52 protein-coding genes and 5 pseudogenes (1 of these 57 running past the window's edge) are annotated in these 57,032 nt (G+C 69.5%); 17 read left to right on the top strand and 40 right to left on the bottom strand.

Going from position 1 to position 57,032, the window contains the following annotated elements; all coding sequences use genetic code 11:
• Both FHS42_RS32015 and FHS42_RS32010 read left to right on the top strand, forming a co-directional pair.
• A protein-coding gene (locus FHS42_RS32015; protein WP_184578996.1) for an MOSC domain-containing protein crosses the window boundary here: on the top strand, positions 1-356 show its 3' portion. Its footprint begins 319 nt before the window's first position; the window shows 356 of its 675 coding nt (coding positions 320-675); the start codon falls outside the window, past its left edge; it ends in the stop codon at positions 354-356.
• 248 nt (positions 357-604) lie between these two features.
• Positions 605-1,408, top strand: coding sequence for an SDR family NAD(P)-dependent oxidoreductase (locus FHS42_RS32010; protein ID WP_184578992.1), 804 nt, complete (start codon positions 605-607; stop codon positions 1,406-1,408).
• A gap of 204 nt (positions 1,409-1,612) precedes the next feature.
• Here the strand turns inward: FHS42_RS32010 and groL are convergent, their stop codons facing one another.
• Positions 1,613-3,235, bottom strand: coding sequence for a chaperonin GroEL (groL, locus tag FHS42_RS32005; RefSeq protein ID WP_184578989.1), 1,623 nt, complete (start codon positions 3,233-3,235; stop codon positions 1,613-1,615).
• Positions 3,236-3,331: 96 nt separating this feature from the next.
• Positions 3,332-3,640, bottom strand: a complete 309-nt coding sequence (gene groES, locus FHS42_RS32000) for a co-chaperone GroES (protein ID WP_014178834.1) — start codon at positions 3,638-3,640, stop codon at positions 3,332-3,334.
• A gap of 371 nt (positions 3,641-4,011) precedes the next feature.
• Here groES and FHS42_RS31995 point away from each other — a divergent pair, with 371 nt between their 5' ends.
• Entirely contained in the window at positions 4,012-5,238 is a 1,227-nt protein-coding gene (locus FHS42_RS31995; RefSeq protein ID WP_312867128.1) for a class I SAM-dependent methyltransferase, read from the top strand.
• On the opposite strand, the gene FHS42_RS31990 is transcribed toward FHS42_RS31995, so the two are convergent.
• Complete coding sequence (locus FHS42_RS31990; RefSeq protein ID WP_246495717.1) at positions 5,177-6,661, bottom strand: DHA2 family efflux MFS transporter permease subunit; 1,485 nt, start codon at positions 6,659-6,661, stop codon at positions 5,177-5,179. The two genes, FHS42_RS31995 and FHS42_RS31990, sit on opposite strands and share 62 nt — an antisense overlap.
• A gap of 276 nt (positions 6,662-6,937) precedes the next feature.
• Between FHS42_RS31990 and FHS42_RS31985 the strand changes: the two genes are divergently transcribed.
• From FHS42_RS31985 to FHS42_RS31955, 7 genes are all read left to right on the top strand, one after another.
• Positions 6,938-7,618, top strand: a complete 681-nt coding sequence (locus FHS42_RS31985) for a TetR/AcrR family transcriptional regulator (protein WP_184578982.1) — start codon at positions 6,938-6,940, stop codon at positions 7,616-7,618.
• Positions 7,619-7,689: 71 nt separating this feature from the next.
• Positions 7,690-9,648 carry an outer membrane protein assembly factor BamB family protein gene (locus FHS42_RS31980; protein ID WP_184578980.1) on the top strand — a complete coding sequence of 653 codons (1,959 nt, stop codon included), beginning with the start codon at positions 7,690-7,692 and terminating at the stop codon, positions 9,646-9,648.
• 205 nt (positions 9,649-9,853) lie between these two features.
• Complete coding sequence (locus FHS42_RS31975) at positions 9,854-10,249, top strand: WXG100 family type VII secretion target (RefSeq protein ID WP_184578977.1); 396 nt, start codon at positions 9,854-9,856, stop codon at positions 10,247-10,249.
• 35 nt (positions 10,250-10,284) lie between these two features.
• On the top strand, positions 10,285-10,590 hold the full coding sequence (locus tag FHS42_RS31970; protein WP_184578974.1) for a WXG100 family type VII secretion target: 306 nt from the start codon (positions 10,285-10,287) through the stop codon (positions 10,588-10,590).
• Positions 10,591-10,691: 101 nt separating this feature from the next.
• Positions 10,692-11,393, top strand: coding sequence for a contact-dependent growth inhibition system immunity protein (locus FHS42_RS37790; protein ID WP_184578959.1), 702 nt, complete (start codon positions 10,692-10,694; stop codon positions 11,391-11,393).
• Positions 11,394-11,396: 3 nt separating this feature from the next.
• Positions 11,397-11,696: an RNase A-like domain-containing protein gene (locus FHS42_RS31960; protein WP_184578956.1), complete on the top strand. Its 300-nt coding sequence runs from the start codon at positions 11,397-11,399 to the stop codon at positions 11,694-11,696.
• 11 nt (positions 11,697-11,707) lie between these two features.
• On the top strand, positions 11,708-12,403 hold the full coding sequence (locus tag FHS42_RS31955; RefSeq protein ID WP_184578953.1) for a contact-dependent growth inhibition system immunity protein: 696 nt from the start codon (positions 11,708-11,710) through the stop codon (positions 12,401-12,403).
• A 22-nt stretch (positions 12,404-12,425) separates the two neighbouring features.
• Here the strand turns inward: FHS42_RS31955 and FHS42_RS31950 are convergent, their stop codons facing one another.
• The 4 genes and pseudogenes from FHS42_RS31950 to tsaB all read right to left on the bottom strand — a co-directional run bounded on the left by FHS42_RS31950 (position 12,426) and on the right by tsaB (position 15,616).
• Entirely contained in the window at positions 12,426-12,683 is a 258-nt protein-coding gene (locus FHS42_RS31950) for a hypothetical protein (RefSeq protein WP_184578950.1), read from the bottom strand.
• Positions 12,680-13,864, bottom strand: a complete 1,185-nt coding sequence (gene tsaD, locus FHS42_RS31945; RefSeq protein WP_184578947.1) for a tRNA (adenosine(37)-N6)-threonylcarbamoyltransferase complex transferase subunit TsaD — start codon at positions 13,862-13,864, stop codon at positions 12,680-12,682. Before tsaD ends, FHS42_RS31950 begins: the two co-directional genes overlap by 4 nt.
• A 415-nt stretch (positions 13,865-14,279) precedes the next feature.
• Positions 14,280-14,750, bottom strand: a pseudogene (rimI, locus tag FHS42_RS31940) (ribosomal protein S18-alanine N-acetyltransferase); the annotation flags it as partial.
• 41 nt (positions 14,751-14,791) lie between these two features.
• Entirely contained in the window at positions 14,792-15,616 is an 825-nt protein-coding gene (tsaB, locus tag FHS42_RS31935; protein ID WP_184578943.1) for a tRNA (adenosine(37)-N6)-threonylcarbamoyltransferase complex dimerization subunit type 1 TsaB, read from the bottom strand.
• Positions 15,617-15,714: 98 nt separating this feature from the next.
• Here tsaB and FHS42_RS31930 point away from each other — a divergent pair, with 98 nt between their 5' ends.
• Positions 15,715-16,272, top strand: coding sequence for a hypothetical protein (locus FHS42_RS31930; protein ID WP_184578940.1), 558 nt, complete (start codon positions 15,715-15,717; stop codon positions 16,270-16,272).
• 522 nt (positions 16,273-16,794) lie between these two features.
• On the opposite strand, the gene tsaE is transcribed toward FHS42_RS31930, so the two are convergent.
• The 6 genes and pseudogenes from tsaE to glmS all read right to left on the bottom strand — a co-directional run bounded on the left by tsaE (position 16,795) and on the right by glmS (position 25,141).
• Positions 16,795-17,517 (bottom strand): tRNA (adenosine(37)-N6)-threonylcarbamoyltransferase complex ATPase subunit type 1 TsaE, encoded by a 723-nt coding sequence (gene tsaE, locus FHS42_RS39280; protein ID WP_376772767.1) that lies wholly within the window; start codon positions 17,515-17,517, stop codon positions 16,795-16,797.
• A 209-nt stretch (positions 17,518-17,726) separates the two neighbouring features.
• Positions 17,727-19,172, bottom strand: a complete 1,446-nt coding sequence (locus tag FHS42_RS31920) for an alpha/beta fold hydrolase (RefSeq protein ID WP_184578937.1) — start codon at positions 19,170-19,172, stop codon at positions 17,727-17,729.
• On the bottom strand, positions 19,169-20,488 hold the full coding sequence (gene alr, locus FHS42_RS31915) for an alanine racemase (RefSeq protein WP_184578934.1): 1,320 nt from the start codon (positions 20,486-20,488) through the stop codon (positions 19,169-19,171). Before alr ends, FHS42_RS31920 begins: the two co-directional genes overlap by 4 nt.
• 377 nt (positions 20,489-20,865) lie before the next feature.
• On the bottom strand, positions 20,866-22,497 hold the full coding sequence (locus FHS42_RS31910) for an NAD(P)H-hydrate dehydratase (RefSeq protein WP_184578931.1): 1,632 nt from the start codon (positions 22,495-22,497) through the stop codon (positions 20,866-20,868).
• Between the two features lie 418 nt (positions 22,498-22,915).
• A pseudogene (locus FHS42_RS31905) lies at positions 22,916-23,281 on the bottom strand (holo-ACP synthase); the annotation flags it as partial.
• Between the two features lie 12 nt (positions 23,282-23,293).
• A complete protein-coding gene (glmS, locus tag FHS42_RS31900) occupies positions 23,294-25,141 on the bottom strand; it encodes a glutamine--fructose-6-phosphate transaminase (isomerizing) (protein ID WP_184578924.1) in 1,848 nt (615 codons plus the stop codon).
• Positions 25,142-25,293: 152 nt separating this feature from the next.
• On the opposite strand from glmS, the gene coaA reads away from it, so the two are divergent.
• Both coaA and FHS42_RS31890 read left to right on the top strand, forming a co-directional pair.
• Positions 25,294-26,310, top strand: a complete 1,017-nt coding sequence (gene coaA / locus FHS42_RS31895; protein WP_376772766.1) for a type I pantothenate kinase — start codon at positions 25,294-25,296, stop codon at positions 26,308-26,310.
• A gap of 111 nt (positions 26,311-26,421) precedes the next feature.
• Complete coding sequence (locus FHS42_RS31890; protein WP_184578921.1) at positions 26,422-27,390, top strand: DUF389 domain-containing protein; 969 nt, start codon at positions 26,422-26,424, stop codon at positions 27,388-27,390.
• A 988-nt stretch (positions 27,391-28,378) separates the two neighbouring features.
• Here FHS42_RS31890 and FHS42_RS31885 read toward each other — a convergent pair.
• The 5 genes from FHS42_RS31885 to FHS42_RS31865 form a co-directional block, all read right to left on the bottom strand.
• A complete protein-coding gene (locus tag FHS42_RS31885) occupies positions 28,379-28,762 on the bottom strand; it encodes a hypothetical protein (protein WP_184578919.1) in 384 nt (127 codons plus the stop codon).
• A gap of 625 nt (positions 28,763-29,387) precedes the next feature.
• On the bottom strand, positions 29,388-29,729 hold the full coding sequence (locus FHS42_RS31880) for a GNAT family N-acetyltransferase (RefSeq protein ID WP_184579086.1): 342 nt from the start codon (positions 29,727-29,729) through the stop codon (positions 29,388-29,390).
• 312 nt (positions 29,730-30,041) lie between these two features.
• Positions 30,042-30,479 (bottom strand): cupin domain-containing protein, encoded by a 438-nt coding sequence (locus FHS42_RS31875; RefSeq protein ID WP_184578916.1) that lies wholly within the window; start codon positions 30,477-30,479, stop codon positions 30,042-30,044.
• 165 nt (positions 30,480-30,644) lie between these two features.
• A complete protein-coding gene (locus FHS42_RS31870; RefSeq protein WP_184578913.1) occupies positions 30,645-31,547 on the bottom strand; it encodes a serine hydrolase in 903 nt (300 codons plus the stop codon).
• Entirely contained in the window at positions 31,544-32,554 is a 1,011-nt protein-coding gene (locus FHS42_RS31865) for a LysR family transcriptional regulator (protein ID WP_312867126.1), read from the bottom strand. The genes FHS42_RS31870 and FHS42_RS31865 overlap by 4 nt, the downstream gene beginning before the upstream one ends.
• A 170-nt stretch (positions 32,555-32,724) precedes the next feature.
• Between FHS42_RS31865 and bla the strand changes: the two genes are divergently transcribed.
• Positions 32,725-33,666: a class A beta-lactamase gene (gene bla / locus FHS42_RS31860; RefSeq protein ID WP_184578907.1), complete on the top strand. Its 942-nt coding sequence runs from the start codon at positions 32,725-32,727 to the stop codon at positions 33,664-33,666.
• A gap of 222 nt (positions 33,667-33,888) precedes the next feature.
• Here the strand turns inward: bla and FHS42_RS31855 are convergent, their stop codons facing one another.
• The 7 genes and pseudogenes from FHS42_RS31855 to FHS42_RS31825 form a co-directional block, all read right to left on the bottom strand.
• Positions 33,889-34,533: a dihydrofolate reductase family protein gene (locus FHS42_RS31855; RefSeq protein ID WP_184578904.1), complete on the bottom strand. Its 645-nt coding sequence runs from the start codon at positions 34,531-34,533 to the stop codon at positions 33,889-33,891.
• 135 nt (positions 34,534-34,668) lie between these two features.
• Positions 34,669-34,987 (bottom strand): annotated as a pseudogene (locus FHS42_RS37785) (hypothetical protein); the annotation flags it as partial.
• Positions 34,988-35,017: 30 nt separating this feature from the next.
• Positions 35,018-35,575, bottom strand: a complete 558-nt coding sequence (locus FHS42_RS31850) for a dihydrofolate reductase family protein (protein ID WP_184578901.1) — start codon at positions 35,573-35,575, stop codon at positions 35,018-35,020.
• 256 nt (positions 35,576-35,831) lie between these two features.
• On the bottom strand, positions 35,832-37,211 hold the full coding sequence (locus tag FHS42_RS31845; protein ID WP_184578898.1) for a cryptochrome/photolyase family protein: 1,380 nt from the start codon (positions 37,209-37,211) through the stop codon (positions 35,832-35,834).
• 138 nt (positions 37,212-37,349) lie between these two features.
• Positions 37,350-38,915, bottom strand: coding sequence for an SDR family oxidoreductase (locus FHS42_RS31840; RefSeq protein ID WP_184578895.1), 1,566 nt, complete (start codon positions 38,913-38,915; stop codon positions 37,350-37,352).
• Positions 38,916-39,292: 377 nt separating this feature from the next.
• Entirely contained in the window at positions 39,293-39,505 is a 213-nt protein-coding gene (locus FHS42_RS31830) for a DUF4287 domain-containing protein (protein WP_184578891.1), read from the bottom strand.
• 61 nt (positions 39,506-39,566) lie between these two features.
• A pseudogene (locus FHS42_RS31825) lies at positions 39,567-40,072 on the bottom strand (hypothetical protein); the annotation flags it as partial.
• A 65-nt stretch (positions 40,073-40,137) separates the two neighbouring features.
• Here FHS42_RS31825 and FHS42_RS31820 point away from each other — a divergent pair.
• Positions 40,138-40,374 carry a hypothetical protein gene (locus tag FHS42_RS31820; protein ID WP_184578885.1) on the top strand — a complete coding sequence of 79 codons (237 nt, stop codon included), beginning with the start codon at positions 40,138-40,140 and terminating at the stop codon, positions 40,372-40,374.
• 87 nt (positions 40,375-40,461) lie between these two features.
• Here FHS42_RS31820 and FHS42_RS31815 read toward each other — a convergent pair whose 3' ends face one another.
• The 6 genes from FHS42_RS31815 to FHS42_RS31790 all read right to left on the bottom strand — a co-directional run bounded on the left by FHS42_RS31815 (position 40,462) and on the right by FHS42_RS31790 (position 47,474).
• Positions 40,462-41,688 carry a serine hydrolase domain-containing protein gene (locus FHS42_RS31815; protein WP_246495708.1) on the bottom strand — a complete coding sequence of 409 codons (1,227 nt, stop codon included), beginning with the start codon at positions 41,686-41,688 and terminating at the stop codon, positions 40,462-40,464.
• A 319-nt stretch (positions 41,689-42,007) separates the two neighbouring features.
• A complete protein-coding gene (gene glmM, locus FHS42_RS31810) occupies positions 42,008-43,366 on the bottom strand; it encodes a phosphoglucosamine mutase (RefSeq protein WP_184578882.1) in 1,359 nt (452 codons plus the stop codon).
• Between the two features lie 161 nt (positions 43,367-43,527).
• Positions 43,528-44,049, bottom strand: a complete 522-nt coding sequence (gene rpsI / locus FHS42_RS31805; protein ID WP_184578878.1) for a 30S ribosomal protein S9 — start codon at positions 44,047-44,049, stop codon at positions 43,528-43,530.
• Positions 44,050-44,090: 41 nt separating this feature from the next.
• On the bottom strand, positions 44,091-44,534 hold the full coding sequence (gene rplM, locus FHS42_RS31800; RefSeq protein WP_184578875.1) for a 50S ribosomal protein L13: 444 nt from the start codon (positions 44,532-44,534) through the stop codon (positions 44,091-44,093).
• A gap of 614 nt (positions 44,535-45,148) precedes the next feature.
• Positions 45,149-45,622: a carboxymuconolactone decarboxylase family protein gene (locus FHS42_RS31795; protein WP_184578871.1), complete on the bottom strand. Its 474-nt coding sequence runs from the start codon at positions 45,620-45,622 to the stop codon at positions 45,149-45,151.
• A gap of 232 nt (positions 45,623-45,854) precedes the next feature.
• Positions 45,855-47,474 carry an ABC-F family ATP-binding cassette domain-containing protein gene (locus FHS42_RS31790; protein ID WP_184578869.1) on the bottom strand — a complete coding sequence of 540 codons (1,620 nt, stop codon included), beginning with the start codon at positions 47,472-47,474 and terminating at the stop codon, positions 45,855-45,857.
• Between the two features lie 100 nt (positions 47,475-47,574).
• On the opposite strand from FHS42_RS31790, the gene FHS42_RS31785 reads away from it, so the two are divergent.
• Positions 47,575-48,414 carry a hypothetical protein gene (locus FHS42_RS31785; RefSeq protein WP_184578866.1) on the top strand — a complete coding sequence of 280 codons (840 nt, stop codon included), beginning with the start codon at positions 47,575-47,577 and terminating at the stop codon, positions 48,412-48,414.
• A gap of 105 nt (positions 48,415-48,519) precedes the next feature.
• Here the strand turns inward: FHS42_RS31785 and FHS42_RS31780 are convergent, their stop codons facing one another.
• Complete coding sequence (locus tag FHS42_RS31780) at positions 48,520-49,308, bottom strand: hypothetical protein (RefSeq protein ID WP_184578863.1); 789 nt, start codon at positions 49,306-49,308, stop codon at positions 48,520-48,522.
• A gap of 385 nt (positions 49,309-49,693) precedes the next feature.
• Between FHS42_RS31780 and FHS42_RS31775 the strand changes: the two genes are divergently transcribed.
• On the top strand, positions 49,694-51,856 hold the full coding sequence (locus FHS42_RS31775) for a glycosyltransferase family 4 protein (protein WP_184578860.1): 2,163 nt from the start codon (positions 49,694-49,696) through the stop codon (positions 51,854-51,856).
• Positions 51,857-51,931: 75 nt separating this feature from the next.
• On the opposite strand, the gene truA is transcribed toward FHS42_RS31775, so the two are convergent.
• The 8 genes and pseudogenes from truA to infA form a co-directional block, all read right to left on the bottom strand.
• Entirely contained in the window at positions 51,932-52,822 is an 891-nt protein-coding gene (gene truA / locus FHS42_RS31770; protein ID WP_184578857.1) for a tRNA pseudouridine(38-40) synthase TruA, read from the bottom strand.
• Positions 52,823-52,924: 102 nt separating this feature from the next.
• A complete protein-coding gene (gene rplQ / locus FHS42_RS31765; protein ID WP_184578854.1) occupies positions 52,925-53,434 on the bottom strand; it encodes a 50S ribosomal protein L17 in 510 nt (169 codons plus the stop codon).
• Between the two features lie 239 nt (positions 53,435-53,673).
• A complete protein-coding gene (locus tag FHS42_RS31760; RefSeq protein ID WP_184578851.1) occupies positions 53,674-54,696 on the bottom strand; it encodes a DNA-directed RNA polymerase subunit alpha in 1,023 nt (340 codons plus the stop codon).
• A gap of 171 nt (positions 54,697-54,867) precedes the next feature.
• Positions 54,868-55,172: pseudogene (locus FHS42_RS31755) on the bottom strand (S4 domain-containing protein); the annotation flags it as partial.
• A gap of 16 nt (positions 55,173-55,188) precedes the next feature.
• Positions 55,189-55,593, bottom strand: coding sequence for a 30S ribosomal protein S11 (rpsK, locus tag FHS42_RS31750; protein WP_009715860.1), 405 nt, complete (start codon positions 55,591-55,593; stop codon positions 55,189-55,191).
• A 102-nt stretch (positions 55,594-55,695) separates the two neighbouring features.
• Positions 55,696-56,076, bottom strand: coding sequence for a 30S ribosomal protein S13 (gene rpsM / locus FHS42_RS31745; protein WP_184578848.1), 381 nt, complete (start codon positions 56,074-56,076; stop codon positions 55,696-55,698).
• Between the two features lie 192 nt (positions 56,077-56,268).
• A complete protein-coding gene (gene rpmJ / locus FHS42_RS31740; protein WP_003956441.1) occupies positions 56,269-56,382 on the bottom strand; it encodes a 50S ribosomal protein L36 in 114 nt (37 codons plus the stop codon).
• A 57-nt stretch (positions 56,383-56,439) separates the two neighbouring features.
• Complete coding sequence (gene infA, locus FHS42_RS37780; protein WP_030262853.1) at positions 56,440-56,661, bottom strand: translation initiation factor IF-1; 222 nt, start codon at positions 56,659-56,661, stop codon at positions 56,440-56,442.
• Positions 56,662-57,032 lie beyond the last annotated feature (371 nt).

The raw sequence follows: 57,032 nt of genomic DNA, 5'->3' as shown, positions 1-57,032 counted from the left end.
GCGAGCGCTGGCGGATCGGTCCTGACCTGCTCTTGGAAGTAACCTCGCCGCGCACGCCGTGCCGTACGTTCGCGGGCTTCATGGCTGAGCAGCGGTGGGTGAAGCGATTCACGCAGGTCGCCCTGCCCGGCGCGTACCTACGCGTCATCGAGCCCGGTGAGATCACGGCCGGGGACGGCATCGAGATCGCGTACCGCCCCGAGCACGAAGTCACGGTCTCTTTTCTGTTCCGCGCCCTCACCACCGAACCGGCGCTGCTGCCAAGGGTGTTGGCGGCGGGGGAGGCATTGCACCCGGAGGCGTACGAGAAGGCGCTACGGCGTACCGGCGCGAACGAGCGCCTCGACACCCGATAAGGCCGTACGCAGCCGCGCGGAGCCCTGCGGACCGCGCAGCGGCCGGCGGGACTGCACGGCGCCACGGGGCCGGCTACGGGCCGTGCAGCGCCCTCGCTCGGGTCGAAACGCCGCAGTGGGCGCCGTGTTGACGTGGTGGTGGTGCAGCGAGGGGCGGGAAGGTCAGGTGCGGGCCCGCCCAACCGGCCGACTCGGCCGACCCGGCCGCCGCTGCCTACGGACGTACGGTGGCCGGATAGCGTGCGCGTATGACGACTGCACTCATCACGGGATCGACGGCGGGCATCGGCGCGGCGTTCGCGCGGCGGCTGGCCGCGCAGGGCACAGCGCAGGCCCAGGGGCATGGTGCCGGGCACAACCTGGTGCTCGTGGCGCGGGACAAGGGGCGGCTGCGGGAGCAGGCGGCCGAGCTGCACGACCAGCACGGGGTCGAGGTCGAGGTGCTGTCCGCCGATCTGTCCCAGGAAGAGGGCATCACGGCCGTCGAGCAGCGGCTCGGCGATCGCAAGCAGCCGATCGATCTGCTGGTGAACAACGCCGGATTCGGCAACAAGGGGCAGTTCCTCGACGTTCCCCTCGCGGACGAGTTGACCATGCTGAAGGTGCACTGCGAGGCCGTACTGCGGCTGACCAGCGCGGCCGTGACGCCCATGCGGGAGCGGGGGCGCGGCGGGGTGGTGAATGTGGCGTCGGTCGCGGCGTTCGTCCCTCGCGGCACCTATGGGGCGAGCAAGGCGTGGGTCGTGCAGTTCACCCAGGGCGCGGCCCGCGACCTGAGCGCCGCCGGGGTGCGGCTGATGGCACTGTGCCCGGGTTTCGTGCGGACGGAGTTCCACCAGCGGGCCGGGATGGACACCGACAATGTGCCGGGTTGGCTGTGGTTGGACGCCGATCGGGTGGTGGAGGCTGCGCTGAAAGACCTGGCGCGCGGCAAGACGCTGTCGGTGCCGGACCCCCGGTACAAGGCCCTGACCGGGCTCGTCAGGCTCGCGCCGCGCGGGGCGCTGGCCCGCGTATCGACCAAGACGGGACGCCGCTACGCGCCGCGCTAGATCCGGTCATCGACGGGGCCTCAACGGGTCCTTGATGGCTTAAGGCTGTCAGGGGCATGGCGAATCACGCGCGATCCTCGTACGTCAGCGCCTGCCCCGAGGCGCTGAGGTCCGCCGACGCGCCGACGCGCCGAAGCCCAGCCCCCCACGGATACGGAAGTGGGAGGGCCGGGCTTCTTGCGTGGTGCCGGGTTGATCCGAAGATCAGTGGGAGTGGCCGTGGCCGTGGCCCGCGTCGGACTCCTCATCGGCCGGCTTCTCCACCACCAGGGTCTCGGTGGTGAGCAGCAGCGACGCGATGGACGCGGCGTTCTCCAGGGCGGAGCGGGTGACCTTGACCGGGTCGATGACGCCGGCCTTGATCAGGTCGCCGTACTCGCCGGTGGCGGCGTTGAAGCCCTGACCCTTTTCCAGGTCAGCGACCTTGGAGGTGATGACGTAACCCTCAAGGCCAGCGTTCTCGGCGATCCAGCGCAGCGGCTCGACGACCGCGCGGCGGACGACGGCGACACCGGTGGCCTCGTCACCCACCTTGTCCAGGCCGCCTTCCAGCACCTTGGCGGCGTGGACGAGCGCGGAGCCACCACCGGAGACGATGCCCTCCTCGACCGCGGCGCGGGTCGCGGAGATGGCGTCCTCCAGACGGTGCTTCTTCTCCTTGAGCTCAACCTCGGTGGCCGCACCGACGCGGATCACGCACACGCCACCGGCCAGCTTCGCGAGGCGCTCCTGGAGCTTCTCGCGGTCCCAGTCGGAGTCCGTGGACTCGATCTCGGCCTTGATCTGGTTGATCCGGCCCTTGACGTCGTCGGAGTTGCCGCCGCCGTCCACGATGGTGGTGTCGTCCTTGGTAATGGTCACGCGGCGCGCGCTACCAAGAACATCCAGGCCGGACTGGTCGAGCTTGAGGCCGACCTCCTCGGCGATGACGGTCGCACCGGTGAGGGTGGCGATGTCGCCGAGCATGGCCTTGCGGCGGTCGCCGAAGCCGGGGGCCTTGACGGCCACGGCGTTGAACGTGCCGCGGATCTTGTTGACGACGAGGGTGGAAAGCGCCTCGCCCTCGACGTCCTCGGCGATGATCAGCAGCGGCTTGGAGGCACCCTGCTGGATGACCTTCTCAAGCAGCGGCAGCAGGTCCTGGATGGCACCGATCTTGCCCTGGTGGATCAGGATGTACGGGTCGTCGAGGACGGCCTCCATACGCTCCTGGTCGCTCACCATGTACGGGGACAGGTAGCCCTTGTCGAAGGCCATGCCCTCGGTGAAGTCGAGCTCAAGACCGAAGGTGTTGGACTCCTCAACGGTGATGACACCGTCCTTGCCCACCTTGTCCATCGCCTCGGCGACGAGCTCGCCGACCTGCTTGTCCTGGGCGGAGAGCCCAGCGACGGCGGCGATGTCGGACTTCTCGTCGATCGGGCGGGCGGTCGCGAGGAGTTCCTCGGAGATCGCCTTGACCGCGGCGTCGATGCCCTTCTTCAGGGCGGCCGGAGAAGCGCCGGCGGCGACGTTGCGCAGGCCCTCGCGGACCAGCGCCTGGGCCAGCACGGTGGCGGTGGTGGTGCCGTCACCCGCGATGTCGTTGGTCTTGGTCGCCACCTCCTTCACGAGCTGGGCGCCCAGGTTTTCGAACGGGTCGTCCACCTCGACCTCACGGGCGATGGTGACACCATCGTTGGTGATGGTCGGGGCGCCGAACTTCTTGTCGATGACGACGTTGCGGCCCCGGGGGCCAATCGTCACCTTGACGGCGTCAGCGAGCTGATTGACGCCGCGTTCGAGGGCGCGACGGGCGTCCTCATCGAACTTTAGGATCTTCGCCATGGTTGCCTTAAGTCCTCTCCAAAAGAACCGCGCCCCGGTCGCCCGGGTGTTTCAGACACGGGAGGCCGGGGCGCGGGTCACGTAAAACTGGGTGAATTACTTCTCGATGATCGCGAGGACGTCGCGAGCCGAGAGGACGAGATACTCCTCGCCGTTGTACTTCACCTCGGTGCCGCCGTACTTGCTGTAGAGCACAACGTCACCGACGGAGACGTCGAGCGGAAGACGGTTGCCGTCCTCGAAGCGGCCCGGGCCCACGGCCAGGACGACGCCCTCTTGGGGCTTCTCCTTAGCGGTGTCCGGAATGACCAGGCCTGAGGCCGTGGTCTGCTCAGCGTCGAGCGGCTGGACCACAATGCGGTCCTCAAGCGGCTTGATGGCAACCTTGGAGCTGGCGGTCGTCACGATCCGACCTCCCCCTTCGGAGATCTCACGGGGTTAACTGTCTGAGGTGGCGACCTGGTAGATCCGTCGTCGCGGGTGCCGGATCTGCCCGTCGCTGTGTTCTGGCACTCCTTGGTGCGGAGTGCCAGCTCTGAGACTAGGACGCGGTTAGCACTCGGTCAAGCGGAGTGCCAACGCGGCGCACAAGTCGGAGGCCCCGAGCGGCCCCCCGCGGGGCCTTGGGACCGGCATACGTGCGGCACCCGCTGACACGTCGGGGCGCGCGCCGCGGCGGCCCGCGCCGCCTTGGGTGCGAGCGCGCCCCCGGCAGCCCCGGCAGCCTGCAGCAGCCCGCGGCGGCCCCGGAGGGTGGGCGCTGCGAGAATGGGCCGGTGAGCGCGACCACCCTGCCCGTCGAGGCCTTTCCCGCCCTGCTGACCCATGAGGGGCAGGCCCTGCTCGCCACGCTCCGCGACCTCGACCCCGCCCAGGAGTTGGCGACCGCCACCCGGCTACGCCGCGACCATCCGGCCGAGCTGGTTTCGGCCGCGATCGGGCAGGCCGGGCTGCGGCAGCGGGCCGTGGCGAAGTTCGGCGAGGCCGATGCGTACCGGATGTACTTCACTCCCGACGGCGTCGAACAGGCCACGCGCGCCTCGGTGGCCACGTACCGGGCGAGCCGGTTCGCGGCGCTCGGAGTGCGGCGGCTGGCCGATCTGTGCTGCGGCGTCGGCGGTGACGCGATCGCACTGGCACGGGCCGGGGTGTCCGTACTCGCCGTCGATCGCTCCCCGCTGACCTGCGCCGTGGCCCGCGCCAACGCGGAGGCCCTGGGCCTGGCGGAACTCATCGAGGTGCGGTGCGCCGACGTTCGGGAGACCAGCACCGAGGGGTACGACGCGGTCTTCGCCGACCCCGCGCGCCGGGGTACGGCGAAGGGGCGTGGCGGCTCGCAGGGCGGCGGACGAGGCCGGATCTTCGACCCCGAGGCGTACTCGCCGCCCCTGTCCTGGGCCATCGGCGCCGCCCGCGGCGCCCCGTATGCGGCGCTGAAGATCGCGCCCGGGGTGCCCCACGAGGCGATTCCCGAGGACGCCGATGCGGAGTGGATCTCGGACGGCGGTGACGTGAAGGAGGCCGTGCTGTGGTTCGGCACCGCCCCCGGCGCCCGCCGGGCGACGCTGCTGCCCGGCGGCGCCGCGCTGACCGGCGCGCACCTGCCGGACCCCGCGCCGGGCCCGGTGGGCCGCTGGCTGTACGAGCCGGACGGCGCGGTGATCCGGGCCCATCTGGTCGCGGACGTGGCGCAGCGAGTCGGCGGCCGGCTGATCGACCCGACGATTGCGTACATCACCTCCGATGACCTGGTGCCGACCCCGTACGCGACCGCGTACGAGATCACCGATGTGCTCCCGTTCAACGTCAAGCGACTCAAGGCGCTGCTGCGGGAGCGGGACATCGGGGTGCTGACGGTGAAGAAGCGCGGGTCGCCGGTGACGCCGGAGGAGCTGCGCAAGAAGGTCAGGCCGCAGGGGTCGGGGGCGGCGACGGTGTTCCTCACTCGGGTCGCGGGGGCACCGGCGATGCTGATCGGGCGCCCCGCGCGGGCCCTGCCGTAACGCCCTCCTTGGCCCTCTCGGCTGAAAGTGGCCGCTGGCGCTGGCCTAGGTCTGGGAGCGCGGTTCTCCGGTCGCGGAGCAGGGCCATCGCGACCAGCGCCGCCGCGGCCAGCAGCCCGGCCGAGACCGCGAAGGCCGTCGCGTAGCCGGTGGCCAGCCGCGCATCGGGGGCACCGGCCGCCCGGTCGGTGGCCCGTGCCACGACGGCGACCAGAACCGCGAGGCCGAGCGAACCGCCGATCTGCCGGAAGCTGTTGAGCAGCCCAGAGGCCATGCCCGCCTCGGCCGCAGCGACGCCGGAAGTGGCCGCCGTGCCCAGCGGTACGAAGCACATTCCCACGCCCACGCTGGCGACCAGGGACGGGCCCAGAACGGAGTTCAAGAAGGTGCCATCAGCGGCGATCGCCAGCGAGAACCAGCCAAAGCCCACGGCACCCAACGCCCCGCCGATGACCAGCAACCAGCGGGTGCCGAGGGTGGCCACCGTACGGGTCGCGAGCACCGAGCCGATGACGATGCCGATACAGAAGGGCAGGAAGGCGAGGCCGGCCTCGGTCGGTGAATAGTCGAGGACCTGCTGGGTGTAGAGCGACAGGAAATAGAACGCGGCGAACTGGCCGGAGAACAGCAGCATGACGAAGAGATTGGCGGCCAAGACCGGCCGGTTGGCCAACAGGCCTATGCGTAGCAGCGGTTGACGCACCCGCAGTTCGACCACGACAAACGCCGCAATAAGCAACACCGCCCCCGCGAGCGTGCCGAGAGTAGTGGCCGATGCCCAGCCCTGCGTTTCGGTGCGCGCCAGCCCGAACACCAGCGCGGTCATGCCCAGCGTGATGAGCGCGGCCCCGACTAGGTCGAGCCGGGGCGCAGCGCCGGTGCGACGATCAGCGGCCACCCAACGGCGTGTTCCGGCCAGTGCGAGCAGCACGAGCGGCACATTGATCAGGAGGACGGAGCGCCAGCCCGCCCCTTCGGTGAGCAGCCCGCCCGCGAGTACGCCGACCGCGCCGCCCGCCGCGCCCGCCATCCCCCACAGACCCAGAGCCCGAGAGCGGGCCGGGCCCGCCGGGAGGGTGACGGTGATCAGGGCGAAGGCGACCGGCGCGAGCGCCGCCGCTCCCACGCCCTGGACCGCACGGGCGGCGATCAGCCCGCCCGGCGAGCTGACCAGGCCGCCACCGAGGCTGGCGATACCGAAGACGGCGAGCCCGACGGTCAGCGTGCGCCGCCTGCCGACGATGTCGGCGAGCCGCCCGCCGAGCATCAGCAAACCGCCGAAGGCGAGGGCGTACGCATTGACCACCCAGAGCAGGTCATCGGCGGTGAAGCCCAGGTCGGAACGTATGTCAGGGAGCGCCACATTCACTACGGACAGATCGAGCGACACCAGGAACTGGACGGTGAGCACCACCGCCAACATCCCTCGGTGGCGCTGCTCCGGTCCGCCCGTGCGCCGCTGCGTCCCGCTATCGGGACTGTTGTCTATTGCCACAACCCACTCTCCAGGCAGGGGACTTGAGCCGGCCATGCGGCCGGCATGCCATCAGCAACTCACGTTACTACACGCGTGGAAAAACTACAGGGGCCCGCAGCACCCACCCCGCCTACGGCCCCGCGCGGCGTTCTCGACCACCACGCACACTGCCGCGGGGGCGGCGGTGGACAATGAGCCGGTGAGCGAGGAGCGGATGAGCCGGTGAGCGAAGTGCAAGCCAAACGAGCCGTGGGGCGGCCACCTCGCCTCGAACGCGAGACGATCGTGGCCACCGCGCGGCGCGTCCTGGAGGAAGAGGGCGTCCACGCGCTGTCCATGCGCCGCCTCGCCAAGGAGGTCGGCAGCACCCCCCGCGCGCTCTACCACCACGTACGTGACAAGGACGAGTTGCTCCTCCTCGTGCTCGCCGGCATGGCCGCATCCGCGCCGCGCCCCGAACTGCCCACCGCACCGCGCGATCGCATCTACGTCATTGCCCTGCACATCCACGACATGCTCCAGCGGCTGCCCTGGGTGGTGGAGGTGCTTGGCCTCGGCCATGTCACCGACAAGGGCGCGCTGTGGATGGTGGAGGAGATCGTCAACTCGGCCATCGAATGCGGCCTTGCCCCGCGCGAGGCCATCCGTGCGTACCGCGTCATCTGGCTCTACATCTACGGCGATCTGGCCGTGCACGCCGCCATCGACCGCCGCGCCAGCGAGGGCGGCGAAGCCGAACACCGCCGCCCCCTGCCCGACATGCTCACCCCGGACGACGCGGCCACCCTCCCCCGACTGACCGCCCTGGGCCCGCAGTGGAACGAGGTCGCCAACGTCTGCGACGTACCGAACGGCCTGCACGCGGTCATCGATGGCCTGCTGGCGCGCGGGGCGGGGGCGTAAGTACGGGGCGCGGGGTGAGGTCACACGGCGGGGCGGCGCGAAACGGCACTGTGACTAGGGAGAGCGACACAATGCGGGACAGCGACGCGGCACAAGACCATGACATGACACAAGACGGCGAAGCGGTACGGAACAGCGGCGCAGCGGGGCGGCAGCATTGCCGCACGGAGGCCGAGATCACCGGGCGCAAGGCACCACCCGAGGCCGAGAACGCGCCACTTCGGACCCTGACCCCACCCGCAGACGCCACACCCCGGGCATCACGCACCGCCGATAACACCAAGCACCAGCCCTCGCCCACAACCGATGGCGTGCCACTGCGGATGCTGCCCGACGAGCTGTTTCCCGAGGTCGGCTCCGCGTGTCACGTCGCGCTGAGCGCCGATGGGCAGTGGCTTGCCGTCGTCGGCTACTTGGGCAGCGCCTACACCCGCGTCCGGCTGGTACTCCTCCCTCAACGCCCTCGGACCCGCCTCTTGCTCTATCAGCGTGCCGACCTGACCCGCTGGCACGTGGTGGAGACGCCGGACGGTGACCCCGACGTACTCGCCTTCCACCCCGCGCTGCCGCTGCTCGCGATTGGCACGGATGATGCGATCGACGAGTACGAGAGGAGCGGCATACTCCTGCTCGTGGAGCCCGAGACGGGGCGCCGAGCCCAGGTGGCCTGTGCGGACGCCGGTGTGCTTGCGCTGTGCTGGCGGGACGAGGACACGCTTGATGTGCTCCTCATCGAGAGCGATCTCACAGCGCCCGTCGAGTGGGAGGCCACCTACTCCGAGTGCGTCGTGCGCCGACCGGCCTCCGGCGACTGGCTGGATCTCGCCGCCGAGACAAGTGTCTTCGACGTCCGACAGCCGCCCACTCGGCAGTGGCCGGAGTTGCTGGAGGAGGAGGCCGACACTCACCAGACCGGGCTCGCCGATTTCGCTTGCGCCGCCGGGCTCGCGAGGAGCCAGCGAGGCAAGGTGTGGGCGGTCGAGGGGCTCGCCGATGGCCGAGTGCTGGCCGCGAGCGATCACGACCTCCTGGAGTGCTGGTCGCCCAGTGGCCAGCTGCTGTGGGCAGCACCGCTGCCAGCCGAGCCCCGCCCACACTCCGGCCCAGACCAGCAACTCCTCATAGCATCGGACGAGCTCACGGCTCGGGTCACCACGAGCTTCGACTGCTACGACGCACAGCACTCCATCGTGCTGGTGGTGTCGCTGGCCGACGGCTCCTTACGCGAGGAGCGCCGCCTGGAGTACCAGGCACTGTTCGCGGCCCGCGCCGATGGGGTCTGGGCCGCCCGCGACACCTGCGGGACCTATCCCGCCCCGCCCTCGTGGACCCCATCGAGCACCCTGCTCTTCGCCCCGGACGGCATGCCGCTCGGCGCGGTGCCCCTTGGCCACTACGACGCGCGGACTGAACTCACCGTCCGCCGCTCGCCGCACCTGTACTTCCTGGTGGTCACGGATGGGCCCGCGCCGGATGCGGCGCGCCCTGAGGGCATGAGCGAACTCGGTGCGAAGAGACCGGGCCTCATCGATTACGTCGAGTACAACGGGCTGCCGAAACGTCAGGTGCTTTGGCTGGTTCGCGTGAGCCCTGGGGAGCGGGGTGCGCCCGGTACCTTGCAACCGCTGTTCCGGCTCGGCCAGAAGGCGGCCGTACGCGGCGGCCCGGCGGTATACGTCACCGACACCGCGGGCTCCGCCCTCATCCTGAGCACCGACGGCTCCGCGGGCCCCCGCCTGACCCGTAGGGCGCTCCCGCACGGCGAACCGGCCTGGACCCTGCCGGCCGCTTCCGCCATCGCGGGCGTGGACGTGCACGCGGGGACGGTTTACGCAGCCTGCGCGGCGGGCGAACTCCTGACCGTGGACGCCACCACCGGCGCTCTCATCGACCGCACCCCCCTCACCACCCGCGGCCACACCTTCACTCCCCTGTCGCTGGTCACCACCGCCACCGGCGACGTCGTCATCGGGACGCTGGAGGGGAGGCTGCTCATCCTTCGAATTCGCCAGACGGCAGCGGACAAGTGAGAGAAGCTGCCTGGAGCAAGTCCTCCAGTACCGCCGACGTGCCCGCCGGGGTGGGGACGGAAGTCTTCGTACCTCGTAGCTGCCTGCCCCAGCTGGCCAACTCGCGGTGACGCACCCCTCGGTTGGAGCATCCAGCGCAGCCACCCCCGGACTACGGGAGTGCCTGACCGTGGGCCGATAGCCAACCCCGTTTCGAGGAGGCGTGATGGATAAGAGTGACCTTGCCGTGCCGGATGGTGGTCTTCCTGGCTTGGCCAGGGATCTAAGCGAAATGCAGAGCTACCTGGAAACACAGGCCAGACGTATGACGACCATCATCGACGTCATCGAGTCGGGCTGGCGCAGCTCGGCAGCCAGCACCTATGCCGAATTCCAGCAGGGCGTCGCGGAAGACCTGGTGCGCATCAAGTCGTCCCTGTACCTGCTTGAGGAGGCGGTAAGAATGAGTAGCGATGGCTTTTCCGCACAGGAGATTGACACATTGCGCAAATTGCAGCGAGTGCAAGGTTCGATGGACGTCGCTCACGAAGCGCATGACCTCACCCGCACCGATCCGGGGAGTGCTTCTACAGAATATCGCAGCAGAATACTTGACACCTAGGAGGGCAACCACCGAGAAGCAGCGAAAGGGCCAGCATGTCAGACTCAGAGCACATTGTCGTTAACTTCTCAACCTTACGGACACTCTCCGAAGAAATCGAAGGGATTCTCAAAGACCTCGCCGAGAAATTGGACGCGCTCTACGTCAGGACAGAAAAAGTCGTACTGACATGGAACGGCGAAGCCCGAGACATGTTCGTGGATAGCCTCGATAATTGGGACCGCTCTGTCCAGGACCTGGAAGCGGCCCAGCGTTGGTTACACGAAGTCGTAGTAACCGGACACGTCACCAAAAGACAAATAAATATATCAAGGCGAAGGTCTCTCATGGAGTGCAGGTGAGAATCACCCCCAACGCTGCCCTGAATCCTCCATTCACTGTATTGACATCAACGCCAACGAGCGCAAAGGAAAAGAAATAATCAATGCATGAATGCACGGAGATGGACTATGATCGCCTATCAGGCGCCCATCTTATTCTTTCCGCATTCGGCTACCATACAGGCATCCCTTCATTCATCGAAGAGAGGCACCAGGTTTTGCAGCCCACCATTCGCGCGGCGTGGAATCTTAGCGAACGGGGCGGGCGTACGCTTTGCGAGATCGCAGATCAGGTCCGTCAGGTAGCGCTCATCGTTGAGTCAGACCCGAACATGCAGCGTATATCTTTGAGGGGGATGCCGACAGCGGAAAACCACGAAGCCACTATCGCGGCCCTGGGCGAAATATCTGATTACTTGGAGAGCTGGGAGATCGGGTACGCTTCCAAATTGCGCAACGCCGTACCTACAAGTCAAGAATTGAATCTTCGATTCCCGCAACTCAATCATCTCCTCCACGCGTACTTCGGCCAGGACGGCATCGCCACGGAAGATGACATCACCGAGGTCGAGGGGCTGGGAATGTATATCGACGACTTTCACCCCACATGCCCATGGCGGCTCCCCGGACTGGTCGGGGAATGTCATGAGGCTTTGGCGCTCTTCCACGACGAGACATCGCTGAGGTGGTTCTTCGAAGAGGAGCAGGGCATGGGGTCCGGGACGTTGTCGTGGTCGGAGTGGATTCCGCTCATTGCGGATACGGTGTCGGGGCACATGCGGGAGCACCACGGCTACCGTTGGCAGACTGGTCAGGAGAGCTGAGCCGTGCGCACCAGGTCCGCTACCTATCCCGACCGGGAAACTGCCCACTGGTGCACCCAGCAGGTCGTCTCCCGCAACGAACAGGTCATTCATCGTTGGCTGGCGCAAGGCACCCGCCAACGGCTGAGCATCGAAGCCGCCTGGCCGTCGCGCGAGGAGCCTGTCGGCCGAGTGCTCCTCCAAGCCATGCTGCTGGCGGGCCGGGGACCAGTGCCGGTGCGGGCGGCACGAGTCATCCTCAAGCGGGACGACTCCCATTCGCAGGGCTTCACCGTCCAGGCTACTTTTCCGATCTACCTGTAGAGCAGGACAGCATGTCCCTGAAGCCACGCGAACACGACGCCCGATATGGCGAGTTAGATCACCTCATACATGCCTATCTGGGCCAGTCGGCCGACGATGACGCCGAGCGCCGCAGCGTAGCCCTGACCGCCTATCTGCACCACACATGGCACACCCGCCCATGGGCTCTCGCCCTTGCCGAGCGGCAACTTCGTGAGTACGCGGAAAACCCACCCGGCAGGCTGCGCGTACGCCTTGGCGAGTTCTACTCGCTGCCCGACATCGGCCTGCCCAATGGGGACATCCAACAGTGGCTTCTGACGCTGGCCGAGCATCTGAAGGAAAGCATCGAGCAAGGCCAGGTACCCCCGCCGTGCGGCCCGCAGACGCACTGGGAATGGCACGCCCGCTTTCCGGAACTCGGGCAGTTGCTGGGCTGTTGGTTCTCCCAGGACATGCCGGATGAGTTCGCGGACCACGAGGCCGCCATCGGGGACTACGCGGCTTCCACGGACGCGGCCCTAGTTGCTCGACTGTTGGGAGAGGTGCACGAACTCCTGGCCCTAGAGATCGAGGAGGCGGACTACGCCCTCGGCCTCGCTGAGTTGGGTATGGAGGTTGACCCTCCAGCCCCCTACTCCGCCAGCGGCTGGCTCGCTCTCGTCGCCGACCAGCTCAGTAGCGGTGGCGCCCCGCGTGGTGGGCCGCCGCAGGAGTCAGCCCGCTGACACGCCCGGGCCGAATGCGCCCCTACTCCCCCGCCACCGCCTCGAACCGCCACCGGTGCACGGCCCGCCGCGCCAACCCTTCGGCCGGGTCCGGAAGTTCGGGCAGCTCTGCCTCGTACGGCGCGTCCCACCAGGTGATGACCAGGACACGGTCATCGGGGGCGCGGAAGGTCTCCCGGCGTAGCGGTGCGGGGTCGAGGGTTTGGCTGCGGGCCCAGTCGAGTAGTTCCGGGCCGCGGCCATCGACGGCCCGGGCTTCCCACATCAACGCGAGGGTCATGAGTAGAGGTTGTCCTTGCTCAGCTCGTGGAAGTGGTCGTGGTCATGGTCATGGTCGTGACCCTGCGCCGGTCCATGGCTGTGGCCATGGCCGGGAGAGTGTCCGTGCTCGTTCGCGGCGGTGGCCGGTACGTGCGGTTCGGTGACCGGGAGCGAGGAGTCCGCCGACAGGTCCCAGGCCGATGCCGCCCGGCCGCGGGCGACCATCTCCGCGCCGAGTGCGGCCACCATCGCGCCGTTGTCCGTGCACAGCTTGGGGCGTGGGATGCGAAGCGTGATGCCCGCGTCCTCGCAACGACGCGCGGCCATCGCGCGCAGCCGCGAGTTGGCGGCGACGCCGCCACCGATCATCAGGTGGTCCACGCCGTTGTCCTTGCAGGCGCGCACCGCCTTGCGGGTGAGCACGTCCGCCACGGCCTCCTGGAACGACGCCGACACATCGGCGACCGGCACCTCCTCGCCCGCGGCCCGCTTCGCCTCGATCCAGCGAGCCACGGACGTCTTCAGGCCGGAGAAGGAGAAGTCGTACGCGGCGTCCCGCGGCCCGGTCAGACCGCGCGGGAAGCGGATCGCGTTCGGGTCGCCTTCACGGGCGATCCGGTCGATGACCGGGCCGCCGGGAAAGCCGAGGTGCAGCACCCGGGCAACCTTGTCGAACGCCTCACCCGCCGCATCGTCGATGGTCGAGCCCAACGGCCGCACGTCGGAGGTGATGTCCGGGGCCAGCAGCAGCGACGAGTGCCCGCCCGAGACCAGGAGCGCCATGGTCGGCTCGGGCAGCGCTCCGTGCTCCAGTTGGTCCACGCAGATATGTGAGGCCAGGTGGTTGACCCCGTACAGCGGCTTGCCCAGTGCGTACGCGTACGCCTTCGCGGCCGAGACGCCCACCAGAAGCGCGCCCGACAGGCCAGGGCCCGCCGTGACCGCGATGCCGTCCAGGTCACGGGCGGCGACCCCGGCCTCCTTCAGGGCCCGTCTGATCGTGGGAACCATGGCCTCCAGGTGGGCCCGGCTCGCCACCTCCGGGACGACTCCGCCGAACCGTGCGTGCTCCTCCACGCTGGAGGCGACCGCGTCGGCCAGCAGCGTATGACCGCGCACGATGCCGACTCCGGTCTCGTCGCAGGAGGTCTCGATGCCGAGGACGAGGGGCTCGTCGCGGCGGCCGGATGCGTCAGCCATGGGTACCAGTCTCTGTCTCTCGCGCTGTTTCGTGCACCGTTGTCCGCGCTGGTTCAAGCGCGGTCGTCGGCGCTGTTGTCGGCGCTGTTATCGGCGCTGCCTCGGGCGCTGTCGTCCGCGTTGTCGTTCGCGCTGTCGTTCGCGCTGTCGTTCGCGCTGGTTCGTGCCCTGCCGTCTCGTGCCCTGCCGTCTGTGCTGTCGCGTGCCCCGGCGCTCGCGCCGCCGTGCGCGCTGTCTCAGGTACGTGAGCGCCCGCGGGCCCAGGCACGTCAGTGCGCCCGGGCACGTCCTCGGGCGGGGGCCCGGACGCGCCAGCAGGCACAGGTCCAGATGCTTCATCGGTGGCGGGGGGCGTGTCGGCGACGGGTTCGGCGTAGCCCTCGGCCGCGAGCTGGGCGGGGGCCACGGGGCCGGGCAGCCGCATGACCAGGGCGTCCACGTTGCCCGGCTGGTAGTAGCCCTTACGGAAGCCGATGGGCTCGAAGCCGAAGCGTTCGTACAGGCGCTGGGCGCGCACGTTATCGACGCGCACCTCCAGCAGCACCTCATGACACTCGAACGCGGTGGCGGCCGTGAGCAGGTCGGTCAGCAGCCGCGCGCCGAGACCGGTGCCCCAGTATTCCCGGATCGCCCCGATCGTCTGCACGTCGCCCGTACCGTCAATAGCGGCGAGCCCCGCGTATCCCACGAGCCGCTCCTGCTCGTCCTCGGCGACCACATAGTGGCGGGTCGCCCCGGCGCCTCTGGCGTGCGCGAGCTCCGACCAGAACATGCCGTGCGACCAGGCGTCATCGGGGAACAGTTCGTGTTCGAGACCGAGTACGGGCGCAATGTCCCACCAGCGCATCTCGCGGAGCCGGGGGACGCGGCCCGCGGTGTGCGGCATGGCTGCACCCTCCGATGCTGCGCCCGTCTCGCGCGCTTCGCTCACTTCGGGGTGACCACCTTGTAGTTCGCCGGCACCTGCGCATCCGGGCGACGCAGATACAGCGGCCGATCGGGCAGGAACTCCTCGCCGGCGGCCAGCATCTCCACCGCGAGCGCGGCGAGCGCGGCGGCGGACTGGTACTCGGGCAACTCTCGCGACGCCGCAGCCGCCACTGGCACCGCCGCCAGCACCTTGGGCTCCGGCGACACTCCCGACGCCGACCCCTCAGACACGTCAGGCACCTCAGGCACCTCGCTCGGCGTGCTCCCGATCCCAGGGGCCGTACCCGCGTCCCGCTTCCCGTGCCCACCGGCCGCCGCGGCGAACACCGCCCGGTAGAGGGTGCCGCCCGCGCCCACCACCGGCAGTCCCGCAAGCGCGTCGGCGATGTCGGCCGGGCGGTCTACGGCGGGCTCGGTGATCCGGGTCCGGGCGTCCGCGTACCGCGCCCAGTAGACCTCCTTGCGCCGGGCGTCCGTGGCGACGACAAAGGGGCCCGTAAGCCCGGCCTGCCCGGCGGCGTACGCGATGCCGTCCAGCGTGCACAGGCCGCGCACCGGGATGTCCAGCGCGGCCCCGAACGCGGCGGCCGTCGCGAGCCCGACCCGCAGCCCGGTGTACGGGCCGGGGCCCACCCCCACCACGATGTCCGTCAGGTCCCCGGGTGTAACGGAGGCCATCGTGAGCACCCGGTGCACGGCGGGCAACAGCAGCTCGCCATGGCGACGGGCGTCCACCTGGTGGGATGCGGCAAGGACGGCCTGGCCATCGTGGAGCGCGACGGTCACGGCCGGGGTAGCGGTATCAAGAGCGAGCAGCAGCACGCCCATAAGCGTACGGCCGCTGGCCCGGGCATCGATCCCGTGCTCGCGTGCCGAGTGCTACGGTCGCCCCGTAGTGGAGTGATGAAGGGTGGCTTGACGTGGCACGGTCCAACTCCGGAACCATCGTGGGCGGACTCACCGCCGCAGCGATCGTCGTGGTAGGCGTCCTCGCGTACCACGCCTCCGCAAACGCCCCGATCAACCCGAACCAGGCGGCCCGCCCCGGCGCAACCGACTCCGCCCATCCGAAGGACAAGGCGAAGAAGGAGAAGTCCACCGCCATCCCGGCCAGCTCCGGCACCGGGCGTCGGGTGGTGTACGCGCTCGGCGACAAGCGGGTGTGGCTGATCGGCGCCAACGAGCAGGCCATTAGGACCTACCAGATTTACCCCAGCTCGGTGAGTCCCGCGCCCGGTACGTACAACGTGACCTCCCGTTCCGCCAGCGTCACCGGCTCGGATGGAATTCCCATCGAGCACGTCGTGCGCTTCCACACTGAGGGCGACATAGTGTTCGGCTTCAGCGCGGCCGTGAACGGTTCGACGCCCGACCCGGACTCAACGAAGCGGACCGGCGGTATCCGCGAGAAGCGCGCCGACGGCGCGGCGATGTGGTCGTTCGCGACGAACGGTACCGAGGTCGTCGTCATCCGCTAGCAGTCATCGTCATCCGCTAGCAGGAGTGGCGAGGCTAGGCCGCTTCGCGTGCACACTGCGCCGCTGGTTCGGTCTCCGCGCCCGGTTCTACCCCGGGGGTCGGCAGACCCCCGGGCGGGGTGGAGACCGCGGTTGCCGCGGCACAGGACGCGAGCATGGCTGTGACCGAGGGTGCCCGCGACTCAATGCGCTGTGCTGGTTCGGTGGGCTCGTGGGTCGCCATGGGGTGCCTCCCGGTACTCCTGGAGCATGCAGCGCGGTTAGGTACGCCTAACTAGAGCGCTTGGTCTCCATGTGACCACGCCTGGGGCGGTGAGCGCAACATCTTCCCGACGGCTTGTCGGAATCTATCGCCCTGTGTGGCCGACCTCCCGCCCCACCCGGTCCCCAGGACGTATCGGCCCGCAGCGGCCTGCCTGGGGCGGCCCCGGCCCGTGCCGTCCGACGCGTCCGCGGGCGCTGCCCCGGCCGCGGCGCCCGCGGCTCTCCTCGCCGAGTTGCCGAGTCGCCGGCCCCGCTGCTTCAGCCGACGCGTTCCACCGACTCCAACACCGAGAGGTCCACATCGGCCCACCGCGCGCCGACCCCGGTCACGGTCACCCGCCGCACATCGGCATCGGCTTCAGCATCGGCATCGGCGGCTTCCGCATCGGCGCTGGCGGTAGCGGCGTCGCCCGCAACGGCGGCGGCGTCATCGGCGTCATCGGCAACCTTGCTGGCTGCGGGGTTGGGGGCGTTAGCGGGGATCGGCTCGGGGGTGTCGGCGGGGGGCGACGCGGGCATCGTGGAAGCGGCGCCGGCCGCGGGGCCCGGCGCCGCGAGCCCTGCCTCCGCTCCCACCGCACGCTCGATCACCACGTGCAGCCGGTCATCCGACAGTTCCTCCACCTTGCCGTCGCCCCATTCGACGACCACCACCGACTCTGGCAGCGAGACGTCCAGGTCAAGGTCTTCCATCTCGTCCAGACCGCCGCCCAACCGGTACGCGTCCACATGCACCAGCGGCGGGCCCTCGCTCAGGGACGGGTGCACCCGGGCGATGACGAAGGTCGGCGACGTCACGGCACCTCGTACGCCAAGGCCCAAGCCAAGCCCGCGGGTCAGCGTCGTCTTGCCCGCGCCCAACTCGCCGGTGAGCAGCAGCAGGTCGCCGGGACGCAGCAGCGTGGCCAGTCGGCGGCCCAAGTCCCCCATGAGCTGGGGGGTGGGAACGGAGATCTGTGCACGGGCGTACGGAACGTTCATACCCGCCGATGGTACGGGCCCGCACGGAGCGTCCCGCACTCCCCGGAACGGCTCCGTCCGCCCAGCCGTACGCCCGGCTACCTCACTCGTACGCCCAGCCATACGCCCGCTCGTACGCTTTCCCCGTACGCCCCGGCTCCTCGGCGCTATAGGGCCCTGCAGGGCCCTATAGGTCGATATAGGGCTCTACAGGGCGGTATCCGGCGTGGCTAGCCAGGTGCCGTGCGGCTCGTTTCGGCCGTGCCGCCGCCCCTGCTCTCGTCACGGCTGCCGCTGCCGCTGCCGCTCGCACTCCCGTTGCCACCGTTGCCCGCGGCAGCTCCGGCCGCGCCCGGAACCCCGGCGACGTCGAGGAGTTGCAGCAGGCTGTCGTACACCGTCTCGGGGTGCTCCAGCATCACCAGGTGCCCCGCCCCGGGAACGATCTCCAGACGGGCACGCGGCAGGAACTCGGCGATGGCCTCGCTGTGCTCGCTCGGCGTGATCAGGTCCCGCTCCCCCGCCAGAACCAGGACCGGCAGCCCGTCGAAGGTGGGCAGCGCCTCGGACTTGTCGTGCTCGGCGAAAGCCGGGTAGAACTCGGCGACCACATCGATCGGCGTCGCCTCGATCAGCCGCTCCGCGAAGCGCGCAACGCCCGGGTCCACGTCCCGCGACCCGAACGAGTACCGCTTGATGACCCCGGCGAACAGATCCGCGGTCGCCCGCCGGCTCCGCTCCACCAGTTCGGTCTGCGAGCCAAGGGCCCGCAGCACCCCCGGCAGCACCCGCCGCACCGCCCGCACCCCCACCACCGGGAGCCCGAAACTGACCTCGCTGAGCTTGCCGGCCGAGGTGCCGATGAACGCGGCGCCGACCACCCGCCGCCGCACCAGCTCGGGAAACTGCGCCGCCAGCGCCATGATCGTCATGCCGCCCATCGAGTGCCCGACGAGCACCAACGGACCCTCGGGCGCGGCAGCGTCGATGACGGCCTTGAGGTCGCGGCCGAGCAGGTCGATGGTGACCGGTTCGCCGCCCTCGCTCTGCGATCGGCCGCGTTCGGAACGACCGTGGCTGCGCTGGTCCCAGTACACGGCGCGAACAACGCCGGCGAGCGCGGCGCGCTGGAAGTGCCAGGAGTCCTGGCTCAGGCAGTAGCCGTGGCAGAAGACCACGGTCACCGGCGGCGCGGTGCGGTGCCCCTCGCGCCGGTTCGACCCGGTGGGCGCCGGCGCGCCGGCGCCCGACACCGAGCCCACCACCCCGCCGCCCGCGCCCTCCCTGCTCCCGAAGCCGTTGACTCGCTCGACGCCCTCGACGCCCTCGATTTCGTCAGCGAATTCCGTGCCGCCCGCGGCCTCGTAGGCGAACTCCGTGTCGTCCTCGACCTCGTAAGCGAGCTTCGTACCGTCCTCGGCGACGGCCGTGCCTGGCGTACCGCGCAACGTGCCGTACGGACCCGCCGCGTCCAGGGCCAGCCGGGCCTTGCGGCGCATGCCGCGCCCTACCGTGAGCCGCTCCAAGGCAACGCCGGCCGCCGCACCCGCGGCCACCACCCCTATCGCGGCGCCCGCGAGCCCCGCGCCGCGCCGCCAGCCCGCAAGGGCCACCGCCTCGACCACGTCCTCCGCCGCACCGCTCACGCCGCCCGTACCGCCCACGCTGTCGCTCATGTCGGGGTGCCCGTGCCCTCACCCGAATGGGGGTAAACGCCGCCCACACGGTCCTGCACATCGGGCCCGTGAGCGGCCGAGCCGCCCTCGCGGCGAGCCGTGCCCCGCCCGTGGAGTGCGGTGTCGTCCCTGTACGGGGCCCCGTACGAGGTCGCGTCCTGCTCGCGGGACGCGGTGTCGCCCTCGTGGAGGTACACGCGGGGCACCCGCTGCCCGATGCGGGTGACGATTTCGTACGCGATCGTCCCCACGGACTGCGCCCAGTCCTCCGCCGTCGGTTCGCCCCGGTCGCCCGGCCCGAACAGCACCGCCTCATCGCCCTCGGCCGCCTGATCGCCGCCGAGGTCCACCACGAACTGGTCCATGGCCACCCGGCCCGCAATCGTCCGTAGCTTCCCCGCGACCAGCACCGGACCGGAGTCGGATGCGGCGCGCGGGACGCCGTCCGCGTACCCGACCGGGACCAGCGCCAGCGTCGTATCGCCGGGCGTGTGGTAGCGGTGCCCGTACGAGACGCCATGCCCGCCCGGTACCCGCTTGACCAGCGCCAGCGAGGCGGACAGCGTCATGGCCGGGCGCAACCCGAAGTCGGCGCTGGCCCCGACCTGCGGGCTCGGCGAGATTCCGTACACCGCGATGCCGGACCTGACCAGGTCGAAGTGTGACTCGGGAAGGGTCAGCGTGGCCGGGGAATTGGCGATGTGCCGTACCTCGGGGGCGATGCCCGCGGCCTCGGCTTGCGCCAGCATCTGTCGGTACGCGGCGAGCTGCGCGGCGATCGAGGGGTGCCCCGGCTCGTCCGCACACGCGAAGTGCGACCACAGGCCGGTCACCTTGATCGTCCCGGCCGCCTCCGCCTTGCGGGCGGCAGCCACCAGATCCGCCCAGTCGCCGGGCTGGCAGCCGTTGCGCCCAAGGCCGGTGTCGGCCTTGAGCTGCACCCGCGCGGTCCGCCCCGCGGCCTGGGCGCCCGCGACGGCCTCGCGCAGCGCCCACATCCCGCTCACCGATACGTCGATGTCCGCCGCGATGGCCTCTTGCCACGGTCCGCCCGGCGTCCACAGCCAGCACATCAGCCGTCCGGTGTCCCCGGCCGCGCGCAGCGTGAGCGCCTCTTGCGGCGTGGCCGTCCCCAGCCAGCTCGCACCCGCCTCCCGGGCCGCCCGCGCGCAGGGCACGGCGCCGTGCCCGTACGCGTCCGACTTGACCACGGCCATCAGCTCAGCGCGGGGCGCGCGCTCGCGCAGCGCGCGAACGTTGGCCCGCAGCGCGGCCAGATCGACGGCGGCTCGGGCACGCATCGGTGTCTCGTTCATCCCACTCAGTGTCTCAGGCGCCCCGCACACACCACTGTCGGCCGGCATGCGCGGTACCGAACGACACCGCGGGCGGCAGGCATGGCGGGGTGTTGCCGGGTTTCCTGCTGTTGCGCTGTGCCTTTGCTGGACGGGGGGCTTGTCGGGGTCGGAGCGTTGGGGGGCGCTTTCTCCATGCTGGAATGCGCTCTTGACGCTCCTCGCCCACGGCGCGCGGGCGGAGCTCCGTGCGTATCGCGCACCCCGCACCACGTGCCACGTGCCACGTGCCACGTGCCACGCATCACCTATCGCGCACACGTATCGCGCACCGCGCACCATGCACGCCACCGCGTGGGCGCCGTACCGCTCGGGCAATCAGCACGATCTCCGTGGGCTCACCCCGCGCACACGTTCCGCCAAGCCTCGCCCAGCGCGTCGGCCACATCGGCGGCCGTGATGGGTGCCGCGGGTCCGCCGGGTCGTGCCGCCGCGCGCCGGGCCGCCAGGCCGTGCAGGTACGCCCCCGTCGATGCCGCCGTGCGCGCCGAAAGGCCCGCCGCGAGGAGTGAGCCGGTCAGGCCCGACAACACATCGCCGCTGCCCGCCGTGGCCAGCCAGGCCGTTCCGGTCGGGTTGACGCGTACGGGGTCATCGTCGGGACCGGCGATCAGCGTCGTGGACCCCTTGAGCAGCACCGTCGCCCCGGTCTTGGCCGCCAGCGCGCGCACCGCCGCCAGCCGACCCGCCTCGACCTCCTCACGCGGCCGGCCGAGCAGCGCCGCGGCCTCCCCCGCGTGCGGGGTCAGCAGCGTGGCGGCGCTGCGGGAGCGGACGCCGTCCGGTGGCAGCAACCGCAGCCCATCGGCGTCTACGAGCACCGGTACGTCGGAGGCCAGCACGTCGGCCAACGCCTGCCTGGCCTGTGCGTCGTCCCCGATGCCGGGGCCGACCACCCACGCCTGCACCCGGCCCGCCTTACCGGGCGGGCCAGCGGACACCAGCGTCTCGGGGAAGCGCGCGATCACGGCGTCCGCTCCCGGCCCGGCGTACCGCACCGCCCCCGCGCCCCCGCGTAGCGCCCCCGCCACCGCGAGCACGGCCGCGCCGGGGTAGCGGGCCGAGCCCGCGACGACGCCCACCACGCCGCGCCGGTACTTGTCGCTCTCGGCCGATGGCCGGGGCAGCACCGCCGCCACATCCGCGTGCTGCATCACCTCGATGTCCGGCGTCGGCGGCAGCCATGGCCCGAGCCCGATATCCACCAGCCGCAGCGCGCCGGTGTGCTCAGCGGCCGGATCGATGAGCAGCCCCGGCTTGTACGCGCCGAAGGTGACCGTCGCGGCGGCGCGCACCGCGGCCCCGCCTACCTCCCCCGTATCGGCGTCCACGCCGCTCGGCAGATCGACGGCGACCACGGGCACCCCCGCGTCGGCGGCTACGGCGGCGAGCCGCGCGGCAGCCGGCCGCAGCCCACCCCGCCCGCCGATGCCGACAATTCCGTCGAGTACGAGGTCGGCCCGGCCGATGGCGCGCAGCGCGGCCTCCTGCGCGTCAGGACCGCGGCCCCCTGGTGCACCGGCCGCCCACCCCGCACCGGAGCCCGCGCCCGTACCCGTATCGGCATCCGTATCAGCGTGGGCTTCCGTGCCCGCAGCCGCGAGGAGTTGGCCGCCCGCCGCGCGCAGGGCGGCGAGGCCAGCTGGGTGGGCGCGGTCGGGCGTCAGCAGTACGGCGGTGACCCCGGCCCCGCGGCGAGCCAGCCGGGCCCCCGCGTACAGCGCGTCGCCGCCGTTATCGCCGCTGCCGACCAGCAGCACCACCCGCGCCCCGTAAACCCGCCCGGGTGCGCGCCGGCGCGCTCTGCCTGTTACAGCCGATGCGGCAGCGCCGGCCCCCGATTCCAGCAGCCCAGCGCAGGCGGCGGCGAGGCCGGCCGCCGCCCGGTGCATGAGCGTCCCTTCGGGCAACCGGGCCAGCAACTCCCGCTCGGCGGCCCGTACGGTCTCCACGCTGTAGGCAGTCCTCATGGGCCCAGTGTCCCGTGATCGGCACGCGGCGGCCCGGCACGCGCGGTGGCCCGGCGGCCGGCGACCCAGCACCCGACAACCCAGCACCCGACAACCGGCGCCCGACAACCCAGCATCAGACGGCCAAGCGTCAGGCGGCCGGCGACCCGGCGTCAGGCGGTGAGGCGCTCAGGCAGTCAGCCCCGCGGACGCGGGCGCCACGCCCCGCGGTCCCCATCCGGTACGCCGACACCGCCACCGCCACGATCCCCCGCCGCCCTCGCGGATTCGCGCACCGCTCCCACGCATGACACCGCCGCCCTCGCGAACTCCGGCACGCTCAGCTATCGCCCTCCGCAGGGGCGGTCCCCTCCGCGTAGCCAGCCTCCGCCGCGAACGCGGCATCCTCCGCAGCCGCGTCATCCGCGGCCGGTGCGTCGCCCTCGGCGATCACCACCGCCGATGCGACACCCGCATCATGGCTGAGCGACACGTGCCAGGTACGCACGCCGAGCCGCGCCGCGCACTGCGCGACGGTGCCGCGCACCCGCAGCCGAGGCTGGCCGCTGGGCAGGGTCCAAATCTCGGCGTCCGTCCACCGCAAACCCCGCGGTGCGCCCAGCGCCTTGGCCAGGGCCTCCTTCGCCGCGAACCGGGCGGCCAGCGAGGCGATGCCCCGGCGTTCACCACTGGGCAGATACAACTCGCGCTCCACAAAGACGCGGTCCGCGAGCCCCGGCGTACGCTCCATGGCCGCGCCGAACCGATCGATCTCGGCAACGTCGATCCCCACGCCAACGATCATGCGACCGCCACCTCACTCCACCGTCACGGACTTGGCGAGGTTACGCGGCTGGTCCACCTCGTTGCCGCGGGCCGTGGCCAGTTCGCAGGCGAAGACCTGGAGCGGCACGGTGGCGACCAACGGCTGGAGCAGCGTCGGGGTGGCCGGGATCTCGATGAGGTGATCGGCGTACGGGATGACCACCTCGTCGCCGCGCTCGGCGATCACGATGGTTCGGGCGCCGCGGGCCCTGATCTCCTGGATGTTGGACACGATCTTGTCGTGCAGAACGGACCGGCCACGCGGCGACGGGACGACGATGACCACCGGCACATCGTCCTCGATCAGCGCGATCGGCCCGTGCTTGAGCTCGCCAGCGGCGAAGCCCTCGGCGTGCATGTACGCCAGTTCCTTGAGCTTGAGGGCACCCTCAAGGGCCACCGGATAGCCGACGTGCCGACCCAGGAACAACACGGTGTTCTTGTCCGCCAGCGAACGGGCCAGCTCCCGCACCGGCTCCATCGTCTCAAGCACCTGCTCCACCTGAGTGCCGATCTCGGACAGCTCCCGGATGACCGAATGGATCTCATCACCCCACTTGGTGCCGCGCACCTGGCCGAGATAGAGCGCCACCAGGTAGCAGGCGACGAGCTGGGTGAGGAACGCCTTGGTGGAGGCCACGGCGACCTCGGGCCCGGCGTGCGTGTACAGCACGGCGTCTGACTCACGCGGAATGGTGGAGCCGTTGGTGTTGCAGATGGCGAGCACCTTCGCCCCCTGCTCGCGGGCGTGCCGCAGCGCCATCAGGGTGTCCATCGTCTCGCCGGACTGGGAGATGGCGATGACCAGGGTGCGCGGGTCCAAGATCGGGTCGCGGTAGCGGAACTCGCTGGCCAGCTCCGTCTCGCAGGGAATGCGGGTCCAGTGCTCGATGGCGTACTTAGCGATCATTCCGGCGTGGAAGGCCGTGCCACAGGCGACGATGACGACCTTGTCCACCTCGCGCAGCACCGAGGCCGGGATGCGGACCTCGTCGAGCAAGAGGCTGCCGGCGGCGTCGATGCGGCCAAGCAGCGTGTCGGCGACGGCCTTCGGCTGCTCGGCGATCTCCTTGAGCATGAAGTAGTCGTAGCCCCCCTTCTCGGCGGCCGACACGTCCCAGTCCACGTGGTACGGGCGCACGGTGGCGGGCGATCCGTCGAAACCGGTGACGTTCACCCCGTCCCGACGCAGCTCCACCACCTGGTCCTGACCCAGCTCGATCGCCTCGCGGGTGTGCGCGATGAACGCGGCGACGTCGGACGCGAGAAAGTGCTCGCCGTCGCCGACACCCACCACAAGCGGCGAGTTGCGGCGCGCACCGACCACCACATCGGGCTCGTCCGCATGCACCGCGACCAGCGTGAACGCGCCCTCAAGCCGCCCGCAGACCTGTCGCATCGCCTCCGCCAGGTCTTCGGTGGAGGAAAAAGACTCGGCGAGTAGGTGCGTTACGACCTCGGTGTCGGTCTCGGAGGTCAGCTCGTGGCCGCGCTCGACCAGCTCGGCGCGCAGCAGGGCGAAGTTCTCGATGATGCCGTTGTGGACGACGGCGACCCGGCCCGAGTTGTCCAGGTGAGGATGCGCGTTGGCGTCCGTGGGCCCGCCATGGGTGGCCCACCGGGTGTGGCCAATGCCAGCGGTGCCGCTCGGCAACGGCCGCTCCGCCAGCACCTTGTCCAAATTGGCGAGCTTGCCCGCCTTCCTCGCAGCAGCGAGCCCACCATCGGCGAGCACGGCAACCCCCGCCGAGTCATAGCCCCGATACTCAAGGCGCTTGAGCCCGGCCAGAACGACATCGAGGGCGGACTGCCCTCCCACGTAGCCAACGATTCCGCACATGGAGGCAGGGTACGCGCGGCCCGGCTCACGCCCCCGGCACCCCGACACCTCCTAGCGCCCCCGCGCCCCAGCACCCCCACATACCGCCCGCCACACCCCGGCGTGACCGAACGCACGCCCCGCAGCGCACCGTGAGAACCCACAATGAGTCCGTGATCACGTCTTCGGTGAGTGGCCAGCGGCCAGCAGGCGGGCAGCACGGCGGGGGTCGGCGGGCCGAGTCGAGCCCCTATGTGGATCTCTCGCGCGCTGAGTGGAGCGGACTGCGCGAGAAGACGCCGCTGCCGCTGACGGCCGAGGAAGTCGAGCGGTTGCGCGGTCTCGGTGACGTCATCGACCTCGATGAGGTACGCGACGTCTACCTGCCGCTCTCCCGTCTCCTCAACCTCTACGTCGGTGCGACCAGCAACCTGCGAGGCGCGCTCAACACCTTTCTCGGCGACGCGGGCAGCGGCCAGGGCGCCCAGCAGGGCACCCCGTTCGTCATAGGGGTCGCCGGCAGCGTCGCGGTCGGCAAGTCCACCGCCGCCCGCCTCCTCCAGGCCCTGCTCGCGCGCTGGCCCGAGCATCCACGCGTCGAACTGGTGACCACCGACGGTTTTCTGCTCCCCAACGCGGAGCTGCACCGCCGCGGCCTCATGTCGCGCAAGGGCTTCCCCGAGTCGTACGACCGCAGGGCGCTGACCCGCTTCGTGGCCGATGTGAAGGCAGGCAAGGAGGAGGTGACCGCGCCCGTCTACTCCCACCTGGTGTACGACATCGTCCCCGATCAGCGGCTCACCGTACGCCGCCCCGACATCCTCATCGTCGAGGGCCTGAACGTGCTCCAGCCCGCGCTGCCCGGCAAGGACGGCCGAACCCGGGTGGCGCTCGCCGACTACTTCGACTTCAGCGTGTACGTGGACGCCCGGGCGGAGGATATCGAGCGGTGGTATCTGGGCCGGTTCCAGAAGTTGCGTGCGACGGCGTTCCACAACCCGTCCTCGTACTTCCGCAAGTACACCCAGGTCTCCGAGGCCGAGGCCCTGGATTACGCGCGCATGATCTGGCGTACGGTCAACAAGCCCAATCTCCAGCAGAACGTCGCCCCCACCCGTGGGCGCGCCACGCTGGTGCTCCGCAAGGGCCCCGATCACAAGGTGCAGCGTCTGCGCCTGCGCAAGCTGTGAGCGGAAGCCACGCCGCCGGTGCCCGGCGCACGGCACGAACAGCCCCGGCCCGGGCCCGTCCGTCAGGCCCGTCAGGTCGCCGGCCAATGAGAAAACGCTGAGGAGCCCGCCGTGCTGCATCTGCGGCTGATCGTCCCCGCCCACCGCACCCACGAGGTGGTCTCGCTCTTCGAGCGCAGCGTGGGCACCGCGCATCTGGCCGTGCTGGCCGGGGCCGGGCGTAACCCGGCCGGGGACCTCGTACTGTGCGACGTCGCCCGCGAGGCCGCCGACGACGTGCTGCGCGAGCTGCGCGAGATCGGCATCGACGAGTGCGGCTCGATCGCGGTCGAGACCATCGACCTGTCCCTGTCCAAGCGCGCCGACAAGGCAGAGAAGGAGGCGCCGGGCGAGGGCTCGGACGCGGTGGTGTGGGAGCAACTGGTGAACGCCACCCATGAGGAGTCCACCCTCTCGGTGACCTACCTCGCCTTCCTGACCGTGGCGACGATGCTGGCCGCCTGCGGTGTGGTCCTTGACAACGCGATTTTGATCGTCGGCGCGATGGCGGTCGGGCCCGAGTTCGGCCCGCTGGCCGGGCTGTGCACCGCCCTGGTACGCCGCGCCCCACGGCTGGCGCTACGGTCGCTGCTCGCCCTGCTCGTGGGGTTCGCGGTGGCGATGGCGCTGACGACGCTGTTCAGCCTGTTCATGGACGCGGTGGACCTGTTTCACAAGGCGGAGGTGGAGGCCGAGCGTCCCAACACCGCCTTCATCTACCGGCCCGACTGGTTCTCCTTCGTGGTGGCCTTCCTCGCCGGCGTCGCCGGAACCCTGTCGCTGACCTCCGCGAAGTCCGGCGCCCTGGTGGGCGTGGCGATCTCGGTCACCACGGTCCCGGCGGCGGCGAACGCCGCCGTCGCCCTCGGCTACAGCGATTACGGCCAGGCACGCGGCTCATCGGAACAACTCCTGCTCAACCTCGCGGGCATCGTCGTCGCCGGCACCCTGACGTTGCTGGCCCAACGGCTGTTCTGGGCCCACCACACCCGCGCCCGACCTCCGGCCTACCCGAACGTCGGCAGCCGGGGCGGGAGTTGAGGGCCCTGTTGTGGAGAGGCTGGGGCCTCGTCCCTTCCGGCGGCCGGTGCGGATGAGGAGGTTGGGCTGGGTGTCCTCGACCGTCTCGCCGCCCGCGCGGTGGCGGAGCACGGTGGGCAGCATGTCGTCGGTGATGACCGGGGGCCGGCCCGCCGCGGTTGCCCCCGCGAGCCGCGGTGTCGAGTCCGCAAAACCAGCGGCTGCGTAGGCAACTCGCGCACGCGCTCGGCCACCAGCGAGCCGCAACTACGCGCTCGTGAGACGTTGCCCTTCACCTTGTCGGCTTTGCCGATTGACCTGGCGCCTTGTGCGGGGGAGCAATCGTCGTACATGCCTTGGTGGGGTCCGGCGAGCATGTTCGGGGCCAGGTCATGGGCGATGAGGTGGTCGGCCAGGGCTGCCAGCTCTGCGGCAGAGCGTCCCAGGCGCTTCGTCTCGTACACCGTGAAGATCACCCGGCAGTACGGGGCGTGGGCTGCAACCTCCCGGGCGGCGGCGAGCGCGGCCTCGAACTGCGGGCGGCTTCGGACCCGGACCCGGGTACTGATCTGTTACGAGATGAGTTGTCCCGGGGAATGTGCTTCGCGGCGAGTACGTCCAACTGTGTGCGAAGTGCCGGGCCATGCGCGCGTCGTGGTCCGGCCCGCTCGCCATGGCGCAGGTCACGGCGGTCCAGCGACGTGCGCCGCAGTGCCGTCGGGCCGGCCGCCTGTCGGTGTTCGCCCTGAACCCACACACCTCTCGGCCCCACAGTTCGTCGCCGCCCGGCGCCGAGGGCTGAACGATGCGTGGGAGCGCGGGTACGAGGCGCGGCCGTCTCCGTGCCGAGCAGCACGGAGACGGCACCTGAAGGCGCCGCCCGCATGGAGGCTTGTGCGGCGAACGGCAGCCTGACAGCAACGATGCACGACGCGAACGTTCTCGCCGGGCAATCAATACGCGGGGGACGGCATCTCAATCGCAGCCGTTGTAGTCCCGAATCGAGCGACTAGCCGCGGATCTGGGCACACGCCTCGTTCGTATAGTCCTTTTCTTCGCGGGTCGAGGAGACGCCGGCGCAAATGTAAGTGCCGTTGGGGTACGTACGGTCACTAAGCGGCTTGATGAAAATGCTGATGCCGTTGGTTGTTTGCCAACTCGTCCAGACCCATTCGCCGGAACCTCCATTTCTTACCTTGGCGAAAAAGTATCCGTCGGTTTGTTTCGTACCCACTTGCACGGCACTCACATATCGCCCTTTGCCTATCACCGAGAGGCAGACGTCCTTGGAGCATTTAACGGCGTCAGCGGACGCCACGCTTGTTGCTAGCGTGGAGAAAAAGGCAGTGGCAACGAGCAGGAGCAGGGGCGACCTTTTGCTGATTTTTCCCATTCTTGCCTCACTTGTAGATGTTTCAACCTTCATGGCGAGCTCAAGCTATGACCAGCCAGAAAGCGCCGCAAGGGATGAATCGAGACACAGGATGACGAAAATCTGCCTTGCCGGATAGTGAAGGATTTCGTTCAAGGGCTGACTGAGGTTCGTACCACTGGCCGCTCCCTGCCAGCTCATGTTTCCTTCGATCAGCTGCCGGCGATTCCGCTTCTTGACTCGAATTCCAGCGTTGACCAGCACGAACGATGTTACCCATTCTCGCTCCGCATTCGTGCGGCCCGGGTCCCGCATCGACGAGTTCACGCCGATAACTACCGCAGGCAGTACCTTGTCGAACGGGGCGACCGCGCCGCTCAGCGAAGGCGGGAAATCAGCAGTCCCCGGAGATAAATATGAAGGGAGAGCGCGCTGGGCATGCTGCTCGCGGGCGCAGTGCTGAGCTCAACGAAAGCAGCCAGGATAGGGAAACGAGGGAGTAACCACTACTCAGCGCTACGGGCCAGCTGGCGGTAGTTATACGGGAACTGGACTCTGAAGGCCCGCGGCGTACTCAAGCCCGAGCCTCGACGGTGCATAGAGCGATGAGGACAGCGCCCAAAACTCACAGAGCGATTTCGAAGGATCACAGAGAGATGAGGCCCGCGTTGGTGGTGATGAAGCCGCAGGCGTCGAAGTAAAAGGCCCGCAGATGGTCATCGAAGTCAACGTGCAGCCACTCGCACTTCGCCGCACGGGCTCCTTCCACGGCGGCGGCCACCAGCCGCGTCCCCACGCCCGCCCTACGCAACTCGGTGGCGACCATGGTGTCCAGTACGAAAGCATGCGCCCCGCCGTCCCACGCGACGTTCACGAACCCCACGAGCTCGCCCCCACGGCGCGCGCACACCCAACCGAGGCTGTGCCGGTGCACCTGCGCGTGCCAGTCGATGGGCAGGAGGGGATGGTCGAAGCCCTGCGCGTGCAGCGCATTGACGTCCGCGTTGTCGAAGTCGCCCCGCCACTCGTACGACTCCTGCGCCCCGTGCGACTCCTGCGCGGCTGGCCGCTCCTGCGCCGCGGGTTGGTCCTGTGCGGCTGGCCGCTCCTGCGCTGCGGGCTGGTCTCTCGCCGCGGGTTGGTCCCTCGCTGCGGGTTGGTCCTGCGACGCGCACACCTCCGACTCCGGCGCCGCATCGCCTCCTTGGGTGTGGTGCGCCTTGCTATCGGTGCTGTCGGTCATACGCGGGATCGTACGCACGGACCACGCCAGCACCACACCCTCATGCTCACCCTCGCCTCACCCTGCCACCGTGAGTTGATACAGCTCAGGCACCGACACCTTGATGGGCTCCTGCGTGGTTCGTGCGATCACGACGACCACGGGCTCGTTCGGGTCGGGGTTCTCCTCGCGATGCGGGACGAACGGGGGGACGAGCAGGAAGTCTCCCGGGTCGGCGGTGATCCGTACCTCCCGCGTCCCGTCGTGGAAGACGAACACGGGATGCCCGCTCACCACGTAGATCCCCGCCTCCGACGCCCCGTGGTGGTGGTTGTCCGTCGAACTCAGCGGCGGGTTCTCCACCCGGCCCATCCAAAGCTTCTTCGAGCCGACGGTGCCGCCGCTGATGGCCGCGTAGCCGTCCAGCTCTCCGGATCGCACATGGTGTACGCGGTTGCCCTGCGGCGCGTTGCCGGCGGTGCTCGGCGTGGGCTCGGCGCCTTCGTGAGTGGTCATCGTGTGGCCTCCCGGCTGGTGTGTTCGATGGCCGATTTCGCGGCCCCGTTGGCGGGCCTTCGGCAGGGCACCAGACTGCAACCACCGCCGCGAGAGCGGCAATTATCGTTGCGATAATGGCAACGCATCCGCGCTGTCCCTGCCCCCGGCCCTGCCGAACACGGCTCAGAGCTGCCGCAGATGGTCCCGCAACCTACGGGCGACCTGCGCCATCAGGGCCTCCGCACCGGGCTGCGTACTGGCGGGCACCAGCGACTCGGTAAGGACGGCAACGGCGAAGACCTGGCCATCGGAGTGCTCGACAACGCCGATCTCGTGGCGAAGGTTGAGGAGGGTGCCGGTTTTGGAGGACCACATGGTGGCGTCGGAGCTGAAATCCGGCGTGAGCCGATGCCGGAGCACGTTGTGCGCCATGAGGCCGCGTACCGCATCGGCCACCTCGGGATGGATGGCCGATGGTGTCCACAGGGCTTGGAGCAACTCGACGTAGGCGCGGGCACTGCCGGTGTTGGCCCGGGTGGTGTCGAGCTGCGGCACCCGGTGCCCGCGACCGCTCGTTCCGGCGTCGATGGCGAGGGCCTGGGCGAGATGCGCCTGGTCGGCGTCGAAGCGTTCCACGGGGGTGTCCGACAGTTCGCGCATGCCGTGCCGAACGGTGATGCCGCGTACGCCGAGCTCCTGGAGGAGGTCGGCGACCTGCGCAGGCGGGGTGAGCCCGAACAGCGCGTCGGCGGCCGTTCCATCGCTCACGCAGGTGCTCAGGTAGAGCAGGTCATCGACCGCGATCCGGGTGGGATGGCGAAACCGGCTCAGTCCGGTGGGGCCAGGCGTGGTGATCCGCCCGGGCTGCACGTCGAGCATCGCCGCCCCGTCAAGCTCGCCGCGCCGGATACGCTCCGCCGTCGCCACCGCGAGCGGCACCTTGACCAAGGAAGCGGAGGGCAGTGCGGTGTCCGGGTCGATCCCCAACTCGTCGCCGGTGTGCAGATCCCGTACGAGCAGACAACCGCGCAGCCCACCGTCGGACAGCTCCCCGCGCATATCGCGCAGCAGTGCCTCGGTGTTCACGCCACCACTCCGCCAGTGTGGCACCCACAGCACCCACGGCACCCACGGCACCCACGGCTTGCATCGGCGCCGTCACCACCATCGCAACCGTCACAGCCATCCCCACCAACACCACGATCGCCCCCGGGGATTGCGCGCTCCTCCGCGCCAAGACAGCGGGCGATGGCATCACCTAGGCGCGCCTGAATGTGCTGGGGGTTTCCCTCCGCGACAGCGGCGAGGGCCAGTCCGCGGCTGAGCGCTATCTCACCTATCGGGCGCCAGTGCAAGGCGAGTTCCGTAGCCTGCGCCGGGGAGCACAGCAGCAGGTCGCGCGTGCACAGGACTTCCGCGGCTGCGGCGGTCAGCTCGTCCGCGGCCACGAGTTGGGCGGGCCGCAGGCCCACCGCGTCGCGCAGTCGCGTCAGCGGGTCACGAATGTGCGGTACGTCGTCCTCCGGTTGGACCCAAATGCGGCGGGCCGGGCCGGGCGAGGCCCGTCCAAGGCGCAGCGTTTCCAGGTAGACGCGCTTCACCCCGGGGTCATCGACACCGGCGAGCCCCAGCGGCACCGACCACGTCGCATCGTCCGCGGGCACCGCGAGCAGGGCGGCACGCACCTGCTGCGCGTACAGGAGTTCCCGCCGCTGCGCCGGCGCCGCAACCCGTAGGTCAAGCGTGACGCCATGCCCCCGCGCCGCCGCGACGAGGCGGGCGAGATCGGCCGTAGCGCAGATGCCGGGCACCGCGAGCCGCCACGGCTTGCGCTTGACGACCTCCGCCTCATGCAGCAACACATCGGCCGCCTGCACCAGTTGCCTGGCCACCGGCAGCATGTCCCGGCCGAAGGGGGTGAGGACGGCCCGCCGCGACGTGCGCTCAAACAACGGCTCGCCGAAGTGCTCTTCCAGCGCTGCCACCCGGCGACTGGCCACCGGCTGCGACATCCGGGCCGCTGCTGCCCCCACGGTGAAACTGCCGCGCTCACTGACGCTGACAAACGCGCGACACGCTCCCACCAGATCCACGGCCCGCACTCTATGCCAGTTCGGCATGGAACAGCGCATGAGCGTATTGGACCGCATGACGCCCCGGGACGAGGGTGGTCCCGGCACACCTGATCACGTACTCGGATGGGGCCGTGTATCGCCCTCTCCCCCTACGCCCCTGTGCGGGACACCCCGGAGGTTTTCGGACCATGCAGCAGCACACCCGTGCCCGGCGCGCCGTTCTCAGCGCGCTCGCCACACTCACCCTCGTCCCGCTCGTGGCCTGCGGCGAAGACGACTCATCGGATACGTCGTCACCGTCCGCGTCCGCATCAGCGAAGACATCGCAGTCGAGTGCCGCGCCCACGTCGTTCACCCGAGAATTCCAAGCGCTTGAGCGCAAGTTCGACGCGCGGCTTGGCGTATACGCCATCGACACGGGCACCGGGCGCCAGGTGAAGCACAACGACGGCGAACGGTTCATCTACGCCTCCACCTTCAAGGCGCTGGCCGCCGGCGCCGTGCTGCGCAAGTCCTCCATGGACGGCCTGGACAAGGTGATCAAATACTCCAAAAAGGACCTGATCGCCAACTCCCCGGTGACCGAAAAGCACGTCAAGACGGGGATGACCCTGGGCGCGCTCTGCGACGCCGCCGTCCGCTACAGCGACAACGCCGCGGCCAACCTGCTCCTCGAAGAACTCGGCGGCCCCAAGGCCCTGGACGCCACACTCGAAGAACTGGGCGACAACGTGACCCAGATGGAAAACTACGAAACAAAGCTGAGCGACTGGGACCCCAAGTCCCCACGCGACACCACCACCCCGCGGGCACTGGCCAAAGACCTGCGCGCCTTCGTCCTAGGCAACGCCCTCCACAAACCCGAACGCGCCCAATTGACGAAGTGGCTACGCACCAACACCACCGGCGACGAGGTCATTAGGGCCGGCGTCCCCAAGAACTGGGTGGTCGGCGACAAGACAGGAACCGGCAGCAACTACGGCGCCCGCAACGACATCGCCGTCGTATGGCCCCCGGACTCCGCCCCCATCGTCATGGCGATCTTGTCGAACCGCCATAAGAAGGACGCCGAACCCGACAACAAACTGCTCGCGGAAGCGGCAAAGGTAGTGGCCGACACCCTGTCTTAACGGCAACCCCCACGGCATCACCTCTCCCCCCGCTCCCCCACACACCACCACCCCACACGCACCGCGCCCCCACCCCGAGCCACAAGCCGGAGCGGGGGCGCGGTCGCCGCACGCGATGGTGTGCGGCGAATCAGCCGTCGAACTCGCCGACCTTCACACCGGCTATGAAGGCCGCCCACTCACCGGGCGGTAGATCTGCGTCCCGGCATCCCGGCCCTCGTGTCACTTTCGCCAGAACAGGTGGTGCTGCACGCCGCTCGTGCTGGGGACGACCTCAAGGTGAAAACGGTCGAGCAGCTCATCGGGTGACTCCCAAAGTCGTATTCCGGTCCCGTACTTCATCGGCGAGACCGCCACATGCATGGTGTCGACGAGGTCCGCGTCGAGGAACTGCCGGATGGTGGTAACCCCGCCGCCAAGTCGGACGTCCTTGCCCTGCGCCGCCTCCCGCGCCTGTTGGAGGACCGTGGCCGGGTCGCCGTCGACAAAGTGGAACGTAGTGTCGGAGAGCGTGAACGAAGGACGCTTGTGGTGGGTGAGGACGAACACCGGGGTGTGAAACGGGGGCTCGTCTCCCCACCAGCCCTGCCACTCATGGTCGTGCCAGGGCCCGCGCTGGGGCCCGAACTTGTTGCGGCCCATGATCTCGGCGCCGATGTTGCGGGCGTAGTCCCGTATGAAGTAGTCGTCGAGACCGCGACTCCCCCCGGGGCCAGTGCGCATGAGCCAGCTCGCCGTGGCACCGGCCCACCCGAACAGCTTCTCCGGCTCGACGTGGCCGAACGGGCTCTCAAGGCTCTGGTCCTCGCCGGCGCCGATTCCGTCACTGGAGACGCCGAAGTTCTGGACTCTCAGTAGTTGATCCACGTGTTTCTCCTGTGGTGTCGATTAACGGTGGTGAGACTCTCTGGGCCGCGAAACCTCAGCACCGCGGTCGTGTCGGTCAGGATTGGGGCTACCTAACGGTCCTGCTGTCCTGATGTAGGAGGTTCGTGGGGTTGATCAGGCTGGGGTGGTGAGGGGGCGTCCGCCCCAGGTACGTCCACCCCAGATACGTCCGTCCCGCGTACGTCCGCCCCAGCGGATGCCCTTCGCACCGCGGATGCGGCCCGCTCGCGGCGCTGGGCGGCAAGCATGACGAGGTGACGGGCGGCGAGCACGTCGGGGGCCGGGCGTTGGCGTCGCGCCGGCGCAGGTATCGGTGCGGCTCACGGGTCTGGACCGGGTGGTGGGGTTGGTCCGAGTTGGCGATGGTGAACTGCCGCAGCGGTCCGAAGGGTACTTCGATCGGGTTGGCCCCATAGGAATTGGTCGGGCCAAAGCGGCTAACTCGTGCCGTACACCGCCGGGTTCAGTCGCCCTTCGGCGCGTAGTGCAGTGCGGTGATGCCACAGTCGAACGGTCGGGCGCCGACGAGGCGGAGGTGCTGGTGGGTGCCGAGGGCCGGGAATACGGGTATGCCGGCGCCGATCGCGGTGGGGTTGACGAACAGGTGGAGCTCGTCGAACAGGTTTCTCGCGATCAGGTCGGCGACGAGCGTGCCGCCTCCGTAGGCGATCATGTCGCCGCCCGGTTGGGCCTTGAGCTTGGTGATGGTCTCGGTGAGGTCGCCGCCGGCAACGACGGTGTTCTCCCACGGCGACTCGGTGAGGGAGTCGGAGATGACGACCTTCGGGGTCTCATGCATCTTGGTGACACCCGGCTCGCTCTCCGGCTGGGCGGCCCAGTGCGGGATGAAGCCCTCGGCGAGCTTGCGGCTCAGCACCATGCAGTCAACCGGTTCTGTCAGGGCCGTGACATAGGCGTTGATGTCGTCGGTCCAGGAGAACGTCATCCAGTCCATCTCGCCGTCCGGGCTGGCCATGTAGCCGTCAACGGAGGTCTGAACCTGAAGCTTGAACGTGCGCATGGTGATGTCGCCTTTCGGATTACGGAGTTGCAGCGTTGCGGCGTTGCGGCGCTGAGGCGCTGAGGCGTTGCGGTGTGCAGGCTTACGGACGCGGTGTGGGAGTGGATCGTCGTTCGCGGCATGACAGGTCGGACGCCGATCGGGCACGCCTGTTGCCACCGTTGGACTTCTCCCGCCGCCCCACGTGAGAAGAACGCTAGCGGCCACCACTGACAATCAGACCGGGCAGAGGGCCCCGGCCGCTGCCGCACGCTGCTCAAATCCGCTGGTCACGAGCCCGTAGAAAGCGATCTCTGCCCTCGGCAAGGTCAACGATCGGGTCCGGGTAGTCGTAGTGCGCCCGCTCTTCGGGTGGCAGCTTCCACGGCTCGTGCACGCTCGGGCCGTCGAGCGCGGCGAGTTCGGGCACCCAGCGACGCACGTAGGCGCCATTTGGGTCGTAACGAAGGGCCTGGCGTACGGGGTTGAGGACCCGGTTTGGGCGGGTATCCGTCCCGGTGCCGGCCGCCCACTGCCAGTTGAGCTGGTTGTTCGCCACGTCGCCGTCCACCAGCCAGGCCAGGAAGTGGCGGGCGCCGACCCGCCAATCCACGTAGAGGGTCTTGGTGAGGAAGCTCGCGGTCAGCAGGCGCCCACGGTTGTGCATCCAGCCCTCGTGCAGCAGTTGGCGCATCGCGGCGTCCACGATGGGAAAACCGGTGCGTCCCTCCTGCCATGCCCGGATCTCCTCGCCCGCCGGCGCCTCGCCCCGCCAGCGATCGCGGCGGGGCCGGTAATCGGCCGAGGCCGTCTCGGGGCGCGCCGCGAGCACCTGGCGATGGAAGTCGCGCCAACACAACTGCCGTACGAAACCCTCCGCGCCCGGTCCGCCCACCTCCCGCACCCGATGCACGAGTTCGGTCGGCGACACGGTGCCGAAGTGCAGATGCGCGGAGAGGCGGGACGTTGCGTCACCCGGCAAATCGTCGTGCGTGTCCTCGTACGCCATGACGCCGTTGCGCAGCCATGCCGACACACGCCGCCGCCCGGCCTTCTCCCCGCCGACCGGAAGCCCGGCAGACAGGCCGCGCACGCCGGCGCGCGGGGGCAGGGGCGCCGAGTCGATTCCCGCCGGGACCCGCACCGTGCGCGGGGCGGGGAGCGGGTCGCGCAGCCGTACACGGGACCAGTGACGAAAGTACGGGGTGAACACGGCGAAATGGCCCGAACCGCTGCTGGGCGTCACGGCCCCCGGTGGCACCACGGTACTGACCGCCTCGTGGACCCGCAGCCGCCGGCCGTCCCGCGCCAGGGCCGTGCGCAGCCGCTCCTCCCTGGAGCGCGCGTAGGCGCTCTCCCCCGCGGCGACATGGACCTCATCTGCGCGCGCTTGCGCCGCAACCGCTCGGACCTCATCGGCCACGTCACCGGACCGCAGCACCAGACGGCCCCCACGCGCCCGCAAGGCAGCGTCCAGATCGGCCAGACAGTCGCGGAGGAACGCCTCCCGGTTGGGTGCTGCGAATCCGGCCGCGGCGATGCCGTCGTCCCGAACGAACAGGGGCACGACATGGTCCCCCGCGGCCAGCGCGGCGCGCAGCGGCGGATGATCGTGCACCCGCAGATCGGAGGTGAACAAGACGACCGAGACCTTCATGGCTTCACTCCAGTTCAGGACGCGGGGCGCGCGAAAGCGTGGGGCACGCCGTAACGCGCGCACGCCTCCTGCCGCGCGCGGCACGCGCTACCCATCGGCGGGGCACAGCCCGCCACGCTCCGCCGCGGGGCACGCCGGTCAACGCCGTGTGCCGCGTCGGCTCGCGGCCGGCATCGCCGGCCCGGTGGTGGGCCCGCCGCCGAGGCCATCGGCTTCCCTGATCGCGGCCTTGGCGATGTTGCGGGCCATGCCCCCGAAGACGACCGTGTGGAACGGCGCGACGCCCCACCAGTACGCATGGCCGAGCAGTCCGCGCGGGTGGAAGAGCGCCCGCTGCCGGTAGCAGGTACGGCCCATCTCGTCGGCGGCTACGGACATCTCCAGCCACGCCAGGCCCGGCAGCCGCATCTCAGCGCGCAGCCTGAGCAGCCGGCCCGGTTCGATCGCTTCGACGCGCCAGAAGTCGAGCGAGTCACCGACCCGCAGGCGCTGCGCGTCGCGGCGACCCCGCCGCAGTCCGGCCCCGCCGACCAACCGGTCCAGCCAGCCGCGCACCGCCCACGCGAGCGGGAAGGAGTACCAGCCGTTGGTCCCGCCGATGCCCTCGATGATCCGCCACAACGCCTGCGGCGCGACGTCCACGGCCAGCTGCCGGCGGTCGGTGTACAGGCTTCCGCCGGCCCAGTCGGGGTCGGTGGGCAGGGGGTCGCTCGGCGCGCCCGGGAGGGAGGCCGCTGACCAGCGGGTGGCAACCTGCGCTTCCTGGATCTTCCGCAGGGCCAGTTTCAGCGCCATGGCGCACGGCAGCGGGTGGCCGGGCAGCTCGGGTACGTACTGCGCGATGTCGTGCTCCCGGCATACGACCTCGTACCGCAGCGACTCCGCGAGCGGCTTGGCGATGGCCGGCGGCACCGGTGTGACCAGGCCGACCCAGTAGCTGGACAGCCGCGGCGTCAGCACGGAAACGGGCACGATGAGGCGCCGGGGCAGCCCGGCGACGGCCGCGTACTGGCGCATCATGTCCACGTACGTCATGACGTCGGGGCCGCCGATGTCGAACGTGCGGTTCAGGTCCGCCGGCAACCGGGCGCTGCCGACGAGATAGCGCAGCACATCGCGCACGGCGATGGGCTGGATCTTGGTCCGCACCCAACTCGGTGTGACCATCACCGGCAGCCGCTCGGTGAGATAGCGCAGCATCTCGAATGAAGCGGACCCGGAACCGATGATCACCGCCGCACGCAGCACGGCGGTGGGCACTCCCGACGCGAGGAGGATGTCGCCCACCTCGGCCCGGGAACGCAGATGGGGCGACAGCCGCCGCTGTGCGAGGTCGGCCGGGATGAGGCCACCGAGGTACACGATGCGGCGCACGCCCGCCGCCGCGGCCTGTTCGCCGAAGATCCGCGCTGCCCGGCGATCGGTCTCCTCGAAGTCGCGCCCGGTGCCGAGCGCGTGCACCAGGTAGTACGCGACGTCGATGCCGCGCAGCGCGGCGCTGACCGCGTCCGCGTCCAACACATCGCCGCGTACGATCTCGACCCGGTCCGCCCAGGGATGCGCGCGCAGCTTGTCCGGCGACCGCCCTACGCACCGCACTCGATGCCCGGCCGCCAACAGCTCAGGCACCAGCCGGCCTCCGATGTACCCGCTGGCCCCGGTGACGAGGCAGTGCCGCCCGGTCGCCTCGTCATCGCTGCTCATACCGCTTCCACCTGGTGCCCCATCGCGTCGCGCGTACGCCTGTCCCTCACCAGACTGCGGCGCGCGCGGCCCGTCCGCGAACGCACGACACCGGCGGCTGTAGGCCGAACGCGTGGCCACCACCCGACACCCCGGCGCCCGAAACCTCCGCCGTCCGGGCACCCCCGGCACCCCCGGCACCCCCGGCACCCCCGGCACCCCCGGCACCCCCGGCACCCCCGGCACCCCACAGTCGGGCACCCCGCACCCCCGCACTCACCAATGGGCCCCGCGTCGTACCCGTACGCCGTATGCCCGGCCTCGCAGCCCCTCCCACCCCGGGCGCGCACCGGCCTGCGCGCCCGACCCCGACCCCGACCTCGGCGCCCCCGGGTCCGCTATCGGCCCTTGTCCTGCGCGATGGTGTGGGCCACCAGGGCATTGGCGTGGCCGTGCCCCAGGCCGTGCTCCGACTTCAGCCAGCTGACCAGCTCCATGTGCTTGGTCAGCGGGGACTCGCGAATCAGGCTCTGCCACTCCGCTATCGGCCGGCCGTACTTCTGCTCGATCGACGGAAAATAACTCGCCGGGCCCTTCACTGCTTCAGTCATGGGCGCAGCATGCCACCCGCCACTGACATTGAGGCTCGTCAGCGGCTTCGGCGGTCAGGGCTCAACCGCTGGTTGACGCCTCTGCCTCCGGCCGTCCCGTGTCCTGGCCCCATGCCGGGTCCGCGCTCCCACGGGGCCAACCGCTGGGGTGGACGATGCCCCGCAAGATCAAGACGAGCTCCTCCACGATCTGGTCGAGCGTGGCCTCCACGTTTCCCGCGGACCAGTCGTGCAGCGAGCCGTTGACCGCACCGATGAACGCCGTGGCCGCCACCCGGTAGTCGCGACGAGCCGCCTCGCCCCGCTGGCAGGCCGTCGTCAGCTCGGCGAGGATCACGGCAGCCCAACGGGCGCGCCGCGCCAGGCGGTTACGCTCCAACTCCGTACTGACCCCGACGACCTCCACGAACGCGATGCGGATGCGGCGCGGGTCGCTCGTCACCGACTGGGCGTACGCACGAAAGGCGGCCGACGCGCGCAATTCGATGCCGGGCCTGCCTGCGCGAGAGCGGCCAGCGCGGCGTCCTCCGCCCACCCGTTGACCTCGCGGTGCAGGACGGCGAGTACAGCAGCAGGAGATCAACTCTTCCTTCTAGAAGGAACTGTTCGCGGACGGCGACACCGTGCCCGGGGTGACCTACGTGGTGCTCCAGACGACGAAGGACGCCGTCGTCACCCCGTACACCCATGCCTTCCTCAAGGGCGACAAGGTCCGCAACGTCACCCTCCAGGGCCAGTGCCCGGCGGACCCGGTCGGCCATGTGGGGATGTTCGTCGATGGCCCGGCCATCCAGCACGTCGTCAACGCACTCGGCCCGAACGACCCGCGCTCCGAGCCCACGTGCACGGGTTACGGGCTGCCGATGTAACGTGCGGGCCACGCCGAGCGGTCGGCGGTGGGTTCATGGCCAGGGCCGTAAACCCACCGCACACCAGCCGCTCCGCACCGATCGCGCTCACACAGCCAGCGGAAAGACGGCCTTGATGACGCGCGCGGCAACCGGGCTCATCTCGCTGTGGGCCTCGGTCGCGTTGACCGAGTACACGAGGGTGCGGGACAGGTCCCTGGTGGCCGCGATGGCCGTGGCGTAGCCCGGCCGCGCCCCGGACTTGGCCCAGACGACCGTCCCGTCCGTGCTCACGAAGCGCTGGAGGCCCGCGCTCATCTGGGCACCCTTGATGTCTGGCACCGTGAACATCTCCCGGTCAAGGAGCGGTTGCGGGACGACCTTGCCGCGGAACAACGCGAAGAGAAGCTTCTCCAGGTCCGCGGTGGTGGAGATCATGTCGCCGGCCGCCCAGCGGTCCGATACGTTCCACTCGGTCGCATCCACGAGCCTGCCATCCGTCAACCGCTGGTAGCCGCGGTTGTGCGGGCCGTGGATGCGCGGGTCGGGCCCACCAGGGAATGACGTGTTCCGCATGCCGACCGGCCGCAACACGCGCACGGCAGCCTGGTGTTCGTACGAATCGCCCGTGACCTTCTCGATCAGCATGCCGAGAACGGTGTAGCCGATGTTGCCGTACCGCTGTTTCTTGCCGGGCCCCTCTCCCTCCCCGCGATAGGGCCCCTTGGCAACGGACGCCGCGACGACGTCCTCCGGCGTGAGGGTCTTGAACCGGTTCTCATACCCCTCCCCGTTCGTCGGGCCAAGGTCCGCGCCCGGCTGGAGCCCAGCGGTGAACGTGAGCAAATGCCGCACCGTGATGGGCTCGAAAGCGTCGCTCAACAGCCCCGGCAGATACTCCTGGACGGTGCCGTCGAGGTCGATTCGCCCCTCGGCGGCGAGTTGCAGTACGACAGCGGAGGTGACCACCTTGGTCGTGGACCCCGCACGGAACCGGGCGTTCTCCAACGCCTTGCGCCCGCTGCGAAGATCATGGACGCCGACGCTCTTTCGCCAGTGCCCGTCGCCGCCGACGCGCACCAGGGCCGCGGTGGCGTCCTCGTTGGGCAGTCCGCGCAGCGCCTCTTCCAGCGCCGCAGTGTCAGGGCCGGTCGCCGATCGGGCCGCCGGCTGTGGGTCGGCCGACTCCACGCCCGTCTGCTGCTTCTGCTGCGAAATGGTGTGCGGGGCGCCGGATGGTGCGTCGGCCAGGGCGGGTACGGCAGTCAGCGGGATCGCGGCGGCCAACCCGAGAGCGAGGGCGGAGGCGACGGCGGTACGTATGCGAGTGCTCAAGCGGTACTCCGTGATGGACGGGCCAAAGGCCGTGAACGGCTGGTGCGTACGCCATTCATCCTTTCGAGCGCCGCCGCCCCCGGGCATCACCGCGAGGTACGGTACCGACCCTGGCGCCACCCTGGCCTCACCCCGAAGCGCACCTTCGGGGTTCCCCCCTACGGGCCAACTCTCCTTCTTGCCAACGGAGACGGCGTGTTCCACGCGCACGGAAAGTCAGGAGCAAACCTGTCTCACACGCACAGGAGGCGGAGGCTACCGGACCCATCGTTCCGGTAGCCCCCGCCTCTTGCGAAGACGCTGTTGAAACGCCCGGGACCTAGCCCAGCGCCGACTTCACCACGTCCGCCAGTCGTCCGGCGACCGACCTGGCCTGCTCGATGTCAGCGGCCTCGACCATCACCCGTACCAACGGCTCGGTACCCGAAGGACGCAGCAACACCCGCCCGGTGGCGCCGAGTTCGCGCTCCGCGTCGGTGACCGCGATCCGCACCTCCGGCGAGGTCATAACCCTGGACTTGTCCACGTCCGGCACATTGATGAGGATCTGCGGCAGCCGCTGCATGACGCCCGCCAGGTCCGCAAGCGACCGGCCGGTGGCGGCGACTCGCGCGGCCAGCATCAGCCCGGTCAGCGTGCCGTCGCCGGTCGTCGCATGGTCGAGGACGATGACATGCCCGGACTGCTCACCGCCGAGCGCGAGGCCACTGCGCTTCATCTCCTCAAGGACGTAACGGTCGCCGACCGCCGTCTGCACCAGCGCCAGCCCCTCGCGCTCCATGGCCAGCTTGAAGCCGAGGTTGGACATCACGGTCGCCACCACGGTGTCCTTGCGCAGGCTGCCCGCGTCACGCATCGCCAGCGCGAGGACGGCCAGGATCTGGTCACCGTCCACCTCCGCGCCGCTCGCGTCAACGGCCAGGCAGCGGTCCGCGTCACCGTCGTGGGCAACGCCCAGGTCGGCGCCGTGCTCGACGACCGCGGCGCACAGCTTGCCCAGGTGGGTGGAGCCGCAGCCGTCGTTGATGTTGAGGCCATCCGGATCGGTGCCGATCGTGATGACCTCGGCCCCGGCCCGCGCGAACGCCTCGGGCGAGACCCGCGCCGCCGCGCCGTGTGCCCCGTCGATGACGACCTTGATTCCGTCGAGCCGGTTGGGCAGCACGCCGATCAGATGCGCGACGTAGTTGTCGAAGCCCTGGTCGTACGTGGTAACTCGGCCCACGCCCGCACCAGTTGGGCGGTCCCATGGCTCCCCGGAGGCGTGCGCGTGGTACGTCTTCTCGATCCGGTTCTCCAACTCGTCGGCGAGCTTATGGCCGCCGCGCGCAAAGAACTTGATGCCGTTGTCGGGCATCGGATTATGGCTCGCGGAGAGCATCACACCAAGGTCCGCACCGAGCGCGCCGGTCAGGTACGCGACGGCGGGCGTCGGCAGCACGCCCACGCGCAGCACATCCACGCCCGCGCTCGCGAGACCGGCCACCACGGCCGCCTCAAGGAACTCCCCGGACGCCCGCGGATCGCGTCCGACCACTGCCACCGGCCGATGGCCCTCGAACGTGCCCACCTCGGCGAGCACATGCGCCGCTGCGACCGACAGGCCGAGCGCCAGCTCTGCCGTCAGATCAGCGTTGGCGACACCGCGCACACCGTCCGTACCGAAGAGTCGTCCCACTGGTGTCCTCCGAGATTACGTCACATGAACCAGGGTTTACGTCCAGGTATACGCCCCTGGCCACCTATGACCGAACGCCCCGGCGGCACGAATGGTGCCGCCGGGGCGTCGGAAGCGCAGCACGATCGCCGCGCAACGCTGCGATGAGCGTCTCGCCGCGATTAGCGCTTGCTGTACTGCGGAGCCTTACGGGCCTTCTTCAGACCGGCCTTCTTACGCTCGACCGCACGGTCATCACGCTTGAGGAATCCGGCCTTCTTCAGGGCGGCGCGGTTGTTGTCCACGTCGGCCTCGTTCAGCGCACGGGCGACGCCAAGACGCAGCGCACCGGCCTGGCCGGAGATGCCACCGCCGCTGATGCGGGCGACGACGTCGTAGCGGTCATCGAGCTCCAGCACCTTGAAGGGCTCGTTGACTTCCTGCTGGTGCACCTTGTTGGGGAAGTAACCCTCAAGGGTGCGACCGTTGATCTTCCACTTGCCGCTGCCCGGAACGATACGGACGCGGGCAATGGCGTTCTTGCGACGCCCGAGGCCCGCAGCAGGCTGCGGGTCGCCGAAGCGGGACGCGAGCGACTCGCTCGTGTACTCCTCGACCTGCACATCTTCGGTGTGCTCGGTGGGCTCTGTCTCCGTCACGACGTCTTCGACGACGACGGGGGTTTCTGCGGTGGTCTCGGCCACGATGCTCCTCAGATTCTTTTCTTCTTAGGGGGTGGCCGGAACTACTGCGCGACCTGGATGATCTCGAACGGGACCGGCTGCTGAGCAGCGTGCGGGTGCTCAGGACCCGCGTACACCTTCAGCTTCGAGAGCATCTGACGGCCCAGGGTGTTCTTGGGGATCATGCCCTTGATGGCCTTCTCGACGGCCTTCTCAGGGTTCTTCGACAGCAGCTCGTCATAGCGGACGGACCGCAGACCACCCGGGTAGCCGGAGTGACGGTAGGCCATCTTCTGGGTCCGCTTGTTACCGGACAGGTGCACCTTGTCGGCGTTGACGATGATGACGAAGTCACCCATGTCAACGTGCGGCGCATACACGGGCTTGTGCTTGCCCCGCAGAAGGGACGCGGCCGTTGTGGCCAGACGGCCCAGGACAATGTCCTGCGCGTCAATGATGTGCCACTGGCGCTGGACATCGCCGGGCTTGGGGCTGTACGTACGCACGGTCGTAGCCTTCGCTTCTTCAGTGATGGGGTCGCCCCTGATTCGTGAGAGCCAAGGGGACGAGTCCTGACAAGGCCACCCGGACGATCACGACAGCCGTGGCGGCACGCCGGGGACGCAACCCGAGTGCCTGCCGCTGGTCATCGGCCCGGTGGACCGGCGTAAGGGCCCCTCACGTGAGATCGAGCAAGCCAATACGCATAACGAACTCGCAGAATACCGGCCCGGCCCCATCCGGGTCAAAAGCAGCCCCGAACCGCTGTGCGGTTCCGCCGCCGATCCCCACCGTACGACCTCGAACCGGCGTACGGCTTCGCTGCCGTTTCGTTGCCCCTTCGCTGGCCTTTCGCTGGCCTCTCGCTGGTCTCTCGCTGGCCTTGCCCACCGTACGACCTGCGGCGATGCACCGGGATCGGCTCGGACCGCCGGGCCTACCAAAACGGTGCCCCCGCACCCCTGCGCGAGGGGCCCGGGGGCGGGGGCTGTACCGGTACGGTGGCCGGCGCCTGCATTCATGCCGGCGCCGGCGCGAGACGACACCGACGCCCCAACCAGGTGAGCCGCCCGGGTTGTGCGTGCTGTGCGTGCTGTGCGGGTGGTGCAGATCGCGCGGGTTAGCCGAACTGTCCGGGCGTGTAGTCGCCTGCGGGCTGCTGAACCATGACGTTCACCCGGTTGTAGGTGTTGATCAGGGCGATGACGGACACCAGGGCGGCGAGCTGGTCCTCGTCGTAGTGCTTGGCCGCGTTCGCCCAGGCCTCGTCCGTGACGCCGCCGGCCGCGTCGGCGATGCGGGTGCCCTGCTCCGCCAGCTCCAGGGCAGCGCGCTCGGCGTCGGTGAAGACCGTGGCCTCGCGCCAGACCGCGACCAGGTGCAGGCGCGTCGCGTCCTCCCCGCCGTGCGCGGCGTCCTTGGTGTGCATATCGACGCAGAAGCCGCAGCCGTTGATCTGGCTGGCGCGGATCTTCACCAGTTCCTGCGTCGTGGCCGGCAGCGTCGAGTCAGCGACCACCTTGCCCGCTGCGGTGATGTGTCGCAGAGCCTTGCCTATGACCGGGTTGCCGAAGAGGTTCAAGCGAGCTTCCATGGTGCACTCCTTGCCATCCATTGGTGGTTACACCTCTTTGACGGATCAGCTCAGCGCCGTGTGACAAGCTCGGATGTGACGTGCATCTCCCCGCTCGCCCCGCAGCCGCTACCCCAGACCCAGCCGCCCCAGCAGGCACGGCCGCCACCGCGGACACAGCCGCCACAGACCGGCCGGGACCGCGGCCGGTCCTCGGTTAGTCCGCGGGTCAGTCAGCGGGGGCAGTCCCCGGTCACCGCTCGCGCCGCACCCGGCTCTCGTCCCAGACCGGCTCCGGCGCCTCACGCACCACACCGTCCGCGCCGAAGATCAGGAACCGGTCGAAGGAGCGGGCGAACCAGCGGTCATGCGTAACCGCGAGCACCGTGCCCTCGTACGCCTCAAGGCCCTCCTGTAGGGCCTCCGCGCTCTCCAGGTCCAGGTTGTCGGTCGGCTCGTCCAGCAGCAGCGCGGTCGCGCCCGCCAGCTCAAGGAGGAGGATCTGCATCCGGGCCTGCTGGCCACCGGAGAGCCGGTCGAAGCGCTGGTCACCCTGCCGCTCCAGCTCATACCTGCGCAGCACGCTCATCGCCCCGCCCCGATCCTTGGCGTGCTCCTTCCACAGGATGTCCACGAGGGTGCGGCCCATCAGCTCGGGGTGAGCGTGGGTCTGCGCGAAGTGCCCCGGCACCACCCGCGCGCCCAGCTTCCACCGGCCCTGATGGGCCACCTCGCCACCGGCCAGCAGGCGCAGGAAGTGCGACTTGCCCGAGCCGTTGGAGCCCAGCACCGCGACCCGCTGGCCGAAGAAGACCTCCAGGTCGAAGGAGCGCATCAGCCCGGTCAGCTCAAGCCCCTGGCAGGTGATGGCCCGCACTCCGGTCCGCCCGCCACGCAGCCGCATGGTGATGTCCTGCTCACGCGGCGGCTCCTGCGGCGGCCCCGCCTCCTCGAACTTCCGCAGCCGGGTCTGCGCGGCCTGATAGCGCGAGGCCATGTCCGAGTTGTACGCCGCCTTCTGCTTGAACATGAGCATCAGCCGCCGCAACTTGGCGTACTCCTCATCCCAGCGCCGCCGCAGCTCCTCAAAGCGCGCGAACCGCTCCTTGCGTGCCGCGTGATACGTGGCGAAGCCCCCGCCGTGCACCCACACGTCGCTCCCCGCCGGGCTCGGCTCCACGCTGATGATCTTCTTCGCCGACCGGGACAACAGCTCCCGGTCGTGGCTGACGAACAACACCGTCTTCGGCGTCTCCAGCAGCCGTTCCTCAAGCCACCGCTTGCCCGGCACATCCAGATAGTTGTCCGGCTCGTCGAGCAGCAGGACCTCATCGGGCCCGCGCAGCAGTGCCTCAAGCACCAGCCGTTTTTGCTCGCCGCCGCTGAGGGTGCGCACCTGGCGCCACTGCGCCCGCTCATACGGCACGCCCAATGCGGCCATCGTGCACATGTCCCACAGGGTCTCGGCCTCGTACCCGCGTGCCTCGGCCCAGTCGCTGAGCGCCTGCGCGTACCCCATCTGCGCGGCCTCGTCATCGACCGTCATCACCGCGTGCTCGGCGACATCCACCGCCTTCGCGGCCTCCCGCACCCGCGGCTGCGCCACCGATACCAGCAGGTCACGCACGGTCCGCTCGTCCCGTACGGAGCCCACGAACTGCGGCATCACGCCCAGCCCGCCGGTGGCCGTCACCGTCCCGCCGTGCGGCTTCAGCTCGCCCGCGATCAGCCGCAGCAGCGTCGTCTTGCCCGCGCCGTTCGCCCCGACCAGCGCGACCACGGCGCCCTCTCCCACCCGGAACGAGACATCACCGAGCAGCACTCGGCCGTCAGGAAGGTAATACTCCACATGCGCGCCCTCGACGTGTCCCATGGGGAAAGTCTCGCCGCCGCTCCCCGCCCCCGGTCAACCGCTTTACGCCCCCCGCCACCAGGCGTCCCGGCCGCGCCGGCGTGCCCATAGGATGCGCGGCATGAGCTTTGGGCAAGGGGGGCCTTACGGGCCCGGGGGATCTCAGCCGCCGACGCCGGACTGGACGGCTCTCGCCGACACCGCAGCCCGTGACCGGCGCCGCAAGTGGCTGCTCTTCGGCGGCGGGGCGCTCGCCGCCGCGGCGGTCGCCGCCATCGTCGCCACGGCCGTGATCACCAGCGGCGGTGGCGATGACGACAAGAACGCGTCGCAGCTCCCCAGCCCGAAGAAGCTGCCGAGCCAGTCGGTCACGCCCGAGCCGCGGTTCTCGGACGTCAACCCGCCTGCGCCGCTCAGCCCGCTGGAGATCATCGCGAACGGAAAGAAGGACAAGGCGCCCATCGACGCCGCCGGCCTCTTCCCCGGCGACCGGGCCATCGTCAAGGGCCGTAGCTACACCAAGGGCGCGACCGCGAGCACCAAGGACTGCGGCTCGGTGGCCCAAAAGAAGCTCTACCCCGCTTTGACCTCGAACAACTGCCGCCAGGTGGTCCGCGCGACGTACACCAGCGACGGCGTCGCGGTCACGGTCGGCATCGCGGTCTTCGACAACCAGGCCGCGGCCCAAAAGGCCAAGGACGCCGCGGGCCCCTTCATCGTGTCACTGCCCGGCGACGGCATCGGCACCTTCTGCCGCAACACCGCCTGCCGCTCCACCAGCAACGCCATCGGTCGCTACGGGTACTTCACCATCGCCGGCTACACCGACGGCAGCAAGGTACCGACCAACGACACCAAGGCCCGCCTGGCCGGCCGCGACGTGGCCGACCACGCCTTCAGCCGCATCATGCAGCGGGCCACCGCGCAGGCATCGGCGGCGGCAACGGCAAGCGCGGGCTGACCCCGAGCCCCGCGCCCTCGGCGCCCCGCACCCCGCACCCCCGCACCCCCGCACCCCCGCACCGATAGACCTCAGCCCGCCCCCTTCTCAGCCTTCGCCCTCTTCTCAGCCTTTCGCAGCCTTCGCAGCGTTCTCTATCTTCGCCACCTGCGCCTTGACCACAGCAGCCGGCATCTCAACCTTCTTCGGGTCCACCATGTTGCCGGCGAAGAAGACCGACACATTCGGCCCGCTCCGAACGACCGTGTACAAGCTGGGCGCCCCCGCCTCCGCGTCCACCACCCGGTAGGCCAGCACCTCATCGCCAAGCTTCGCCGCGTCCACCGGCTTCACCTCGGAGAAAACCTGCTTGCTGCCATCCCCGGTTGTCATCGAGAAGCCCTTCGCGCACGCGGTGACCGCGCCCCGCAGCTCCTCCACGAAGGCCGTCGCGTCGTCCCCGCTGTACGAGGAGAGCCGGACCATGCCGATCAGGCCCACCTGCGACAGGTCATCGCCGCCCTCGGTGAAGGTGCCGTACACCGCAGCGGACGGCTTGGGCACCGGCGACGAGCCGAGCATCGCCGCCAGCGGCTGGCACTCCTTGTCCGCCGCCTTGGGCGCGCCGCCCTCCGCCGCCTCCTTGTCCGTCATCTGCTGAAACTCAAAGCCCGTGACGTCGCCCTTGACCAGCGCAGCCTTCTTCAGTTGGGGCTGGCTCAACGACGCGCCGCCATCGGCGCCCGGCTCACCGCCGGCCCCTGGCCGCTCCCCCGCCGAGCTGCCGCCCTGCGACGGCTTCTTGTCACCATCGCCTCCGGAGTCAGAGCCGGAGTCACTGCTGCATGCCGCCGTCAGGCCGAGCACCCCCGCCACGGACACGGCGACCAGCGCCCTGGACACGGAATTCCTCATATGGGCTCGCCCCTCTTAGACCTGCGTATGACCTGCGTGTTGACCTACGCATGATCTGCGTACGTCTGCTGTCGCAGCTCGATGGTGCGAGTCATCAAACAGCCGGCCCGCCGCCGTGACCAGTGTTTTCCGTGACGATCCGGTATCGCCAGGCGGATACACCGACGAGATCTCTTCCCGGCAACGAAGCAGGCGTCTTCGCGCGCGCCCGCTCGCGCGGATGCATAACCAAGGCAGAAGGTTGCATGACAGGACACCGTTGTGGCTCATTTAATAACACGGTAGGCAAAAGCAACTTTCGCCGCCGTGAACCGTCTAATGGGGCAGGCCAGGCCAGAGGGGAGGCAGCGCGCGACAAGCACAACCTGTCGCGCGTGAAGACAACATGAAGATCTCATTCCTGCTGCACAACGTGTACGGCATCGGTGGGACGATCCGTTCTACGTTCAATGTGGCGGGCGCCCTCGCCGAGAACCATGAGGTGGAGATCGTCTCTCTCATGCGGACGAGCGAGGCACCGAGCCTCGCCCTGCACGAGGCGGTGCGCATCGTGCCGCTGATCGACCTGCGCCCAAACAGCCGGACCAGTGACGTGGGCAATCCGCTGCTCAAGCAGATCACGCCGCGCATCCCGCCCGCCGAGGCGAACGGCACGGTGAACTTCAACGCCCTCACCGACGAGCGCATGGCCGCCTATCTCGCGGACACCGACGCCGACGCCGTCATCGCGACCCGGCCCGGCATGCTCATCTATCTGGCCGAGTTCGGCGCGAGCGGTGACGACAGCCAGTCCAGGCAGCCCGGGTCCACCGGGCGCAGCCGCGGCCAGCGCGGCTATCTGCGCATCGGCCAAGAACACCGGCTCTACGAGACGCACAAGCCCGCCCTGCGCGCAGCCTGCGACGCGGCCATCGCCCGCCTCGACGCGCACACCACCGTCTCCGAGGCCGATGCCGCCACCCACCGCTCCCGTCTGCCGGGCATCTCCACCCGCCTGCTCGGGCTGCCCAACGGCGTGCCCGCCACCGGCGTCGAGACGTCCGACGGCCGGGCCAAGCTGGTCGTCGCCGCGGGCCGGCTGATCCCCGTCAAGCGCTACGACCTGCTGGTCACCGCCTGGGCCACGGTCGCGGCCGAGCACCCGGACTGGAAGCTACGGCTGTACGGGCGCGGCCCTCAGCACGCCGCGCTGCGCGAGCAGATCGACACCCTCGGCCTCGCCGACCACATCACTCTCATGGGTGCCCACTCCCCCATCGAGACCGAATGGGCCAAGGGCTCGATCGCCGCCGTCACCTCTCGCGAGGAATCGTTCGGCATGACCATCGTCGAGGCCATGCACTGCGGCGTACCCGTCGTCGCCACCGACTGCCCGCACGGCCCCGGTGAGATCATCAAGAACGGCGAAGACGGCATCTTGGTCCCCAACGGCGATGCGGACGCCATCGCCAAGGGCCTGCTGTCCCTCATCGAGAACGACGACCTGCGCCGCCGGATGGGCCAGGCCGCCCGCACCAACGCCGAGCGCTATGCACCGCAGCACGTGGCCGCCGCGTACGAGAACCTGTTCCGCGAGCTGTACGCGGCCCGTGGCCAGGGCACCGCCCTGCCGTCCCGCGCGAAGTCCGCCCCCAAGGCGCCCCGCCGGCCGCTCGCCGTGATGCTCAGGGACACCGTCAAGAGCATCGTGCGCAAGCCGCCGCTGCGGGCCGTCGCCACCTGCCGCGCCGACGCCAAGGGCGGCCTCGTCATTTCCGTCGATGGCTCCGGTCTCCAGGGCCCGAAGCTGGACCTGACCCTCACCGACCGCGCCAAGGGCGACCACCACAGCATTGCCCTTCAGCCACCCACCACGTCCGGCGGCCCCTGGACCGCGACCTTGGCCCACGAGACGCTGAAGCTCGCCGAAAGCCGCTGGGACCTGCACGTCGTACGCGCCGCTGACGGCGCCCGCCGCCGCCTGGCCTGCCGCTACGCCGAGGGCCGCGGCCTGCTGACCGCGCAGCCGCCGGCCGGCACGCCGTTCACGTGGTGGGTTCCGTACACGACCGTGGACGGCTTCCTCGCCGTGCGGACCTGGTACCGCGACGCGTACGCCGAGGCCCACACCCTGCACGCCGACCGGACAGGCATCACCGTCACCTGCGCGCTCCACGGCACGTCCCTGCCCGACCCGGCACAGACGTACCCGGCGCCCGGGACCGCCCCCACGGTCATCGCCAAGCCGCGCACCACCGGCGAGGTGCTCACCGTCCCGGTGACCGTCCTCAGCCCGACCCAGTTCCGCTTCGTCATCTCCTACGAGCAGGTGCACGCCGCGTACGCCACCGCCGGCGCAGCCGCCGGCGCTGAGCCCGGCCCCGCGCCGGTCTGGGACGTGTCGCTGGTCCCGGGTTCGGGCGCCCCGAAGATACTGCGCGTCGGCCGCATCCTGGGCGATGTCCTGGACCGCAACAAGACCGACCTTTACCCGGCCATCGAGGGCGTCCGCCCGTACTTCACCAAGGCCAACAACCTCGCCCTGACCCGCCCGCACCCCGCGTCGTAGGCTCCCCGCCGGGCCGGCAGCCCCAGCAGCCCGGCGGCCTCAACCGCCGGGCTCCTCAACCGCCGGGCCCCAGCTTCAGCAGCAGCCCGCGTCACCCGCCGCCGAGGCCGGGCCCGAGCCCGCCGCCCCCGGCAGCGACCGCCTGTTGCGGGCCTCCCGGCTGCGGGCCGCGAGCAGTTCGTCCGCCGGGTAGCCGACCTCCTCCAAGGTCAGCCCGTGCGGGCGCACCACATGCACGGCCGAGTCCCGCACGCCCGCCGCCAGCACCTTTCCCGGCCAGTCCGCGGGCCGGTGCCCGTCGCCGACGAAGAGCATCGCGCCCACCAGCGAGCGGACCATGTTGTGGCAGAACGCGTCGGCCCGCACGGTCGCGGTGATCACACCGTCATCGCCCCGGCTCCACGAAAACCGCTGGAGCGTACGGATGGTCGTGGCGCCCTCACGCCGCTTGCAGTACGCCGCGAAGTCGTGCTCGCCCACCAGGCGCCCGGCCGCCTCGTTCATGGCGTCCACATCCAACGGCCAGTCGTGCCACAGCACATGCCCGCGCAGCAGCGGATCGGCGCCGCCCGGATGGTCGGTCACCCGGTACGCGTAGCGCCGCCAGATCGCCGAGAACCGCGCGTTGAACCCCTGCGGCGCAAGCTCCACCCGCCAGATGCGCACATCGTGCGACAGCCGCCCCGAAAGCCTCCGCAGCAGCTTGTCGCGGTGCTCGTCCCACACCTCCGCCGGCAGGTCCACGTGTGCGACCTGCCCCCGCGCATGCACCCCGGCATCGGTGCGCCCTGCCACGGTCAGCTCGTACGTCCGCGCCGAGCGCGTCACCGTACGCAGCGCGTCCTCGATCTCCCCCTGCACAGTTCGCCGCCCGACCGTCTGCCGCGCCCAGCCCGAGAAGTCCTTGCCGTCGTAGCTCAGGTCCAGCCGTACGCGCACGTGCCCGGGGGCCACCTCGTCGCTCACCAAAAGATCCTTTCGCATGCCGAACGGGCCCGCCCCAGAAATTCTGGAACGGGCCCGTCCATGAGCCTTCGCCTCTCACCCCGCCAGTGGCGGGACGAGCGATCAGGCGTCCTTGGCCTCGGTCTCCGCGGCCTCGGCCGGGGCCTGCTCGGCCTCGCCCTTCTTGAGGTCCGCGACGGCCTCGTCGCCGGCGACGTCCTTGGCGGACCGCTTGGTGGCGGCCTCGGCCTCGTTCACGGCGGTCTGCTGCACGGTCAGCGCCTCTACCAGCTCGATGACGGCCATGGGCGCGTTGTCGCCCCGGCGGTTACCGATCTTGGTGATACGGGTGTAGCCACCCGGGCGGTTCTCGTAGCGCGGAGCGAGCTCCGTGAAGAGGGAGTGCACAACGCTCTTGTTGCGGATGGTCTGGAGCACCAGACGGCGGTTGTGAAGGTCACCCTTCTTCGCCTTGGTGACCAGGCGCTCCGCGACCGGACGCAGGCGACGGGCCTTCGCCTCGGTCGTGGTGATGCGGCCGTGCTCGAACAGCGCCGTGGCGAGGTTCGCGAGCAGCAGGCGCTCGTGCGCGGCGCTGCCGCCCAGACGTGCACCCTTGGCAGGCTTCGGCATGGTGTTTCTCCTCGGTGTCTGCACCGGCCGTATCAGGTACCGGTGTCAGTTTCCGGGCAGGCGATCGCCCACCGGAACCCGGAGCTCGCGCCCCGGAAGTCTGCTACCAAGGCGCCCGGCCCGCAGCAACGGGCCAGGCTCCTTCGGTGTGCCAGGGCATCGGCATCGACATAGCCATAGCCCCGGCGGCTACGGCCCAGGCGCCGGAGATTGCCCCCAGCGCCCGAGCCGGGAGCGCATCAGTACTGCTCGGTCTCCACGAACCCGGCGTCCGCGTCGTCGTCGGCGCCAAAGGCGTCCGCGGCGGCGGTCGGGTCGAATCCGGGCGGGCTGTCCTTGAGCGCCAGGCCCATGCCTGCCAGCTTCGCCTTGACCTCGTCGATGGACTTGGCGCCGAAGTTGCGGATGTCGAGCAGGTCCGCCTCGGAGCGGGCCACGAGCTCGCCCACCGAGTGGATGCCCTCGCGCTTGAGGCAGTTGTACGAGCGGACCGTGAGCTCAAGCTCCTCGATCGGCAGCGCCAGATCGGCGGCGAGCGCAGCGTCCGTCGGGGACGGACCCATGTCGATGCCCTCGGCGTCAACATTCAGCTCACGGGCCAGACCGAACAGCTCGACCAGGGTCTTACCGGCCGACGCCATCGCGTCCCGCGGACGCATGGCCTGCTTGGTCTCGACATCGACGATCAGCTTGTCGAAGTCGGTGCGCTGCTCAACACGGGTCGCCTCGACCTTGTAGGTGACCTTGAGGACCGGCGAGTAGATCGAGTCCACCGGAATCCGGCCGATCTCCTGGCCGACCTGCTTGTTCTGCACGGCGGAGACGTAGCCACGACCGCGCTCGACGGTCAACTCCATCTCCAGCTTGCCCTTGCCGTTCAGCGTGGCGAGCACCAGGTCCGGGTTGTGCACCTCGACACCGGCCGGCGGCGCGATGTCCGCGGCGGTGACCACGCCGGGGCCCTGCTTGCGCAGGTACATCACGACCGGCTCATCGTGCTCCGAGGAGACGACGAGCTGCTTGATGTTGAGGATCTGGTCGGTGACGTCCTCTTTGACGCCCGGCACGGTGGTGAACTCGTGCAGGACCCCATCGATACGGATGGACGTGACCGCCGCACCGGGGATCGAGGAGAGGAGCGTACGGCGCAGGGAGTTGCCAAGGGTGTAACCGAAGCCAGGCTCCAGCGGCTCGATCACGAACCGGGAGCGGTACTCGTCTACGACCTCTTCGGTCAACGAAGGGCGCTGAGCAATCAGCATGAGGTGTTGCCTCCAGTCTTCGGCACCCACTATTTGATGCCGACGGATACTGCAAGGGTACGGGCGGCACGTCCCCCGAAAGAGTCGTACCGCCCGCGACCGCAAAGCGACTACTGTCCGTAGCGGCCGGCGCTACTTCGAATACAGCTCGACGATCAACTGCTCCTGCACCTAAGTGTCAATCACCTGGCGCTCGGGCAGGACGTGCACGAGGATGCGCATCCGCGACGGAATGGCCTCAGGCCACGCCGGTACGGTGCGCTCGCCAGCCTCCGCGCGAGCGACCACAAAGAGAGTCATCTCCCGCGAGGGCTCGCGCACCTCAATAATGTCGTTCGGCATCACCCGGGCGGACGGAAGGTCGGTCTTCCGGCCGTTTACGGTGATGTGACCGTGACGAACGAGCTGACGAGCTGACGAGCATGGTCACGGGACTTGGCAAAGCCCGCCCCGTACACCACATTGTCGAGCCGAGTCAGCTCAGCCGCTCAATCAGACCCGGCGCCGCTTCGGGGGACGGCACCCGTTGTGCGGAGTCGGCGTCACGTCCTGGATCGAGCCAACCTCAAGGCCCGTGGCCTGAAGCGAGCGGATCGCAGTCTCACGGCCGGAGCCGGGACCCTTGACGAAGACATCGACCTTGCGCATGCCGTGCTCCTGCGCGCGGCGGGCGGCCGACTCGGCAGCCATCTGCGCGGCGAACGGAGTGGACTTACGCGAGCCCTTGAAGCCGACGTGGCCGGCAGAGGCCCAGGAAATCACGTTGCCCGTGGGGTCGGTGATCGAAACGATCGTGTTGTTGAACGTGCTCTTGATGTGAGCGTGCCCGTGGGCAACGTTCTTCTTCTCCTTGCGGCGCACCTTCTTGGCGCCCGCCGTACGGCTCTTCGGAGGCATTCTGATGAACTCCCGTGGAGGTGATCGGTCCTACAGCTCGGACCGCGAACTGCTCGCGCGACGCAGGAGCGAATTCCTGGGCCACGGCGCGTCCGGTGCGGACTACTTCTTGCCCGGCTTCTTCTTGCCGGCGATGGCGCGACGCGGGCCCTTGCGGGTGCGGGCGTTGGTGCTCGTGCGCTGACCGTGAACCGGCAGGCCACGGCGGTGACGCAGACCCTGGTAGCAACCGATCTCGACCTTGCGGCGAATGTCGGCCTGGATCTCGCGACGGAGGTCACCCTCGGTCTTGAGGTTGCCGTCCACGTACTCGCGGATCTTGACGAGGTCTTCCTCGGCCAGGTCGCGAACACGGGTGTCCGGGTCGATGCCGGTGTTCTTCAGGGTCTCCTGGGCACGGGTACGACCAATGCCAAAGACGTAGGTGAGGGCAACCTCAACGCGCTTTTCACGCGGGAGGTCAACGCCTGCGAGGCGTGCCATTAATCTGGCTCCAGTTGAAATACGGAGGTCTTCCACAGCATCTGCCCCGGCCGCCCTCCGCGGAGGGAATCGCCGGGTCCCCGGCCTCCGCCGGGGGTGTCGTCCTCATCGCCTGGGGCGTTGAGGACGGATGACTGCGTATGTACGGTTGCTCGCGTCGCGCGAAGGTACTGCGAGGTGCGGGGTTGTGCGTCAGCCCTGGCGCTGCTTGTGGCGCAGGTTGTCGCAGATCACCATGACCCGGCCGTGACGGCGGATCACCTTGCACTTGTCGCAGATCTTCTTGACGCTCGGCTTGACCTTCATGGTGTGAGGTTCTCCGGGTCGTGCCATCGCCCCACGGGAGCGGGACGGCAGCGAGATCTACTTGTAGCGGTAGACGATGCGTCCGCGCGTCAGGTCATAGGGAGACAGCTCCACCACGACCCGGTCGTCAGGGAGAATGCGGATGTAGTGCATGCGCATCTTGCCACTGATGTGCGCGAGGACCTGGTGACCGTTCTGGAGCTCCACCTTGAACATGGCGTTCGGCAGGGACTCGATCACGGTGCCCTCGATTTCGATGGCACCTTGCTTCTTGGCCACACTTCGCCCTTCGAATCGGCTACCTTGATCAACTCTCGGCACCGTTACGCGCTCATATGAACCGAGGAACATACGGGCACGCAGATACACGAGAGCCGACGCATCAGTCTACGTCAGGGCTTCCCGAAAGACGAATCCAGGTCTTCCTGCCCGTCCGAGAAGATCATTAAGCGCCGCGCCGCCCACAGCCCCGGCTCAGACACCCACCCCCGCGCGGGCGCTCCACCCCGCGCAGACGCTTAACCCAAGCCAGCTCAAGCCAGCTCAAGCAGGCTCAGAAGCCGTTGCTCTATCGATCATGACGAACGCCGGTTCGGGTGTGGCGGCTCGGTCGGGTGATGTTCTGGTGAGCCGGGCATGAAAGCAGGGCC

The sequence above is a fragment of the Streptomyces zagrosensis genome, from assembly GCF_014203645.1.
Lineage (GTDB): Bacteria > Actinomycetota > Actinomycetes > Streptomycetales > Streptomycetaceae > Streptomyces > Streptomyces zagrosensis.
Note: the sequence above shows the minus strand (reverse complement) of the source record. Positions and strands in the feature narration are given on the sequence as shown.

Bases quoted from the DNA above. Each gene is read 5' to 3' on its own strand.
- FHS42_RS32010 (WP_184578992.1), top strand. From the start codon at position 605: ATGACGACTGCACTCATCACGGGATCGACGGCGGGCATCGGCGCGGCG.
- groL (WP_184578989.1), bottom strand. From the start codon at position 3,235: ATGGCGAAGATCCTAAAGTTCGATGAGGACGCCCGTCGCGCCCTCGAA.
- FHS42_RS31990 (WP_246495717.1), bottom strand. From the start codon at position 6,661: ATGTTGGCGGTGGTGCTCACCGTCCAGTTCCTGGTGTCGCTCGATCTG.
- FHS42_RS31980 (WP_184578980.1), top strand. From the start codon at position 7,690: ATGCGGGACAGCGACGCGGCACAAGACCATGACATGACACAAGACGGC.
- FHS42_RS31975 (WP_184578977.1), top strand. From the start codon at position 9,854: ATGGATAAGAGTGACCTTGCCGTGCCGGATGGTGGTCTTCCTGGCTTG.
- FHS42_RS31970 (WP_184578974.1), top strand. From the start codon at position 10,285: ATGTCAGACTCAGAGCACATTGTCGTTAACTTCTCAACCTTACGGACA.
- FHS42_RS37790 (WP_184578959.1), top strand. From the start codon at position 10,692: ATGGACTATGATCGCCTATCAGGCGCCCATCTTATTCTTTCCGCATTC.
- FHS42_RS31955 (WP_184578953.1), top strand. From the start codon at position 11,708: ATGTCCCTGAAGCCACGCGAACACGACGCCCGATATGGCGAGTTAGAT.
- FHS42_RS31950 (WP_184578950.1), bottom strand. From the start codon at position 12,683: ATGACCCTCGCGTTGATGTGGGAAGCCCGGGCCGTCGATGGCCGCGGC.
- tsaD (WP_184578947.1), bottom strand. From the start codon at position 13,864: ATGGCTGACGCATCCGGCCGCCGCGACGAGCCCCTCGTCCTCGGCATC.
- tsaE (WP_376772767.1), bottom strand. From the start codon at position 17,517: ATGAACGTTCCGTACGCCCGTGCACAGATCTCCGTTCCCACCCCCCAG.
- FHS42_RS31920 (WP_184578937.1), bottom strand. From the start codon at position 19,172: ATGAGCGACAGCGTGGGCGGTACGGGCGGCGTGAGCGGTGCGGCGGAG.
- alr (WP_184578934.1), bottom strand. From the start codon at position 20,488: ATGAACGAGACACCGATGCGTGCCCGAGCCGCCGTCGATCTGGCCGCG.
- FHS42_RS31910 (WP_184578931.1), bottom strand. From the start codon at position 22,497: ATGAGGACTGCCTACAGCGTGGAGACCGTACGGGCCGCCGAGCGGGAG.
- glmS (WP_184578924.1), bottom strand. From the start codon at position 25,141: ATGTGCGGAATCGTTGGCTACGTGGGAGGGCAGTCCGCCCTCGATGTC.
- FHS42_RS31885 (WP_184578919.1), bottom strand. From the start codon at position 28,762: ATGGGAAAAATCAGCAAAAGGTCGCCCCTGCTCCTGCTCGTTGCCACT.
- FHS42_RS31875 (WP_184578916.1), bottom strand. From the start codon at position 30,479: ATGACCACTCACGAAGGCGCCGAGCCCACGCCGAGCACCGCCGGCAAC.
- bla (WP_184578907.1), top strand. From the start codon at position 32,725: ATGCAGCAGCACACCCGTGCCCGGCGCGCCGTTCTCAGCGCGCTCGCC.
- FHS42_RS31850 (WP_184578901.1), bottom strand. From the start codon at position 35,575: ATGCGCACGTTCAAGCTTCAGGTTCAGACCTCCGTTGACGGCTACATG.
- FHS42_RS31845 (WP_184578898.1), bottom strand. From the start codon at position 37,211: ATGAAGGTCTCGGTCGTCTTGTTCACCTCCGATCTGCGGGTGCACGAT.
- FHS42_RS31840 (WP_184578895.1), bottom strand. From the start codon at position 38,915: ATGAGCAGCGATGACGAGGCGACCGGGCGGCACTGCCTCGTCACCGGG.
- FHS42_RS31830 (WP_184578891.1), bottom strand. From the start codon at position 39,505: ATGACTGAAGCAGTGAAGGGCCCGGCGAGTTATTTTCCGTCGATCGAG.
- FHS42_RS31795 (WP_184578871.1), bottom strand. From the start codon at position 45,622: ATGGAAGCTCGCTTGAACCTCTTCGGCAACCCGGTCATAGGCAAGGCT.
- FHS42_RS31790 (WP_184578869.1), bottom strand. From the start codon at position 47,474: ATGGGACACGTCGAGGGCGCGCATGTGGAGTATTACCTTCCTGACGGC.
- FHS42_RS31785 (WP_184578866.1), top strand. From the start codon at position 47,575: ATGAGCTTTGGGCAAGGGGGGCCTTACGGGCCCGGGGGATCTCAGCCG.
- FHS42_RS31780 (WP_184578863.1), bottom strand. From the start codon at position 49,308: ATGAGGAATTCCGTGTCCAGGGCGCTGGTCGCCGTGTCCGTGGCGGGG.
- FHS42_RS31775 (WP_184578860.1), top strand. From the start codon at position 49,694: ATGAAGATCTCATTCCTGCTGCACAACGTGTACGGCATCGGTGGGACG.
- rplQ (WP_184578854.1), bottom strand. From the start codon at position 53,434: ATGCCGAAGCCTGCCAAGGGTGCACGTCTGGGCGGCAGCGCCGCGCAC.
- FHS42_RS31760 (WP_184578851.1), bottom strand. From the start codon at position 54,696: ATGCTGATTGCTCAGCGCCCTTCGTTGACCGAAGAGGTCGTAGACGAG.
- rpsK (WP_009715860.1), bottom strand. From the start codon at position 55,593: ATGCCTCCGAAGAGCCGTACGGCGGGCGCCAAGAAGGTGCGCCGCAAG.
- rpsM (WP_184578848.1), bottom strand. From the start codon at position 56,076: ATGGCACGCCTCGCAGGCGTTGACCTCCCGCGTGAAAAGCGCGTTGAG.
- rpmJ (WP_003956441.1), bottom strand. From the start codon at position 56,382: ATGAAGGTCAAGCCGAGCGTCAAGAAGATCTGCGACAAGTGCAAGGTG.